50 protein-coding genes and 3 pseudogenes (1 of these 53 running past the window's edge) are annotated in these 55,282 nt (G+C 68.6%); 18 read left to right on the top strand and 35 right to left on the bottom strand.

Going from position 1 to position 55,282, the window contains the following annotated elements; all coding sequences use genetic code 11:
• The 9 genes from A9977_RS19220 to A9977_RS19180 form a co-directional block, all read right to left on the bottom strand.
• Positions 1 to 71 carry the start of an O-acetylhomoserine aminocarboxypropyltransferase/cysteine synthase family protein gene (locus A9977_RS19220; protein WP_183026471.1) on the bottom strand. Its footprint begins 1,219 nt before the window's first position, so 71 of the gene's 1,290 nt are visible here — the first part of the coding sequence; it begins with the start codon at positions 69 to 71; its stop codon lies off the left edge, out of view.
• Positions 72 to 101: 30 nt separating this feature from the next.
• Complete coding sequence (locus tag A9977_RS19215; protein WP_183026470.1) at positions 102 to 923, bottom strand: ATP-binding cassette domain-containing protein; 822 nt, start codon at positions 921 to 923, stop codon at positions 102 to 104.
• On the bottom strand, positions 920 to 1,888 hold the full coding sequence (locus A9977_RS19210) for an aliphatic sulfonate ABC transporter substrate-binding protein (RefSeq protein WP_183026469.1): 969 nt from the start codon (positions 1,886 to 1,888) through the stop codon (positions 920 to 922). Before A9977_RS19210 ends, A9977_RS19215 begins: the two co-directional genes overlap by 4 nt.
• 13 nt (positions 1,889 to 1,901) lie before the next feature.
• Positions 1,902 to 2,741: an aliphatic sulfonate ABC transporter permease SsuC gene (gene ssuC, locus A9977_RS19205; RefSeq protein ID WP_183026468.1), complete on the bottom strand. Its 840-nt coding sequence runs from the start codon at positions 2,739 to 2,741 to the stop codon at positions 1,902 to 1,904.
• A gap of 8 nt (positions 2,742 to 2,749) precedes the next feature.
• Positions 2,750 to 3,919 (bottom strand): FMNH2-dependent alkanesulfonate monooxygenase, encoded by a 1,170-nt coding sequence (gene ssuD, locus A9977_RS19200; RefSeq protein WP_183026467.1) that lies wholly within the window; start codon positions 3,917 to 3,919, stop codon positions 2,750 to 2,752.
• A gap of 10 nt (positions 3,920 to 3,929) precedes the next feature.
• Complete coding sequence (locus A9977_RS19195) at positions 3,930 to 4,886, bottom strand: sulfonate ABC transporter substrate-binding protein (protein ID WP_183026466.1); 957 nt, start codon at positions 4,884 to 4,886, stop codon at positions 3,930 to 3,932.
• Positions 4,887 to 4,929: 43 nt separating this feature from the next.
• Complete coding sequence (locus A9977_RS19190; protein ID WP_183026465.1) at positions 4,930 to 5,949, bottom strand: sulfonate ABC transporter substrate-binding protein; 1,020 nt, start codon at positions 5,947 to 5,949, stop codon at positions 4,930 to 4,932.
• Positions 5,950 to 6,133: 184 nt separating this feature from the next.
• Complete coding sequence (gene ssuE, locus A9977_RS19185) at positions 6,134 to 6,718, bottom strand: NADPH-dependent FMN reductase (protein ID WP_183026464.1); 585 nt, start codon at positions 6,716 to 6,718, stop codon at positions 6,134 to 6,136.
• Positions 6,719 to 6,746: 28 nt separating this feature from the next.
• The gene (locus A9977_RS19180) at positions 6,747 to 7,769 is read right to left on the bottom strand and encodes a sulfate ABC transporter substrate-binding protein (protein WP_183026463.1); all 1,023 of its coding nucleotides are present in this window, start codon (positions 7,767 to 7,769) and stop codon (positions 6,747 to 6,749) included.
• Between the two features lie 165 nt (positions 7,770 to 7,934).
• Between A9977_RS19180 and A9977_RS19175 the strand changes: the two genes are divergently transcribed.
• Together A9977_RS19175 and mnmC are read left to right on the top strand one after the other, a co-directional pair.
• On the top strand, positions 7,935 to 8,207 hold the full coding sequence (locus tag A9977_RS19175) for an oxidative damage protection protein (RefSeq protein WP_183026462.1): 273 nt from the start codon (positions 7,935 to 7,937) through the stop codon (positions 8,205 to 8,207).
• Between the two features lie 118 nt (positions 8,208 to 8,325).
• Positions 8,326 to 10,149: an FAD-dependent 5-carboxymethylaminomethyl-2-thiouridine(34) oxidoreductase MnmC gene (gene mnmC, locus A9977_RS19170; protein ID WP_183026461.1), complete on the top strand. Its 1,824-nt coding sequence runs from the start codon at positions 8,326 to 8,328 to the stop codon at positions 10,147 to 10,149.
• Positions 10,150 to 10,159: 10 nt separating this feature from the next.
• Here mnmC and A9977_RS19165 read toward each other — a convergent pair whose 3' ends face one another.
• Genes A9977_RS19165 through A9977_RS19155 form a run of 3 tightly spaced genes read right to left on the bottom strand, consistent with a single transcriptional unit; the run spans position 10,160 to position 13,592 of the window.
• Positions 10,160 to 11,422 carry a cyclopropane-fatty-acyl-phospholipid synthase family protein gene (locus A9977_RS19165; RefSeq protein ID WP_183026460.1) on the bottom strand — a complete coding sequence of 421 codons (1,263 nt, stop codon included), beginning with the start codon at positions 11,420 to 11,422 and terminating at the stop codon, positions 10,160 to 10,162.
• Positions 11,419 to 12,225: a DUF1365 domain-containing protein gene (locus A9977_RS19160; RefSeq protein ID WP_183026459.1), complete on the bottom strand. Its 807-nt coding sequence runs from the start codon at positions 12,223 to 12,225 to the stop codon at positions 11,419 to 11,421. The genes A9977_RS19165 and A9977_RS19160 overlap by 4 nt, the downstream gene beginning before the upstream one ends.
• A complete protein-coding gene (locus A9977_RS19155; protein ID WP_183026458.1) occupies positions 12,222 to 13,592 on the bottom strand; it encodes an NAD(P)/FAD-dependent oxidoreductase in 1,371 nt (456 codons plus the stop codon). The genes A9977_RS19160 and A9977_RS19155 overlap by 4 nt, the downstream gene beginning before the upstream one ends.
• A 228-nt stretch (positions 13,593 to 13,820) precedes the next feature.
• Between A9977_RS19155 and A9977_RS19150 the strand changes: the two genes are divergently transcribed.
• Both A9977_RS19150 and A9977_RS19145 read left to right on the top strand, forming a co-directional pair.
• A complete protein-coding gene (locus A9977_RS19150; protein WP_259652041.1) occupies positions 13,821 to 14,390 on the top strand; it encodes a sigma-70 family RNA polymerase sigma factor in 570 nt (189 codons plus the stop codon).
• Positions 14,387 to 15,049 carry a ChrR family anti-sigma-E factor gene (locus A9977_RS19145; RefSeq protein ID WP_183026456.1) on the top strand — a complete coding sequence of 221 codons (663 nt, stop codon included), beginning with the start codon at positions 14,387 to 14,389 and terminating at the stop codon, positions 15,047 to 15,049. Before A9977_RS19150 ends, A9977_RS19145 begins: the two co-directional genes overlap by 4 nt.
• Positions 15,050 to 15,072: 23 nt before the next feature.
• Here the strand turns inward: A9977_RS19145 and A9977_RS19140 are convergent, their stop codons facing one another.
• The 5 genes from A9977_RS19140 to A9977_RS19120 form a co-directional block, all read right to left on the bottom strand.
• A complete protein-coding gene (locus A9977_RS19140) occupies positions 15,073 to 15,486 on the bottom strand; it encodes a DUF2177 family protein (RefSeq protein ID WP_183026455.1) in 414 nt (137 codons plus the stop codon).
• Positions 15,487 to 15,562: 76 nt separating this feature from the next.
• Positions 15,563 to 16,198, bottom strand: coding sequence for a DUF6134 family protein (locus A9977_RS19135; RefSeq protein WP_183026454.1), 636 nt, complete (start codon positions 16,196 to 16,198; stop codon positions 15,563 to 15,565).
• Positions 16,195 to 16,995 (bottom strand): DUF1295 domain-containing protein, encoded by an 801-nt coding sequence (locus A9977_RS19130; RefSeq protein WP_183026453.1) that lies wholly within the window; start codon positions 16,993 to 16,995, stop codon positions 16,195 to 16,197. Before A9977_RS19130 ends, A9977_RS19135 begins: the two co-directional genes overlap by 4 nt.
• Positions 16,992 to 17,594: a DUF2878 domain-containing protein gene (locus A9977_RS19125; protein ID WP_183026452.1), complete on the bottom strand. Its 603-nt coding sequence runs from the start codon at positions 17,592 to 17,594 to the stop codon at positions 16,992 to 16,994. Before A9977_RS19125 ends, A9977_RS19130 begins: the two co-directional genes overlap by 4 nt.
• Positions 17,591 to 18,634: a cyclopropane-fatty-acyl-phospholipid synthase family protein gene (locus tag A9977_RS19120; RefSeq protein WP_183026451.1), complete on the bottom strand. Its 1,044-nt coding sequence runs from the start codon at positions 18,632 to 18,634 to the stop codon at positions 17,591 to 17,593. Before A9977_RS19120 ends, A9977_RS19125 begins: the two co-directional genes overlap by 4 nt.
• A 105-nt stretch (positions 18,635 to 18,739) precedes the next feature.
• Between A9977_RS19120 and A9977_RS19115 the strand changes: the two genes are divergently transcribed.
• From A9977_RS19115 to A9977_RS19100, 4 genes are all read left to right on the top strand, one after another.
• Positions 18,740 to 19,636 (top strand): transglutaminase family protein, encoded by an 897-nt coding sequence (locus tag A9977_RS19115; RefSeq protein WP_259652040.1) that lies wholly within the window; start codon positions 18,740 to 18,742, stop codon positions 19,634 to 19,636.
• Between the two features lie 96 nt (positions 19,637 to 19,732).
• Positions 19,733 to 20,113, top strand: a complete 381-nt coding sequence (locus A9977_RS19110; protein ID WP_183026449.1) for a VOC family protein — start codon at positions 19,733 to 19,735, stop codon at positions 20,111 to 20,113.
• A 249-nt stretch (positions 20,114 to 20,362) separates the two neighbouring features.
• Positions 20,363 to 22,144 carry a nitrite/sulfite reductase gene (locus A9977_RS19105; protein WP_183026448.1) on the top strand — a complete coding sequence of 594 codons (1,782 nt, stop codon included), beginning with the start codon at positions 20,363 to 20,365 and terminating at the stop codon, positions 22,142 to 22,144.
• Positions 22,141 to 22,542, top strand: a complete 402-nt coding sequence (locus A9977_RS19100) for a DUF934 domain-containing protein (protein WP_183026447.1) — start codon at positions 22,141 to 22,143, stop codon at positions 22,540 to 22,542. Before A9977_RS19105 ends, A9977_RS19100 begins: the two co-directional genes overlap by 4 nt.
• 11 nt (positions 22,543 to 22,553) lie before the next feature.
• On the opposite strand, the gene A9977_RS19095 is transcribed toward A9977_RS19100, so the two are convergent.
• Positions 22,554 to 23,360 carry a hypothetical protein gene (locus tag A9977_RS19095; RefSeq protein WP_183026446.1) on the bottom strand — a complete coding sequence of 269 codons (807 nt, stop codon included), beginning with the start codon at positions 23,358 to 23,360 and terminating at the stop codon, positions 22,554 to 22,556.
• A 195-nt stretch (positions 23,361 to 23,555) separates the two neighbouring features.
• Between A9977_RS19095 and A9977_RS19090 the strand changes: the two genes are divergently transcribed.
• The 5 genes from A9977_RS19090 (at position 23,556) to A9977_RS19070 (ending at position 28,127) form a co-directional block, all read left to right on the top strand.
• Positions 23,556 to 24,179 (top strand): phosphoadenosine phosphosulfate reductase family protein, encoded by a 624-nt coding sequence (locus tag A9977_RS19090; protein ID WP_183026445.1) that lies wholly within the window; start codon positions 23,556 to 23,558, stop codon positions 24,177 to 24,179.
• 25 nt (positions 24,180 to 24,204) lie between these two features.
• Entirely contained in the window at positions 24,205 to 25,155 is a 951-nt protein-coding gene (gene cysD, locus A9977_RS19085; protein ID WP_183026444.1) for a sulfate adenylyltransferase subunit CysD, read from the top strand.
• Between the two features lie 205 nt (positions 25,156 to 25,360).
• Positions 25,361 to 26,683, top strand: a complete 1,323-nt coding sequence (locus A9977_RS19080) for a sulfate adenylyltransferase subunit 1 (protein WP_183026443.1) — start codon at positions 25,361 to 25,363, stop codon at positions 26,681 to 26,683.
• Positions 26,684 to 26,761: 78 nt separating this feature from the next.
• A complete protein-coding gene (gene fdxA, locus A9977_RS19075) occupies positions 26,762 to 27,091 on the top strand; it encodes a ferredoxin FdxA (RefSeq protein WP_183026442.1) in 330 nt (109 codons plus the stop codon).
• Positions 27,092 to 27,098: 7 nt separating this feature from the next.
• Complete coding sequence (locus tag A9977_RS19070) at positions 27,099 to 28,127, top strand: NAD(P)/FAD-dependent oxidoreductase (protein ID WP_183026441.1); 1,029 nt, start codon at positions 27,099 to 27,101, stop codon at positions 28,125 to 28,127.
• Between the two features lie 9 nt (positions 28,128 to 28,136).
• Here A9977_RS19070 and A9977_RS19065 read toward each other — a convergent pair whose 3' ends face one another.
• Positions 28,137 to 28,574 (bottom strand): GNAT family N-acetyltransferase, encoded by a 438-nt coding sequence (locus A9977_RS19065; protein WP_183026440.1) that lies wholly within the window; start codon positions 28,572 to 28,574, stop codon positions 28,137 to 28,139.
• A 61-nt stretch (positions 28,575 to 28,635) separates the two neighbouring features.
• Positions 28,636 to 29,316, bottom strand: a complete 681-nt coding sequence (locus tag A9977_RS19060; protein ID WP_183026439.1) for a TetR/AcrR family transcriptional regulator — start codon at positions 29,314 to 29,316, stop codon at positions 28,636 to 28,638.
• Positions 29,317 to 29,417: 101 nt separating this feature from the next.
• On the opposite strand from A9977_RS19060, the gene A9977_RS19055 reads away from it, so the two are divergent.
• Positions 29,418 to 30,548, top strand: coding sequence for an NAD(P)/FAD-dependent oxidoreductase (locus A9977_RS19055; protein ID WP_183026438.1), 1,131 nt, complete (start codon positions 29,418 to 29,420; stop codon positions 30,546 to 30,548).
• Here A9977_RS19055 and A9977_RS19050 read toward each other — a convergent pair.
• The 13 genes and pseudogenes from A9977_RS19050 to A9977_RS18995 form a co-directional block, all read right to left on the bottom strand.
• On the bottom strand, positions 30,530 to 31,897 hold the full coding sequence (locus A9977_RS19050) for a chloride channel protein (RefSeq protein WP_183026437.1): 1,368 nt from the start codon (positions 31,895 to 31,897) through the stop codon (positions 30,530 to 30,532). The genes A9977_RS19055 and A9977_RS19050 overlap by 19 nt on opposite strands.
• A 43-nt stretch (positions 31,898 to 31,940) precedes the next feature.
• A complete protein-coding gene (locus tag A9977_RS19045; protein WP_183026436.1) occupies positions 31,941 to 32,603 on the bottom strand; it encodes an energy transducer TonB in 663 nt (220 codons plus the stop codon).
• Complete coding sequence (locus A9977_RS19040; RefSeq protein WP_183026435.1) at positions 32,600 to 33,034, bottom strand: biopolymer transporter ExbD; 435 nt, start codon at positions 33,032 to 33,034, stop codon at positions 32,600 to 32,602. Before A9977_RS19040 ends, A9977_RS19045 begins: the two co-directional genes overlap by 4 nt.
• A gap of 24 nt (positions 33,035 to 33,058) precedes the next feature.
• Positions 33,059 to 33,487, bottom strand: coding sequence for a biopolymer transporter ExbD (locus tag A9977_RS19035; RefSeq protein WP_183026434.1), 429 nt, complete (start codon positions 33,485 to 33,487; stop codon positions 33,059 to 33,061).
• A gap of 34 nt (positions 33,488 to 33,521) precedes the next feature.
• Entirely contained in the window at positions 33,522 to 34,340 is an 819-nt protein-coding gene (locus A9977_RS19030; protein WP_183026433.1) for a MotA/TolQ/ExbB proton channel family protein, read from the bottom strand.
• 36 nt (positions 34,341 to 34,376) lie between these two features.
• Complete coding sequence (locus tag A9977_RS19025) at positions 34,377 to 35,570, bottom strand: alanine racemase (RefSeq protein ID WP_220811909.1); 1,194 nt, start codon at positions 35,568 to 35,570, stop codon at positions 34,377 to 34,379.
• Positions 35,567 to 36,361 (bottom strand): annotated as a pseudogene (locus A9977_RS34355) (alpha/beta fold hydrolase); the annotation flags it as partial. The pseudogene A9977_RS34355 and the gene A9977_RS19025, both read right to left, overlap by 4 nt.
• 150 nt (positions 36,362 to 36,511) lie before the next feature.
• Positions 36,512 to 37,951, bottom strand: a pseudogene (locus tag A9977_RS34350) (M81 family metallopeptidase); the annotation flags it as partial.
• On the bottom strand, positions 37,948 to 39,642 hold the full coding sequence (locus tag A9977_RS19015; RefSeq protein ID WP_183026431.1) for a serine hydrolase: 1,695 nt from the start codon (positions 39,640 to 39,642) through the stop codon (positions 37,948 to 37,950). The pseudogene A9977_RS34350 and the gene A9977_RS19015, both read right to left, overlap by 4 nt.
• 39 nt (positions 39,643 to 39,681) lie before the next feature.
• The gene (locus A9977_RS19010; protein ID WP_183026430.1) at positions 39,682 to 41,124 is read right to left on the bottom strand and encodes an MFS transporter; all 1,443 of its coding nucleotides are present in this window, start codon (positions 41,122 to 41,124) and stop codon (positions 39,682 to 39,684) included.
• Position 41,125: 1 nt separating this feature from the next.
• Positions 41,126 to 43,651, bottom strand: a complete 2,526-nt coding sequence (locus A9977_RS19005) for a TonB-dependent receptor (RefSeq protein ID WP_183026429.1) — start codon at positions 43,649 to 43,651, stop codon at positions 41,126 to 41,128.
• A gap of 70 nt (positions 43,652 to 43,721) precedes the next feature.
• The gene (locus A9977_RS19000; RefSeq protein WP_183026428.1) at positions 43,722 to 44,720 is read right to left on the bottom strand and encodes a FecR domain-containing protein; all 999 of its coding nucleotides are present in this window, start codon (positions 44,718 to 44,720) and stop codon (positions 43,722 to 43,724) included.
• Positions 44,717 to 45,274: an RNA polymerase sigma factor gene (locus tag A9977_RS18995; protein WP_259652039.1), complete on the bottom strand. Its 558-nt coding sequence runs from the start codon at positions 45,272 to 45,274 to the stop codon at positions 44,717 to 44,719. Before A9977_RS18995 ends, A9977_RS19000 begins: the two co-directional genes overlap by 4 nt.
• Positions 45,275 to 45,504: 230 nt before the next feature.
• On the opposite strand from A9977_RS18995, the gene A9977_RS18990 reads away from it, so the two are divergent.
• From A9977_RS18990 to A9977_RS18980, 3 genes are all read left to right on the top strand, one after another.
• Positions 45,505 to 45,885 carry an STN domain-containing protein gene (locus tag A9977_RS18990; RefSeq protein ID WP_183026426.1) on the top strand — a complete coding sequence of 127 codons (381 nt, stop codon included), beginning with the start codon at positions 45,505 to 45,507 and terminating at the stop codon, positions 45,883 to 45,885.
• 114 nt (positions 45,886 to 45,999) lie between these two features.
• Positions 46,000 to 47,607 carry a recombinase family protein gene (locus A9977_RS18985; RefSeq protein WP_259652038.1) on the top strand — a complete coding sequence of 536 codons (1,608 nt, stop codon included), beginning with the start codon at positions 46,000 to 46,002 and terminating at the stop codon, positions 47,605 to 47,607.
• Positions 47,608 to 48,114: 507 nt separating this feature from the next.
• Positions 48,115 to 49,725, top strand: a complete 1,611-nt coding sequence (locus A9977_RS18980; protein ID WP_183026425.1) for an anti-phage dCTP deaminase — start codon at positions 48,115 to 48,117, stop codon at positions 49,723 to 49,725.
• Positions 49,726 to 49,966: 241 nt separating this feature from the next.
• On the opposite strand, the pseudogene A9977_RS34765 reads toward A9977_RS18980, so the two are convergent.
• Together A9977_RS34765 and A9977_RS18970 are read right to left on the bottom strand one after the other, a co-directional pair.
• A pseudogene (locus tag A9977_RS34765) lies at positions 49,967 to 50,639 on the bottom strand (SOS response-associated peptidase).
• 43 nt (positions 50,640 to 50,682) lie between these two features.
• Entirely contained in the window at positions 50,683 to 53,877 is a 3,195-nt protein-coding gene (locus A9977_RS18970) for an error-prone DNA polymerase (RefSeq protein ID WP_183026424.1), read from the bottom strand.
• A 126-nt stretch (positions 53,878 to 54,003) separates the two neighbouring features.
• Here A9977_RS18970 and A9977_RS18965 point away from each other — a divergent pair, with 126 nt between their 5' ends.
• A complete protein-coding gene (locus tag A9977_RS18965) occupies positions 54,004 to 54,408 on the top strand; it encodes a hypothetical protein (RefSeq protein ID WP_183026423.1) in 405 nt (134 codons plus the stop codon).
• Positions 54,409 to 55,282 lie beyond the last annotated feature (874 nt).

Below are 55,282 nucleotides of genomic sequence, written 5' to 3'. Positions count from 1 at the left end.
GCGCGCGTGGTCGGCTCGGGCGAGTAGCCGGCGTGGACCGAAAGGGTTTCGAATTTCCAGTTGCTGGACATGTGTGTGCCTTTTTTGGGGGATGAAGAGGTTCAGATGGCCCAGCGCAGGGCGTGCGCCGAGGGGTTCAGCCAGCGCGCGTCGCCCTCCCCGGGCTCGGCCGTGTCGGGCTTCTGCAGCACGCGGTCGAGGATGCGTTTCTCGATCGCGGCGAAGGCCGGGTCGCCCTGCGAGCGCGGGCGGGCCAGCGCGATGTTCTCGTCGAGCGCGATGCGGCCATCCTCGATCAGGATCACGCGGTCGGCCAGCGCCACCGCTTCCTGCACGTCGTGCGTGACCAGCAGCGCGGTGAAGCGGTGGCGCTGCCACAGGTTCTCGATCAGCCGGTGCATCTCGATGCGCGTGAGCGCATCCAGCGCGCCCAGCGGCTCGTCGAGCAGCAGCAGCCGCGGGTGGTGCACGAGCGCGCGCGCCAGCGCCACGCGCTGCCGCTGGCCGCCCGACAGGCGCGCCGGCCATTCGTTCTCGCGATCGGCCAGGCCGACCTGGGCCAGCACCTCGCGGCCGCGTTCGCGCAGGTCGGTCGGCAGGCCCAGCGTGACGTTGTCGAGCACGCGACGCCAGGGCAGCAGGCGCGCTTCCTGGAACATGATCCGCGTGTCGTCGTGCAGGCCGTCGATGGCGCGGCCGTCGGTGGCCAGCGTGCCGTCGGTGGCCTCTTCGAGGCCCGCCACCAGGCGCAGCAGCGTGCTCTTGCCGCAGCCGCTGCGGCCCACGATGGCGATGAACTGGCCGGGCTCGATGCTCAGCTGCGTGTTGCGCAGCACTTCGCGCGCGCCGTAGCGTTTGTGCACGCCGCGCACTTCGAGCTTCACGCCGCCGGCAATCAAAGGTTCGTTCGATACGGTCGTCATGCGCCGGCTCCTGGTTGAAACAGCGGCACGTCGAGCGCGTTGAGCTTGCGCGGCAGCAGCTTCTCGGCGAAGAAGGCGTCGGCGATCTTCTGCTGCTCGGCCAGGCCCTCGGGCACGGCCGGGCGCACCGCGTAGCTGCGCCGGGCGTTGGCCTGCTCCACCGTGGCGGCGTCGAGGCCCCACACCGGCGCGAGCAGCGCGGCCGCGTCCTTCGGGTACTGCTTGACCCAGCGGCCGGCCTTCGCCAGTTCGGCATAGAGCACGCGCAGCACGTCGGGCCGCGCGGTCGCGAACTTGGTGCTGGCCAGGTAGTAGCGCTGGTAGGAAGCGATGCCGGTGCCGTCGGCCAGCACCCGCAGCTTCGACTGGCGCTGGGCCGCCGACAGGAACGGGTCCCAGACGACCCAGGCGTCGATCGCACCCTTCTCGAACGCGGCGCGGCCGTCGGCCGGCGTCAGGTAGGCCGGCTCGATGTCCTTGAAGGACAGGCCGGCCTTGTCGAGCGCGGCGATCAACAGGTAATGCACGCCGGCCGCCTTGGCGAAGCCGATCTTGCGGCCCTTGAGATCGGCCACCGTGCGAATGGGCGAGTCCTCGCGCACCACGATGGCCTGGGCCGAGGGTGACGGCGCCTCCTGCGCCACAAAGGTCAGTTGCGCGCCGGCCGCCTGCGCGAACACCGGCACGGTGTCGGCCACGTCGGCGCTGAAGTCCAGGTTGTCGAGGTTCAGGGCCTCGAGCAGCGGCAGGCCGCTGGTGAACTCGTGCCAGCTCGGCTTGACGCCCAGCGGCGCGAGCTGCTGCTCGAGCGTGCCCTGGGTCTTGAGCACCACGATCAGCGTCGACGACTTCTGGTAGCCGATGCGCACCGTGCTGCCGCCCTGTTGCGCGAAGGCCGATGCCGCACCGAGCGCGGCCAGCGTGCCGAGCGCGCCGCGGCGGGTGAAGGAAAGCGATGAGGTCATGGGGGTCTTCCCGTCACTTGGATTGATAGCCGGGGTGCCAGCGCAGCCACCAGTGCTCGAGGCCGCGCGCGAACAGGTCGGCCAGCTTGCCGAGCAAGGCGTAGAGCAGGATGCCCACCAGCACGATGTCGGTCTGCAGGAACTCGCGGGCGTTCATCGTCAGGTAGCCGATGCCGGCCTGCGCCGAGATGGTCTCGGCCACGATCAGGATCACCCACATCAGGCCCAGCGAGAAGCGCAGGCCGACCAGGATCGACGACAGCGCGCCCGGCAGGATCACCTCGCGGTAGAGCTGCCAGCGCGTGAGGCCGTAGGTGCGGCCCATCTCGATGAGCTGCGGGTCGACGTTGCGGATGCCGTGGAAGGTGTTGAGGTAGATCGGGAAGAACACCGAGATGCTGATCAGGAACAGCTTGGCGGTCTCGTCGATGCCGAACCACAGGATGACCAGCGGGATCAGCGCCAGCGCGGGGATGTTGCGCACCATCTGGATGGTGGAATCGAGCAGGGTCTCGGCGAACTTCACCGAGCCGGTCAGCAGGCCCAGCGCCAGGCCCGCGCCGCCGCCGATCGCGAGGCCCGCGAGCGCACGGCCCGCGCTGACCTTCACGTGCGTCCAGAGCTCGCCCGAGACGGTCAGCGTCCACGCGGCCTTGACCACGTCGATCGGCGCCGGCAGCACGCGCGTCGACAGCCAGCCGAACGAGGATGCGATCTGCCAGAACACGATCAGGCCCACCGGCACGAGCCAGGGCACGAGCCGCTTCGCGACGTTGACGCCGAAGCCCTTGAGCGCGCCGGCCGCGCCATCGGTGGAGGCGACGGCCGGCAGTTTCTGCACTTGTTCGGTCATGGCCGTCCTCAGCTTTGCGAAGCCAGACGCGAAGGCGCGTCGAGATTGGCCACGACTTCGCCGAAGGGCCCGGTCGGCAGGCCGCCGGCCAGCCGTGCCTTCGTCTTGTAGGAGAGCAGCGGGAACACCAGCTCGGCGAAGCGGTAGGCCTCCTCGAGGTGCGGGTAGCCCGAGAGGATGAACTTGTCCAGGCCCAGCGCCGCGTACTCCTCGATGCGTGCGGCGACGGTCTTGGCGTCGCCGACCAACGCGGTGCCCGCACCGCCGCGCACCAGGCCCACGCCGGCCCAGAGGTTGGGCGAGATCTCGAGGTCGGCGCGCGTGCGCTTGGCGCCCTTGGCATGCAGCGCGGCCATGCGGCGCTGGCCTTCGGAGTCCATCTTCGCGAAGGCGGCCTGCGCGCGGATCACGGTGGCGTCGTCGACGCGGCTGATCAGGTCCTCGGCGGCCTGCCAGGCGGCGTCTTCGGTCTCGCGCACGATCACGTGCAGGCGGATGCCGAACGCGACCTTGCGGCCCTTGCGCTCCGCACGCGCCTTGACGTCGGCGATCTTCTTCGCGACCTCGGCCGGGGGTTCGCCCCAGGTCAGGTAGGCATCGACCTGCTCGGCGGCGAGTTCGTGCGCGGCTTCGGAGGAGCCGCCGAACCACACGGGCGGGTACGGCGTCTGCACCGGCGGGTACAGCAGCTTGGCGCCCTTCACCGTCAGGTGCTTGCCTTCGTAGTCGAAGGTCTGGCCGTCATGGCTGCGCGCCAGGATCTCGCGCCAGATGCGGATGAACTCGGCCGACTGCTCGTAGCGCGCGGCGTGGTCGAGGAACACGCCGTCGCCCTCCAGCTCGGTCTGGTCGCCGCCGGTCACCAGGTTCACCAGCAGCCGGCCTTCCGAGAGCCGGTCGAAGGTCGCGGCCATGCGCGCGGCCAGGCTGGGCTGGTGCAGGCCCGGGCGCACCGCGACCAGGAACTTGAGCTTCGTGGTCGCACCGATCAGGCTCGAGGCGATGACCCAGGGGTCTTCGCAGGAACGGCCCGTGGGGATCAGCACGCCCTCGTAGCCGAGACGGTCGGCGGCGCCGGCGATCTGCTGCAGGTACGAGAGCTCGACCGGCCGTGCGCCCTCGGCGCTGCCGAGGTAGCGGGTGTCGCCGTGCGTGGGAAGGAACCAGAAGAATTGCATGGCGGCGGACTCAGGCGATGCTGGCCGCGGCGGCCTCGAGCACGTTGATCTTCTTGGGGATCAGCTTCAGCGCGAAGAAGGTGTCGGCGATCTGCTGTTGCTCGGCCAGGATGGCCTTGGTGATCGGGCCGGTGCCGTAGCGGCCGCGGCCGACCGACAGGTCGAGCACCGGCTTGGGCAGGCCCAACAGCGCGGCGAGTTCGGACGAGAACGCGTCCTTGTTGGCTTCGGCCCACTTGTCGATGCTGTTGATCTCCTCGGTCACGATGCTCAGCACGTCCTGGTTCTTCGCGACGTAGTCGAGCGAGGAGAAGTAGAAGGCGCGGTTGCCCACCACGCCGGTGGCGTCGGCCAGCACGCGCGCGTCAAGCGTCTTCTCGGCCGCGGCCAGGAAGGGGTCCCAGATGACCCAGGCATCGACCGAGCCTTTTTCGAAGGCCGCACGCGCATCGGCCGGCGGCAGGTAGGCCAGGTTCAGGTCGGTGTAGGCCAGGCCGTGCTTTTCGGCCAGCTTGACGATGAAGTAGTGGACGTTGCTGCCCTTGTTGAGCGCGATCTTCTTGCCCTTGAGATCCGCCACGGTGCGCAGCGCCGAACCCTTGGGCACCAGCACCGCTTCCGAGGCGGGACGCGACACGGTGGCGGCCACGTAGGCCAGCGGCGCGCCTGCGGCCTGCGCGAAGATCGGCGGCGCTTCGCCCACGTCGCCGAAGTCGATCGAGCCGACGTTGAGCGCCTCGAGCTGCACCGGGCCGGCCGTGAACTCGGTCCACTTCACCGAGACGTTGAGCGGCGCCAGCCGCTTCTCGAGCGTGCCGCGGCCCTTGAGCAGGCTCAGGTTGCCCTTCTGGTTGCCGATGCGCAGGGTGCGCGCCGGCGGCTGCGCCAGCGCGGCGAAGGAAGGCAGCGCGATGGCGGCGGCAGCGCCCTGGATCAGGCGGCGGCGGGGGAGCGAAATGGAGGTCATGTGTGGGTTCTCTGTTCGGTTCGGCCTGGAAGGAGGGAGCGGCCTAGTTGGCGATCGCGTCGCGCACCTTGATGGCCTTGGGAATCAGCTTGAGCTGGAAGAAGGTGTCGGCGATCGTTTGCTGCTCGGCCACGACCTCGGGCGTGAGCGGCTTGACGTTGAACTCGTAGCGGCGCAGCGCCAGCTCGACCACGTCCACCGGCAGGCCCTGCAGCGGCGCGATGATCTCGGCGGCCTGGCGCAGGTTCTTCTTGAGCCAGATGCCCTGCGACACCGAGTCCTCGAACAACGCGTCGATCACCTTCGGGTTCTTGGTGACGAAGCCGCGCTCGCCCAGGTAGTACTGGTAGTTGCTCACCACGCCGGGCGTGCCGTCGGCCAGCACACGGGCGCCGGTGGCCTTCTCGGCCGCGGCCTGGAACGGATCCCAGATCACCCAGGCATCGACGTTCTTGCTCTCGAAGGCCGCGCGGCCGTCGGCCGGCGCCAGGTAGATCGGCTGGATGTCGGACAGGGCCAGGCCGTTCTTCTCCAGCTGCCTGACCAGCAGGTAGTGCACGTTGCTGCCCTTGTTGAGCGCGACCTTCTTGCCCTTGAGATCGGCCACCGAGCGGATCGGCGAGTCCTTTGTGACCAGGATGGCCTCGGCGCGCGGCGCGGCCGGGTCGTGGCCGAAGTAGACGAACTTCGCACCCGCGGCCTGCGCGAAGATCGGCGGCGCCTCGCCCACGAAACCCACGTCGACTGCGCCGACATTGAGCCCTTCGAGCAGCTGCGGCCCGGCCGGGAACTCGACCCACTTCACGCCGAAGCCCAGCGGCTGCAGCTTCTTCTCGAGCGAGCCCTGGGCCTTCTGCAGCACGAACAGGCTGGCCGACTTCTGGTAGCCGATGCGCAATTGCGGCCCACCGGCCTGCGCGTGCGCCGAGGTCGCGGTCAGGAAGGCCGTGATCAAGGCGATGGCCGCGACCACCAGCAGGCTCAGTGCGAGGTCGCGCAGCGACTGCCACAGCGGACGCGGTTCGGAATCGATGGCGAAGTCTTCGGGGTTGACGGGATGCATGGAGATGTCCTTTGGCGAAACACAGGCAAAGCCTTCCCCATGACCACCCCAGCGGTGGCACGGGACTCTGTTCGTGGAACACCGCGGAACCGGCTTCGCCGGGCCGCTGGTGTTGCCCCCTTGAGGGGGAAAGCCAAGCGACACAAAGTGCGCGCCGGCTATCGGGGGTGGGTCACCTCGCGGGTCAGAAACTACATCGCACCTGAGAGAACGGCACCGGATCGAAGCCGCGCCGCGGCGCCAGCTTCAGGCCCTCGGTGGCCAGGGCCTCGGCCGCGTCGTCGAGCCGGCGCGCCAGGTCCGGGTGCACCTGGTAGGCGCCCTCGGGCGTGAGCGTGACCTGGGCGTCGGTGGCATAGACACCCGGCAGGATCTGCCGCGCGGCCAGCGACTGCAGCACCGGGCGCAGCGCGTAGTCCAGCGCCAGCATGTGGTGCGGGCTGCCGCCGGTGGCCAGGGGCAGCACGGTCTTGCCCTTGAGCGCGTCCTGCGCCAGCAGGTCCAGCAGCACCTTGAGCACACCGCTGTACGCGGCCTTGTAGACCGGGGTTGAGACCACGACCACCTGCGCCTCGGCGACCTGCGCGATCACGCGCTGAACGGCCGGGTGGTTCCAATCGGCATGCAGCAGGGGCTGCGCCGGGAGCTCGCGCACCGCGATGCGATCGATGCGGGCGCCGCGGCCTTCAAGCCGCTGGCCTACCGCTTCGAGCAGCGCCGATGAACGCGAGGGGGCGGTCGGGCTGCCGGCAATCAACAAAACAGTCACACGTGCTTTCTTTGGTTTCTCGGATCGATCACTTGTTGGTGTAGATCTGGTCGAAGGAACCGCCATCGGCGAAGTGCGCCTTGTCCGCCTTCGTCCAGCCGCCGAAGGCGTCGTCGATGGTGAACAGCGTCAGCTTCGGGAACTGCTTGTCGTACTTGGCCTTGGCCTTTTCCGAGGTCGGGCGGTAGTAGTTGCGGCCGGCGATGTCCTGGCCTTCGTCCGAGTAGAGGTACTTCAGGTATTCCTCGGCCACGGCGCGCGTGCCCTTGCGGTCGACCACCTTGTCGACCACGGCCACGGTGGGCTCGGCCAGGATGCTGATCGAGGGCGCGACGATGTCGAACTTGTCCGGACCGAATTCCTTGAGCGCCAGGTAGGCCTCGTTCTCCCAGGCCAGCAGCACGTCGCCCACGCCGCGCTGGACGAAGGTGATGGTGGAGCCGCGCGCGCCCGTGTCGAGCACCGGCACGTTCTTGAACAGCTTGCCGACGAAGTCCTTGGCCTTGTCGTCGCCGCCGTACTTGCGCTTGGCGAATTCCCAGGCCGCGAGGTAGTTCCAGCGCGCGCCGCCCGAGGTCTTCGGGTTGGGCGTGATCACCTGCACGCCGGGCTTGATCAGGTCGTCCCAGTCCTTCAGGCCCTTGGGATTGCCCTTCTTCACCAGGAACACGATGGTTGAGGTGTAGGGCGCCGAGTTGTGCGGCAGGCGCTTCTGCCAGTCGGGCTTGACCAGACCGCCGTGCGTGACCAGCGCGTCGGTGTCGCCGGCCAGTGCCAGCGTGGCGACGTCGGCGTCGATGCCGTCGATGATCGAGCGGGCCTGCTTGCCCGAGCCACCGTGCGATTGCTTGATCACCACGTCCTGGCCGGTCTTGCCCTTCCAGTAGGCGGCGAAGGCCTTGTTGTAGTCGACGTAGAGCTCGCGGGTCGGGTCGTAGGAGACGTTGAGCAGGTTCACCGTCTGGGCGAACGACGGCAGGGCCGTGAGGGCCATGCCGCTCGCCAGGACAGTGCCGATGGAAAGCTTGATAAAGTCGCGGCGAATGCTCATGGTGTTCTGCTCTCTGTTCAATGCAAGGGGCATATCAATGAAGCTGCCGATTCTGAATTCGGCATAAGGAACTTGGAACGACCGAGTTCTCAGTTCTAAATAGCGAAATCAACTAAGGGACCCGGTCACGGCCGTCCCGCAACCCACACGCAAAGGCAAATCCAAATGGCTCGCATGGTCCAGTGCATCAAGCTCGGCAAAGAAGCAGAGGGTCTCGACTTCCCGCCCTACCCCGGTGACCTGGGCAAGCGGCTCTGGGAAAACGTCAGCAAGGAAGCCTGGGCCGCCTGGCTCAAGCAGCAGACGATGCTGGTCAACGAGAACCGGCTCAACCTGGCCGACCAGCGCGCCCGGGAGTACCTCAAGCGCCAGATGGAAAAGCATTTCTTCGGCGACGGCGCCGATGTCGCGCAGGGCTACGTTCCGCCTTCGCCCTGACCCGTCTTTCTCCTTCCCCCGCCGGGGGAAGGCCGGGATGGGAGCATGGCGTTGTCCATGGACACGCCGTCTGCATTCACCCCCGCCCTCTCCCAAAGGGAGAGGGAGCAATACCCCCATGACCGAACCCGTCACCTGGCGTGCCGATGGCGTTCCGCTGAGCGAACGCTTCGGCGACATCTATCACACCGAAACCGGTGCGCTGGCGCAGTCGCGCCATGTGTTCCTGGGCGGCTGCGGGCTGCCGGGCGCCTGGGCCGACCAGGCGCAATGGCGCATCCTCGAGACGGGCTTCGGCTTCGGCTTCAATTTCCTCGCGACCTGGCAGGCCTGGCGCGACGACCCGGCCCGCCCGCGACTGCTGCACTTCGTGTCGATCGAGGCCCATCCCGTGGGCGCCGCGGACCTGCGCCGCGCCGCGGCGGCCTATCCCGAGCTGCATGCGCTGGCCGAGGAACTGGCCGCGCAATGGCTGGAGCTGCTGCCCGGCTTCCACCGCCTGGCCTTCGACGGCGGCCGCGTGGTGCTCACCTTGTGCGTGGGCGACGTGCAGGCCATGCTCAAGGCCCAGCGCTTCGAGGCCGACAGCCTGTTCCTCGACGGCTTCAGCCCGGTGCAGAACCCCGACATGTGGTCGCCCGACACCCTCAAGGCCGTGTCGCGCTTCGCCCGGCGCGGCACCGGCCTCGCGACCTGGACCATCGCGCGCGCGGTGCGCGACACGCTCGCGCAGCTCGGCTTCCAGGTGCGCAAGGCGCCCGGTTTTCCACCCAAGCGCGACTGCCTGCGCGGCGTGTTCGATCCGGCCTGGACCCCGCGCCAGCGCAAGCCCGCGACCGCAGCGGCCGCGCCTGGGCGCTGCGCCGTGATCGGCGCCGGGCTCGCGGGCGCCGCCGTAGCCGCGAGCCTGGCGCGGCGCGGCTGGCAGGTCGAGGTACTCGAGCGCGCCGACCATGCGGCCGCGGGTGCCTCGGGCCTGCCCGTGGGCATGCTGGCGCCGCACGTCTCCTCCGACGACGCCCTGCTCTCGCGCCTCACGCGCGCCGGCATCCGCGCCACCTGGCAGCAGCTCGACGACCTGCTGGTCGAGGGCCGCGACTGGCGCGCCAGCGGCGTGCTCGAACGCCGGCCGGCGGTGCCGACGCCCCGCCTGCCGCCCGACTGGACGCCTGCGGGCCCCAACCTCTCGTGGCGGGCCGACGCACCACAACTGCTCGCGGCCGGCCTGCCCGCGGATCCCGCCGCGCTGTGGCACGGACGCGGGGGTTGGGTCAAGCCGGCCGCGCTGGTCGCAGCTTGGCTGGCGCAGCCCGGCATCCGGCTGCGCACGGCGGTCGACGTCGCGCGGCTCGTGCCCTCGGCGCAGGGCTGGCAGTTGTTCGATGCGGAAAACCGCCTGATCGCGGAGGTCGACCGCGTGGTCGTCGCGGCCGGCTTCGACAGCCTGCGCTTCGCGCCCACGCTGCCGCTGCAGCCGGTGCGCGGCCAGGTCGCGTGGGGCACGACGACAGCGCCGCTGGCCGCCACGCCCGTCAACGGCGACGGCCACCTGATTCCGCAGGTGCCAGGCCCCGACGGCGCATCGCACTGGCTCAGCGGCGCGACCTACGAGCGCGGCAGCACCAACACCACGCCGCGCGAAGCCGATCACGCGGCCAACCGCGCGCAGCTCGAACGGCTGCACCCGGCCACCGCCGCGGCGCTGGGGCACGCGTTCGACCAGGCCACGCCTTGGGCCGGCATCCGCTGTGCCTCGGCCGACCGCCGGCCGCTGGTCGGTCCGCTCGAAGAACAACAGGGGCTGTGGGTCTGCACCGCCCTGGGCTCGCGCGGCCTGAGCTTTGCCGCGCTGTGTGCCGAACTGCTGGCCGCGCAGTGGCACGGCGAGCCGCTGCCGCTGCCGAACGCGCTGGCGAAGGCACTGTCGACGCCGCGGCGCTGATGCGGGCCGCTCAGGCGGCCGGCGCGTGCTTCAGGCTGAACAGCCCCACATTGACCCGCCCCGAGCGGAAACCCGCCTCGCAGTAGCACAGGTAGTACGCCCAGAGACGCTTGAACGCGTCGTCGAAGCCCAGCTTTTCGATGGCCGGCCAGGCCGCGAGGAAGCGGCGGCGCCACTCGGCCAGCGTCTCGGCATAGCTGAGGCCGAAGAGCTCCTCGACCTGCAGCGTGAGGCCGGCGCGCTCGGCTTGCGCCTGCATCGCCTCGATCGAGGGCAGCATGCCGCCCGGGAAGATGAAGCGCTGGATGAAATCCGGCGTCCGGCGGTAATGGTCGAAGTGCGCCTCGGCGATCGTGATCACCTGCACCACGGCCGTGCCGTCGGCCGACAGGCGCTCGCGCAGGGTGTCGAAGTAGACCGGCCAGTAACGCTCGCCCACGGCCTCGAGCATCTCGATGGAGACGATGCGGTCGTAGCGGCCGTCGACGTCGCGGTAGTCCTGCAGCCGCAGGTCGACCTGCTGCTCGTTCTGCTCGGCCACCACGCGCTGCTGCGCATGCGCCAGCTGCTCGGTCGACAGCGTGAGGCCGGTGACCTGGGCGCCCTGCTTCGCGATGGCCAGCGCCAGCGCGCCCCAGCCGCAGCCGATCTCGAGCACCTTCGCGTCGGGCTTCAGGTCCAGCAGTTCGACGATGCGCTGGAGCTTGGCGGCCTGCGCCTGCTCCAGCGTCTCGTCGCCCGAGGCGTAGAGCGCGCTCGAATAGACCATGTCCGGGTCCAGCCACTGGGCATAGAAGTCGTTGCCCATGTCGTAGTGGAAGGAGATGTTCTGGCGGCTGCCGCGGCGCGTGTTGGCGCGCGCGCGGTGCAGCAGACGGCCGGCCCAGCGCGCGGGCAGCGACGCGTCGAACACGCGGCCCCAGCCGGCCTCGTTGCGGATGCCGAACTCGAGCAGCGCCGTCAGGTCGGGCGTCGACCAGTCGCCGTCGCGGTAGGACTCGGCCAGCCCGATGTCGCCGCGCAGCAGCATGCGCGCCAGCGGACGCCAGCGGTGCAGCGTGATCGCCGCGTGCGGGCCCGTTGCCGCGCCACGACCCTCGACGCGCTGGCCGTCGGGCAGTTCGACGACCAGCGTGCCGCAGGCCATGCCGCGCATCAGGCGCACCAGCAGGCGGCGCAGCGGGTGCCGCGTCCAGCCCGGGCGCAGTGCGGCCGCAGCCTGTTCGAGGGACTCGGCCTGCAGGCCGTTCGACGGAGTGGAGGAAGTGCTCATGAGTCTTTGGTTCCGGCGATGGTCACAGATTGGGCGGGGGCGGCGGGGCAGGCATGGAAGCGCGCGCCCTTGATCCACAGCCGCAGGGCTTCCCAGTGGATGGCGCCCACCACTTTGAGGGTCAGCAAGGGATGGGAAAAGAAGACGGCGGCCAGCGCGGCATCGCCGAGCGCCCGGCGCTTGGCATCGAAGCGCGCGACCAGCACCGGGCCGGTGTCGTCGGCCACGGTGATGCCGATCGCCAGGCCGGGGCGTGCGGCATCGGGCGCCTGCATCCGGAAGTCGTAGCGCAGGTCGAGCCCGAGGAAGGGCGAGACATGGAACTGCTTGTCGCAGCGCTGGGCGATGTCGCGGCCGTCGCGCCCTGCGGCGTCGACCGCGATCAGGTAGCTGTGACGCTGGCCGAAGGTGTTGTTGACCTCGTAAAGGATGGCCTGCAGCCCGCTGCCGTCGGGATGGTCGCAGTAGTAGACGCTCAGTGGATTGAAGGCATAGCCCAGGATGCGCGGCATGCTCAGCAGCCGGATCGCGCCGCCTGCGCGCAGGCCGGCGGCGACCAGCTGGCGCTCCACGTAGGGCCGAAGTCCCAGGCCGTCGCCGGCACCGTAATCGCGCTCGTGCAGGCTGAACAGGTTGAAGCGGTTGAGCGAGAACAGCCGCAGCCGGCGCGCCAGTGCGGGCAGCTCGTCGATGTCGAGCAGCAGCGAGAACACGCGGTAGCCGAGCCGGTGCCTGGCCGGGCGCAGCCGCTGGTGCATCACGCGGCCGGCGTAGAGCGCGGACGCCGTGCCGACGGTGGTCATTGCACGGCCTCGGCACCGGCCCGGATGCGAATGCGGCCCGACTCGTTGGCCACGTTCCAGGGCCGGCGCACGCCGCCCAGGGCCTCGGCCACGGCCAGCCCGGCCTGCAGGCCGTCTTCATGGAAGCCGGAGCCGAAGTAGGCGCCGCAAAACCAGGTGCGGCGGCGGCCCTGCAGGCTCCAGAGCTCGTCCTGCGAGCGGATGGCCTTCATGTCGAAGATCGGGTGCTCGTAGATCTCGCTGCGGATCAGGTGCTCGCTGCGCGGCTCCAGCGTCGGGTTGAGCGTGAGGAACATCGGCGTCTGCTCGGGGATGGCCTGCAGCCGGTTCATCCAGTAGGTCACGCAGGGCGCCTCGGCGCGGCTGCGGTGGGCCGCGTAGTTCCAGCTCGACCAGACGGCACGGCGTTGCGGCATCAGTGCCGGGTCGCTGTGCAGCACCGCGCGGTTGCGGCTGTAGTCGAAGGCGCCCAGCACCCGCTTCTCGAGCGCCGTGGCATCGGGCATCAGCCGCAGCGCCTGGTCGGCATGGGTGGCGATCACCACCTGGTCGAAGCGCTGCGCTGCGGCCGCGCCTTCGGTGCGCACCCAGGCGCCTTCCGCGTCGCGCTTGACCTCGGTGACGGCCTGGTCCAGGCGCAGGCCCTGGCCCAGCGCGGCGGTCAGGCGCTCGACATAGCGTGCGCTGCCGCCGGTGACGGTGCGCCACGCCGGCCGGCCGCTGAGCTTGAGCAGGTGGTGGTTCTCGCAGAAGCGCACGAAGGCTTCGGTCGGGTACTCGCCGACACGGGCGGCCGAGGTCGACCAGATGGCCGCGGCCATCGGATAGAGGTGGTCTTCGCGGAAGGCCTTGCCGAAGCCGCGCGCGTCCAGGTAGCTGTCGAGCGGGATCAGGCCGAAGCGCTCGGCGTCGGCCGGGGCCTGTCGGTAGAAGCGCACCAGGTCGCGCAGCATCGACCAGAAGCGCAGGCTCAGCAGGTTGCCGCGCTGCGCGAACAGGCCGCGCAGGTCGGTACCCGAATACTCGAGCTGGCCGCCGTCCAGGCTCACGGCGAAGGACATCTCGGTGGCCTGCGTCGCCACGCCCAGATGGTCGAACAGCGCGCTCAGGTTGGGATAGGCCGGCTCGTTGTAGACGATGAAGCCGGTGTCGACCGCGACCTTGCCGGCGGCAGTCGGCGCCTCCACCGTGTTGCTGTGGCCGCCCGGGCGGCTGTCGGCCTCGAACAGCGTCACGCGGTGGCGCTGCGACAGCAGCCAGGCCGCCGACAGCCCCGAGATGCCGCTGCCAATCACGGCGATGTCCATCGCAGGTCCGTCGTGCCCGCGGGTGGGGGCCGAGCCATCGGGCGCAAAGGCGATCGTCATGGGGTGCTCCGGAAACGTTGTTGCTGCTTGTACGCAGCCATCGGCGATTTGGATTTGCCCGGCTTTTCCCGGATCGCCGTGCGCAGGCCCTGTGATCTAATCCCGCGGGCGGTGCGTAGGAGCAGCATGAACACCGCCCGACACCCTGCGGCCTCCCCTGCGCCAGCCAGAAGGACGCTGCGTGCGCCCTGGCTGTCGATCGTGAGGCTGCATCACAGCCGGAGCGAGATGCCGACAAGCGAGGAACTGAACGAGTGGGCACAGGCCATCGCAAGCCACGGCGACCGGCAGGCCTTTGCCGCGCTGTTCAAGCATTTCGCGCCGCGCGTGAAGTCCTATCTGATGCGCCTGGGCACGTCCGACAGCCTGGCCGAGGAACTCGCGCAGGAAGCCATGGTCAATGTATGGCGCAAGGCCTCCGGCTTCGACGCCAGCCGTGCCAGCGTCTCGACCTGGATTTTCACCATCGCCCGCAACCTGCGCGTCGACCATTTCCGGCGCCAGGGCAACCGGCTCTCCGAGGGCCATACCAGCGACATCGACGACGAGGTCGATCTGGCCGACACGCTGCCGGCGCTCGACGAGCAATTGCTCGCGCGCCAGCGCGAAGCCGGCGTGCGCGAGGCGATGACCCGGCTGTCGCCCGATCAGCTGCAGGTGCTGCGACTGTCCTTCTACGAGGAGCAGCCCCATGCGCAGATCGCGCAGGAACTGGGCATTCCGCTGGGCACGGTCAAGTCGCGGGTGCGGCTGGCCATGCACCACCTGCGCCGGCTGCTCGACGGACTCGAACCATGACCACGACGACTCAACACCATCCCGACGACGACCTGCTGCTGGCCCACACGGCCGGCCGGCTGGCGCGCGGGCCGGCGGTGGTCGTCGCGACCCACCTCGAAGGCTGCGCGCATTGCCGCGCGCGCGTCCGGCTGATGGACGCCGTGGGCGGCGCGCTGCTCGAGGCCCTGCCGCCCGAGACGCTGGCGCCCGACGCCCTGGCGCGGACGCTGGCGGCCATCGACGCCCTCCCCCGCACGCCCGCCGCCCCCGCGCCCATGGGCCGCCATCCTGTCCTGCCGCCCGACATGCAATGGCCGCGCGCGCTGCGCGACTGCAGCGCCACGCCCTGGCGCTGGCTCGGCCCCGGCATGCGCTGGAGCCGCGTGACCCTGCCCGACGACCCGAAGGCCAACGTGTTCCTGTTGCGCATCGGCGCCGGCAAGCAGTTGCCAGTCCACACCCACAGCGACTGCGAACTCACGCAGGTGCTCTACGGCAGCTTCCACGACGGCCGCGCATTGTTCGGCCCGGGCGACTTCGACGAGGCCGATGGCAGCTTCCACCACCAGCCCACGGTGCAGGCCGGCGGCGACTGCATCTGCCTGGCCTCGGTCCAGGGCAAGGTGCTGTTCCAGGGCGCGCTGGCGCGCATGCTGGGGTCGCTGGTCGGGATGTGAACCGGCCCGCAGGCCGGTTGAGTTCAACGACCGCCGAAAGCGAAGGTGAGCCGCGCCGCGGCCGCCGCCGACACCGCCGTCACGAAGGTGCCCCAGCAGAGGTCGGCGATGGTCACCTGCCACGACCAGTCCTTGAGGGTGGCCTGGTTGGTCAGGTCATAGGTCGCATAGGCCAGCAGGCCCAGCAGCGCGCCGAAGCCCAGCGCAGTGACCCAGCGGCCGCTGGCCAGCGCCGGCATGACCGCGAACACCACCACGCCCGCGACGTAGACCAGGTAGAACAGCACCGCCGGCCCGAGCGCGAAAGGTTCGCGCATCAGGTGGCCGATGGCCGGGCGGTAGAGCCGGTCGGCCATGGTCGTGAGCCAGACGGCGTCGAGCGCCAGGAAGACCACGGCCGTGGCCAGGTAGGCGACGGCGGTTTGCCGGAAGGTCATGCGAAGCTCCTGCGCGTTGGAAAGAAGACGAGGCGCGGCCGCCTCGCGCTGCTTACGCATCGGCCCGCACCTCGGATCACTTGAGCCGGTACGTCAGCAGCCGTCCGCCCTCGAGCGTCGAATCGAGGCCCACCCATTCGCCCTGCGCCGAGTACCAGACGTCGATCGGCTGCGGCGGCCCCTCGATGCGCCAGCGCGTGGCCGTCAGCGACCGCCCGCGCACCTCGATCGGCGCACTGCCGATCCGGCTCACGCGCACCGCCTCGGCCTTTCCGGTCTGGGCGTTGAGCAGGCGGCTCTGGCTGCGCATGGCCGGGTTCCAGTAGGCGAAGCTCATCACGCAGCCGGGCAGCGAGCGCGCGACCGGGGCGGTGCCGACGCCCGTCTCGGTGAGCACCGACAGGCCCTCGCCGGCCGGCTCGGTGCGCACCCGGCTCAGCGTGCCGTCGTCGTCGGTGCTGGCGCTCAGGCTGTCGAGGCAGTCGCCGCGCCAGCGCTCGGTGGCCTGGTGCCGGTAGCGGTAGACCGTCAGGCCCAGCAGCTTGACGTTGAAGCGTGCATCGCTGAGCACCTCGCGCGCCTCGGCCGGGCCGCCGACCACGAAGCGGTGCTCGCCGATGGGCTTGCCGTCGAGGAAGGCGGCGAAGTTGGACTCGGCGGCCAGCGCGCTGCCACCGACCGCGCACAGGCCGAGCACCAGCAGCCGCCTCATGGCGCGGGCCCCTTCCCACCGCCACGCACCGGACCGGGCACGAAGGCGTTGGTGCGCGCAATGTAGTCGCGGTAGGCCGGCCGGCGCTCGGCGATGTCCTTCTCGAGCAGCTTCACGCCGGAGACCTTGAGCAGCAGCACCGTCATGAGCAGCGGCGACACGATGCTCCAGGCACCGGCCCAGCCCGCGCCGGCCAGCGCCGCGAGCCACAGGCCCCACCAGATGCAGGCCTCGCCGAAATAGTTGGGATGGCGGGTGTAGCGCCACAGGCCGCGGTCCATCACCTGGCCCTTGTGGGCGGGGTCGGCCTTGAAACGCGCCATCTGCGCGTCGCCGATCGCCTCGAAGACGATGCCGAAGGCCGCCAGCGCGAGGCCCACGCCATCGAGCGCATTCAGTGGCCGTGCCGCCGCCACCCCGGCGAGGAACGGCGCCGACACCACCCAGGCCAGCACCGCCTGCAGCAGGAACACCAGGTAGAGGCTCTTGAAGCGGTAGCCCGGCTGGTTGCGCTCGCGGATCTCCTGGTAGCGGCGTTCCTCGCCGTGGCCCCAGTTGCGCCAGGTGATGAACAGGCTCAGTCGCAGCGCCCAGGCGCTGGCCAGCGCCAGCATCCAGAAACCGCGCGCGCCGACCTCCGGCGTCAGCAGCGCATAGACCCAGCCCGCGCCGACGATCAGCAGCGACCAGACCCGGTCGACCAGGCTCACGTCGTCGCGCCGCAGGCTCGCGAGCCAGGTCAGCGCGGCCAGCGCCACGGTCAGCGCCAGGCCGGCAAAGGCGGTCGATGCACTCATGGCCTCGACCCTTCGGCCCGGACGCCGTCGAAGCGCACCGACAGCCGCACCAGCAAGGGCAGCATCCCGCCCCACACCAGCGCCAGCGTGACCAACGCCGGCACCGTGTGGACGAAGGCCGCGCCGCCCAGCCGCACGCCCGAGGAAAACGCGAGCGGCCCGACGATGGCGCCCAGCAGGGCCGCCAGCCACAGCCGGGGCCGCAGCCAGCGCAGGCTCACGTTGAGCGCGATCGCAAACAGCCCCCACAGCGCCACCATCCAGTAGGGCGCGAAGTGCAGATCGGGCTGGCCCGAGGGGTAGGCCACGTTGCCCTGCAGCGCCACCATCGTCTCGACCGTGAAGCCGATCGCGCAGGCCAGCGCCACCAGCAGCGCCTCACGGCCCGGCCGCGCCGACACCGACAGGTGCCAGCAGATCACGGCCACCGCGCACAGCGTGCCGGCCAGCGCCATGTGATGGGCGGCACCGAGCACCGCCGCGAACCAGGCCAGCTGCGACAGCGCGACGTTGGCCAGCAGCACCGTGCGGGTGGGCCGGCCGTCAGCCGCCCCGGGCGAGGTCGGAGGCGCCGCCATGGGGGCCAGGGCGACCGTCATGCGCGCCGCTCGAACAGGTAGTGGCTGACCCACCAGCGCTGGCCGTCGTCGTAGCCGAACAGCTCGGCCACCGACATGAAGAACAGCCGCCAGCGCACCCACCAGACGTCGGCCTCCTCGCCGTAGGTCTCGCGGAACAGCGGCATCAGCGTGGCGCGGCGCTGGTCCATGTTGCGCAGCCAGGCCTCCGAGGTGCGCTGGTAGTGGGTGCCGTCCCAGCGCCACTGCTGCAAGAGCCGCAGGTCGTCCTGGCAACGCAGCGCCAGGTCGTCGCTTGGCATCATGCCGCCCGAGAAGAAGTAGCGGCTCATCCAGTCGCTCGCGTCGCGCTCGACGAAGGGGTAAGGCGCGCCGCGGTGCGCGAACACGTGCATGAAGAAGCGGCCGTCGGGCCGCAACCAGCGCGCCACGTTGGCGAAGGCCCGCGGCCAGTTGCGCAGGTGCTCGAACATCTCGACCGACACCACCCGGTCGAAGCGGTCGGCCGTATCGAACTGGTTGATGTCGCGCGTCAGCACGCGCACGTTGGACAGCCCGCGCCGCTTGGCCTCCGCCTCGATGTACTCGCGCTGCGAGTTCGAGTTCGACAGCGCCGTGATGCGGCTGCGCGGGTAGTGCTCGGCCATCCACAGCGTGAGCGAGCCCCAGCCGCACCCCAGTTCCAGCACCACCTGCCCGTCGACCAGCCCGGCGCGTTCGCAGGTGGCGGCCAGCGCCGCGGCCTCGGCGTCGGCCAGCGTCTCGACGCCCTCGGGCCAGTGGCAGCTGCTGTACTTGCGGTGCATGCCCAGCACCTCGCCGAAGAAGGCGGCCGGCACCTCGTAGTGCTGTTCGTTGGCCTTCTCGGGCAGCGGCGCCAGCGAGGCGGCCTGCATCTCCTCGACGAAGGCCTGCTTGAGCGCGGCCGAGGCCTCGGCGTCTTCGTCCTGCAGTTCAAGCACCCGCTGCATCAGCAGGCGGCGAATGCCCATGCGCACCAGGCGATCGGGCACCAGGCCCCGTTCGACCGAACGGATGGCGACTTCAGTGGTTTGCGACATGCGTGTGTCCTCGTTGGATGGCACCGCGATGGGGCGCCGCTACTGCCTATACGCAGCAAAGTCCCGACTGGATCAACGTCGCAGTACACGCGCAGAATGCAGCCCATGCCCACCCGCTACGACATCACCCACACCACGGTCTACCGCTACAGCACGCCGGTCACCTTCGGCGAGCACCGCGTCATGTTCCGCCCGCGCGACAGCCACGACCTGCGGGTGCTGGCGACCGACCTGCAGGTCAGCCCCGAGGCGATCGTGCGCATGATCCAGGACCCGCACTCCAACTCCGTGGCGCTGGTGCAGCCGATCCAGCCGGCGCTGGAACTGCGGCTGGTGGCCTCCTTCACCATCGAGCGCGCCGACGTCACCCAGGATCTCTCCCTGCTCTCGCCTTCGGCCGAGTTCCTGCCCTTCGCCTACTCGCTGCAGGACCGGCTGGACCTGGAGCACTACCTGCGCCCACACCACGACGACCCCGACGGCACGCTGATCGCGTGGGCGCACCAGTTCTTCCGCCACGACGGCCCGACCGGCACGCGCGACCTGCTCGGCCGCATGAACCAGCACATCAACCAGAACTTCCGCTACGAGACCCGCGACGAGGAAGGCACGCAGACCCCGCTGCAGACCCTGGCGCTGGGGGGCGGCAGCTGCCGCGACTACGCGCTGCTGATGATGGAGGCCATGCGCCGGCTGGGCGTGGCGACGCGCTTCGTCTCGGGCTACCTCTACGACAGCGCGCTCGACGTCGCCGCACCCGCGGGCGAAGGTGCGATGACCGGTGCCGGCGCCACCCACGCCTGGCTGCAGGCCTACCTGCCCGGCGCGGGCTGGGTGGCCTACGACCCGACCAACAACCTGCTGGGCGGCAGCCAGCTGATCCGCGTCGGCGTGGCGCGCGACCCGGCCTTCGCCGCCCCCGTGTCGGGCAGCTGGTATGGCGAGGCCGATGCCTACGTGGGGCTCGAGGCCTCGGTGCAGGTCAAGCGGCACGCGAGCTGAGCGGTCGCGGGCAAACGCAACAGGGCGCCTGTCCTACGCCGTTGCCGGGCATTCGGCGCTGCAATCGCTTCCCGGAATTTCCGGAAGGAGACCGCCATGCTCGCCAACAAGGAAGCCATTGCCAACCTCGCCGTCAAGGACATCGAGGCGGCGCGCCAGTTCTACGAGGACACGCTGGGCCTGACGCAGGTCGCATCGGAATGCGAAGACGTGCTGACGTTCCAGAGCGGCGCCTCGCAGTTCTTCGTCTACCGCTCCGATTTCGCCGGCAGCAACCAGGCCACTGCCATGAGCTGGGCGGTCGGCGAGGAGATCGAGCAGATCGCGAAAACGCTCGCCGCCAAGGGCGTGCGCTTCGAGCACTACCCGGACATGCCGGACACGCAGCTCGAGGGCGACATCCACCATTCCCAAGGCATGCGCATCGCGTGGTTCAAGGACCCGGACGGCAACATCCTGAGCCTGGTGACCGGCTGAGCCGGCGCAGCCCCGGGTTGCGGAGCCGTACGATCCCGCCCTGCGAACCGGCCCGGACGCCCCGGCCGGGCCGCAGATTTCCTTATCCAGAAACGGTCTTGAAACGCCCGGAAACCCGCATGGGCGCTGGCGCATAAACTTATCCATATAAGCCGCGAACCAAAAAATAGTTGGTTTCCGTGCAGTGCCCTCCTACAGTCGCCGGTTCTTGGTGGCGCTGGACGCACCGCACTTCAAGACTTTCACACGATGTACCAATACACAGATTTCGATCGCCAGTTCGTGCACCTGCGCGCGGCGCAGTTTCGCGACCAGCTGGAACGCTGGCAGGCCGGCAAGCTCCCGGAGGACGATTTCCGTCCGCTGCGGCTGCAGAACGGCTGGTACGTCCAGCGCTATGCACCGATGCTGCGCGTGGCCGTGCCCTACGGCGAGCTCTCGAGCCGCCAGCTGCGCGTGCTGGCCCGCATCGCGCGCGAGTACGACGAGCCCGAGGCGGCCGTCTACCAGAAGGCGATCGAGACCCAGGGCAAGCTGGGTTCGCTCAAGCTGCCCACGCACTATGCGCACTTCACCACGCGCCAGAACGTGCAGTACAACTGGATCCCGCTGGCAAAGAGCGCCGACGTGATGGACCTGCTGGCTTCGGTCGACATGCACGGCATCCAGACCAGCGGCAACTGCATCCGCAACATCACCAGCGACGAGCGCGCCGGCGTGGCGGTTGACGAGGTGGCCGATCCGCGCCCCTTCGCCGAGATCATGCGGCAGTGGAGCACGCTGCACCCCGAATTCGCCTTCCTGCCGCGCAAGTTCAAGATCGCGATCACCGGCGCCACCGAAGACCGTGCCGCCACCGGCTGGCACGACGTGGGCCTGAAGCTGATCAAGAACGAGGCCGGCGAGCTGGGCTTCCGCGTCCAGGTGGGCGGCGGCATGGGCCGCACGCCCATCGTGGGCAGCGTGCTGCGCGAGTTCCTGCCCTGGAACCAGATCATGAACTACCTCGAGGCCGTGGTGCGGGTCTACAACCGCTACGGCCGGCGCGACAACATCTACAAGGCGCGCATCAAGATCCTGGTCAAGGCCGAAGGCCAGCGCTACATCGACGACGTCGATGCCGAATACCGGCAGATCCTCGAACACGACGGCGCGCCGCACACCATCACGCAGGCCGAGTACGACCGCGTGGCCGCCTCCTTCGTGCCGCCCACGCTGGCCACCCGCGTGCTGCAGAGCGCCGAGCAGACCGAGGCCGCGCTGCGCCAGCAGGCCGCCGAGGACGTGCAGTTCGCGCGCTGGCTGGCGCGCAACGTGGCGCCGCACCAGAACCCGGCGCTGCGCGCGGTCACGCTGTCGTTCAAGCGCCTGAAGCAGGCGCCCGGCGATGCCTCGGCCGACCAGCTCGACACCGCCGCCCGCCTGGCCGACCGCTTCAGTGCTGGCGAGGTGCGCGTGACGCACGACCAGAACCTGCTGCTGCCCTGGGTGCATGCCGAAGACCTGCACGCGCTGTGGCTGGCCGCGCGCGAGGCCGGCTTCGCGAGCGCCAACGTGCACCTGCTGACGGACATGATCGCCTGCCCCGGCGGCGACTTCTGCGCGCTGGCCAACGCGCGCTCGATCCCGATCGCCGAAGCCATCACCGAGCGCTACCAGGACCTCGACGAGCTCGACGACCTGGGCGAGATCGACCTGCACATCAGCGGCTGCATCAACTCCTGCGGCCACCACCACAGCGGCCACATCGGCATCCTGGGCGTCGACAAGGACGGCAAGGAGTGGTACCAGGTCACGCTGGCCGGCTCCGACGGCTCCGACCTCAGCGGCCCGGCCCAGGCCGGCAAGGCGGTCGGCCCCTCCTTCTCGGCGGCCGAAGTGCCCGAGGTGATCGAGGCCGTGCTCGGCGCCTACCGCGACACCCGCAACGCGGGAGAGACCTTCATCGACACGCTGCGCCGCGTGGGCCACGACCCGTTCAAGGCCGCTGCCAACGGTGCGCGCTTCAAGGCCGAAGAGGTGGCAGCATGAGCCAGACCCTCAAACTTCTCGCCGCCGAAGACCACGTCGACGACGGCGATCCGCGCGTGCTGCAGCTGGCCAACGACGCCGACCCGCAGGCGATCGAGGTCTGCCTGCAGGACATCGACCGCATCGACCTGCACTTCCCGAAGTTCACCGACGGTAGGGCCTACAGCCAGGCCTTCCTGCTGCGCCGTCGCATGGGCTTCAAGGGCGAGATCCGCGCCACCGGCGACGTGCTGATCGACCAGCTGGTGCAGATGGAACGCACCGGCTTCACCAGCGCCGTGCTCAAGGAAGGCGTTGACGCCTCGGCGGCGCAACGCCAGTTCGAGCGCTTCTCGGCTTTCTACCAGGGCGATGCGGTGAACGTCGCGCCGCACTTCGTGGCTGCCCCGGGCGCCTGAAGCCCTCCCGTTCAGCCGCGCTGCGCTTCCTCGAAGGCGGCGCGGTCGAACAGTTCGAAATACAGCACCTCGGACCACTGAAGCCCCAACGGGTTCTCGGTGGCGCCGCTGCGCGTGCTGTCGCAGCCGTCGTCAAGCCGCAGGCCGAAGAAGGCATCGAGCGGCGCTTCCTGTTCTGCGCGCAGCGCCGCCTGCAGCCGCTGCGCGGCCTGGGCGATGTCGTCCGGCAGCGCGTCGAGCGCCGCACCCGCTGCAATGCAGCGCGCGATCTCCGCTTCCACACAGCCGCGCAGGCCCTCTTCCGTCTCCTCCGACATGCAGTCGAGTTCGACCGTCTCCAGCAGCAGGTGCTCGTCGCGATGGGCTTCGAGGAAGGCGATCGTCTCGTCGAGTCCGGCCAGCAGCTGCGCGCTCGCCACGGGCTTCGCCACCACCGCGACCGGCACTGCTTCCGCCTGCGGCGAGACGAAGCGCTTCAGGCGCTCCGCCAGCGTGGGCGCCTTCGGCACCGGGGGCGGCGCCGGCAAGGGCGGCAGCGTGACGAGATGGCGAACGATCGCAATGAAACGCTGCACGCGCGCAAAGCCCGTGGCGAAGTCGCTGCCGATCGCATGCAGGCGGATCTTGTCGTCGGGCTCGTCGCCTTCCAGGCCGTCGGAGATCAGCGAGGCGCAGAGCCGCGGATCGCCGGACATCAGCAGCCGGTACATGAAGGGCACGTCGTAGGGCCACTCGGACAGGCCCGAGATCGTCTCCGGGCGGTCTGCGTAGGAGGCGGGACGATTGCTCAGGCTGTAGAGATAGGAGCGATTGGCCATCGGTGTGAGCGGTTGGATGCGGTGCTTTCATTCTAGGGAGCACCGCTCGCGCCTTATCCGGATTCACCACCGAACCGCGCCGCAACCCGCATGGTTGCTGGTGCATTTGCTTATCCGCATGAAGCGCGAACAAAAAGATCGTTTGCTTTCATAAGGCCTCTGCCTAAAGTTCGGGCCTCCACCGGAATCCTCCCCATGAGCAGCATCGACCTCGCACACGTCAACACCGAACTCGGACGCAATGCGCCCGGCCTCGTGGACTGGGCCCTCGGCCTGGGCCAGCCCGCGATCATCACGACCAACTTCCGGCCCTTCGAAGCCGTGATCCTGCACCTGGTCACGCGCGTCAGGCGCGACGTGCCGGTGGTCTGGATGGACAACGGCTACAACACCGAAGCCACCTACCGTTTCGCCGACGAGGTGACGAAGCAGCTGGGCCTGGACCTGCACATCTACCTGCCGCGCCGCTCGCGCGCGCACCGCGAGGCCGTGGATGGCCCCACGCCCGCGCTCGACGATCCGCGCCATGCGGCCTTCACCGAAGAAGTGAAGCTCGAGCCCTTCGCCCGTGCGCTGCGCGAGACCGCGCCCAGGGTCTGGTTCACCGCGCTGCGCGCCACCGACACCGCCGTGCGCGCGCAGATGGACCCGGTCAGCATCAACCCCGACGGCCTGATCAAGGTCGCGCCGCTGCTGCACTGGTCGTCGAAGGATCTGTACGAATACTGCGAGGCGCACGGCCTGCCGAACAACTTCGACTACGTGGACCCGACCAAGGGCGAAGACAACCGCGAGTGCGGCCTGCACCTCTCGCACTGACGACATCGCTCCCTCCGCTCCCACCATGAACGCCCGCACCGACATCGACATGCTGCAACCCACGCACACGGCCCCGCGCCTGTCCAACACGCACCTCGACGCGCTCGAGGAAGAAGCGATCTTCATCCTGCGCGAGGTGGCCGCGGCCTTCGAGCGTCCGACCCTGCTGTTCTCGGGCGGCAAGGATTCGCTGGTGCTGCTCAAGTGCGCCGAGAAGGCCTTCGGCACCGGCCGCATCCCCTACCCGTTGCTGATGATCGACACCGGCCACAACTTCCCCGAAGTGACCGATTTCCGCGACTTCCGCGCCAAGGAACTGGGCGCCGAGCTGATCGTGCGCAGCGTCGAGGACTCGATGGCGCGTGGCACCGTGCGCCTGGCCCACCCGGGCGAGTCGCGCAATGCGCACCAGTCGGTGACGCTGCTCGAAGCCATCGAGGAGTTCCGCTTCGACGCGCTGATCGGCGGCGCCCGCCGCGACGAGGAGAAGGCGCGCGCCAAGGAGCGCATCTTCTCGCACCGCGACGCCTTCGGCCAATGGCAACCCAAGGACCAGCGGCCCGAACTCTGGACGCTGTTCAACACGCGGCTGGCACCCGGCGAGCACTTCCGCGTGTTCCCGATCTCCAACTGGACCGAGCTCGACGTCTGGCAGTACATCGAACGCGAGCAGGTCGCCCTGCCCTCGATCTACTACACGCACAAGCGCGAGGTGGTCGAGCGCCGCGGCCTGTTGGTGCCGGTGAGCCCGCTCACGCCGGCACGCGAGGGCGAGACCATCCAGACCCGCGACGTGCGCTTCCGCACCGTGGGCGACATCACCACCACCTGCCCGGTCGAGAGCCTGGCGGCCGACGCGGGCGACGTGGTGCTGGAGACGCTCACGGTCGACGTGAGCGAGCGCGGCGCGACGCGCATGGACGACATGACGTCCGAAGCCTCCATGGAAAAACGAAAGAAAGACGGGTATTTCTGACCCACCCCCGATGCGGCTCACTTCGTGTAGCCACCTCCCCCTCAAGGGGGCGACGCCAGCGGCCCGGCAAAGCCGGTTCCGCGGTGTCCTGGGCACACCCCCGTCCCTCGCTCACTGCGTGTAGCTCGACTCCCCCCTCAAGGGGGCGACACCAGCGGCCCGGCAAAGCCGGTTCCGCGGTGTCCCTGGAAAAAGGAAAAAAGACATGACCGTTAGCACCCTTCCCACCGCCGTGGCAGCCGACACCGGCGCCGCGCTGCGCTTCATCACCTGCGGCTCGGTCGACGACGGCAAGAGCACGCTGATCGGCCGCTTGCTGGTCGACAGCAAGACCGTGCTGCAGGACCAGCTGGCCGGCGTGCAGCGCGGCGGCGAGACCGACCTGGCGCTGCTGACCGACGGCCTGTCGGCCGAGCGCGAGCAGGGCATCACCATCGACGTGGCCTACCGCTACTTCGCGACGGCGAAGCGCAAGTTCATCATCGGCGACGCGCCGGGCCACGAGCAGTACACGCGCAACATGGTCACGGCCGCCTCGAGCGCCGATGCGGCCGTGGTGCTGGTCGATGCGACCAAGCTGGCCTGGGCGGCCGAAGTGGGCGACGGCGAAGTGGTCAAGGGCGAACTGCTCGCGCAGACCCGCCGCCACGCGCTGCTGTGCCACCTGCTGCGTGTGCAGTCGATCGTCTTCGCGGTCAACAAGCTCGACGCCATCGCCGATGCCGAACTGGCTTTCGAGCGCATCTCGAACGCACTCCACGCCTTTGCCGAGAACGCCGGCGTACAGGTCGCGGCCATCGTGCCGATCTCCGCGCTCAAGGGCTGGAACGTGGTGTCGGCGCACCCCGACTGGTGCGGCTACCAGGGCCCGGCCCTGCTCGAATTGCTCGAAGGCCTGCCGGTCACCGCGCAGGACGAGGACGTGCCCTTCGCCTTCCCGGTGCAATGGGTGGAGAAGTTCTCCTCGTCGGCCGACACCTCGCAGGGCCGCCGCGTGTTCTGGGGCCGGGTCGCGAGCGGCCACGTGGAGCCGGGCCAGCGCGTCACCGTGATGCCCAGCGGCCAGAGCGCGACCGTGGCGCAGGTGCTGGGCCACACGCGCCAGCCCAAGGCCGTGCATGCGGGCCACAGCGCGGGCATCGTGCTCGACCGCGAGCTCGACGTGTCGCGCGGCGACTGGCTGCTGGCGCCCGACGCCTTCACGCCGGTGCGCGAGATCACCGCCACGGTCGCCTGGCTCGACGACGAGCCGCTGGTGCCGGGCCGCATCTACTGGGCGCTGCAGGGCCACCGCTGGGTCAAGGCCAAGGTGGCGCGCATCGTCGACCGCGTCGACATCGCCACGCTCGAATCCAGGCCCGCGACCCAGCTCGAGGCCAACGCCATCGGCGACGTGGTGCTCGCGCTCCAGCAGCCGCTGGCCGTGCTGCCCTTCACGCGTTCGCGTGCCCTGGGTTCGCTGGTGCTGGTCGACACGGCCAGCCACAAGACCTCGGCCGCGGTGCTGATTCGTCCCGCCCTCGGCTGAAGCCCGCACAACGCCCTTAAAATGCGGGGTTTCCCCCGATTTCACTTGACGACCGAGCTCCCTCGGCAATAGATCCTCATGACCCACGTCGTCTCAGAAAACTGCATCCGCTGCAAATACACCGACTGCGTCGACGTGTGTCCCGTGGACTGTTTCCGCGAAGGCCCCAACATGCTGGTGATCGATCCGGACGAATGCATCGATTGCGCCGTCTGCATCCCCGAATGCCCAGCCAACGCGATCTTCGCGGAAGAAGACCTGCCGGCCGACCAGCTCGCCTTCATCAAGCTCAACGCCGAACTGGCCCTGGCCGACGGCTGGAAGAGCATCACCAAGCGCAAGGCGCCGCTGCCCGATGCCGACGAGTGGAAAGACAAGCCCAACAAGGTCGCCGAGCTGGTGAAGTAAGGCGTCGATGACGTCGCCCTCACCGATCGGCCCGATCGAAACCGACGCGCTGATCATCGGCGCCGGCCCGGTCGGGCTGTTCCAGGCCTTCCAGCTGGGCCTGCTCGAGATCCGCAGCCACATCGTCGACACCCTGCCCCACGTGGGCGGCCAGTGCGTCGAGCTCTACGGCGACAAGCCCATCTACGACATCCCCGGCACGCCCGCGACCACCGGCCGCGGCCTGGCCGACGCGCTGCTGGCACAGGTCGCCCCGCTCCAGCCGGTGATGCACCTGGGCCAGCAGGTCGCCACGCTGGCGCGCGAGCCCGACGGCCGCCTGCGGCTGGGCACCAGCACCGGCACCGAATTCCTCGCCAGGACCGTGTTCATCGCGGGCGGCGTGGGCGCCTTCGTCCCGCGGCGCGTGACCATCGAGGGCATCGAAGCCTTCGAGGGCACGAAGCTGTTCTATCACCCGTCGGACCTCTCCCGCTTCGCCGGCCAGTCGGTGGTGGTCCAGGGCGGCGACGATGCCGCGCTCGACACCGCGCTGGCCCTGGTCGATGTGGCTGCCGAGGTCACGCTGCTGCATCGCCGCGACGGCTTCCAGGCCGAGCCGGCCAAGGTCGCGGCACTGCGCGCGCAGCTCGCGGCGGGCGCGCTGCGCTTCGTGGTCGGCCAGCCTTCGGGCTTCGACGGCACCGAGCTGGAAGTGACCCTGCCCGACACGCAGGTGGTCGCGCGCCCCATCGACGCGCTGATCGCCTGCCTGGGCATCTCGCCGCGGCTGGGCCCGATCGCCGACTGGGGCCTGGAACTCGAACGCAAGCAGGTGCCGGTCGAGACCGAGGGCTACCAGACCCGCGAGCCCGGCGTGTTCGCGGTGGGCGACATCAACACCTACCCGGGCAAGCGCAAGCTGATCGTCTGCGGCTTCCACGAGGCCACGCTGGCCGCCTGGGCCGCGACCGCCATCGTGTTCCCGGGCAAGGCCGTGCCGCTGCAGTACACGACCACCAGCACCCGCCTGCACCAGCTGCTCGGCGTCGGCTGAACGGCGCGCTCAGGCCCGCTTGATGAAGCGGACCTGTCCGTCGTCCTGAAGGCCGTCGTCGGTCCAGCCCAGGTGGCGGTAGAAGCCGTTGGCCCGCACGGCCCGGTCGCTGTCGGTGACCAGCCAGATCTGCGCGCAGCCGCGCGCGAACAGCCATTGCTCGGCCTCGGCCATCAGCAGGCGTCCCAGTCCCCGGCCCTCGCTGCCGTCGCGCACGAACAGCGCGAACACCGTCGCATCGGCCGCGTCAGCCATCGCGAAGGCCAGCACCCGGCCGTCTTCCTCGGCCACCCAGCCACGCCCGTCGCCTTCGAGCATGCCGGGCAATGTGTCGGGCGTGACGCCAATGACCGCCAGTTCGGCCATCGACATGTGGTTCTCTCGCACGCCCGTGCGGACTTCGAAGACGGCAGGGATGTCGGCGGGAAGGGCAAGGCGGATCTTCATGCAGCAAAGAATCGGGTCGAGGGTGAAAGGCCCCGATCGTACGGGCACCCCCGCATCGGGCTCAGCGGCCGTGCGCCGACGCGATGCCGTCGAGGATCACGTCGATGCCGGCCAGGAAGTCGGCCCGGTCGTCGTGCGTCGGCAGGCGGTCCGCGAAGCTGCGCGTGAAGGCGAAATCCTCGGGGTCCAGCGCCAGCCACCTGGCCGACATCGCCGCGAGGAACGCCTCCCGGTCGATGCCGTGCGTGCGGGCGAACTGCCCGTTGGCCGCGTTCTGCCCGCCCACGCCCAGGATGTAGTGCAGCAGCACCGACGCCGTGGCCCACTGCGCCGCGTCCGGCACGCCCAGCGCGCGGACCTGCCGGCCGATGCGCTCGACGATGCGCATCATCGGCAACTGCCCGGACGCGGCGGCCAGGGACGAGCCGACCCAGGGATGCAGGTCGATCGCGTCGAACAGGTCGCCTGCCAGCGTGCGGATCGTGTGATCCGGCGTTGCGCCAACGGCGCTGTCTTCGAGGGTGCGCGCGACGATGGCGTCGCAGGCCGCGCTCAGCAGGTCGTCCTTGTTCGCGACGTGCCAGTAGAGGGCGCCCGGGCCGGTGGCGAGCCGTTCGGACAGGCTGCGGAAGGTCAAGCCGCCTTCTCCGTTGCTGTCCAGCAACTCGATTGCTGCCTCGATGATGCGATCGCGCGAGAGCGATTCTTCTCGCCGGGGGGTGCTGATTTTTTTGGAAGCCATGGCCGCATCTTGACATGAATGGAATGTTGTTCCAACATAATGGAATGACGTTCCATGAACTCGCGGACTTCCCTGAAACCCATTTCCCCAAAGGAATCTCCATGCATCCCCGCATCGCGATCGTCGGCGCCGGCCTCGGCGGCCTGGCCCTGGCGCGCGTCCTCCACGTCCACGGCATCGCCGCCACGGTCTACGAAGCGGAGGCCTCGGCCGACGCGCGCGCCCAGGGCGGCCTGCTCGACATCCATGAACACAACGGGCAGCTCGCGCTCAAGGCCGCAGGCCTCTACGAGCAATTCCTCGACCTGGTGCTCCCCGGCGCGGACGCCAAGCGGGTGGTCGACCTGCACGGCCGCATCCTGATGGCGTGGCCGGGCAGCGGCACCCGGCCCGAGGTCGATCGCGGCGCGCTGCGCCGGCTCCTGATGGATGCCCTGCCGCCCGGCACGATCCAGTGGGGCCGCAAGCTCGGCGCGGCCATCCCGCTGGGCGACGGAAAACACCGGCTCGACTTCACCGACGGCACGCGCGTGGTCGCCGATCTGCTGGTCGGCGCCGATGGCGCCTGGTCCAGGGTTCGCCCCCTGCTGTCCGACGTGCTGCCCGCGTACGTCGGCACCTCGTTCATCGAGACGCATCTGTTCGACAGCGACACCCGGCACCCCGCCAGCGCGCAAGCCGTCGGCGACGGCACCTTGATGGCGATCGCGCCGGGCCAGGGCATCCTGGCCCACCGCCATGCCAACGGCGAGCTGCAGGCCTATGTGTCCCTGAACCGGCCCGAGGACTGGATCGCCGCGCTCGACTTCTCCGATCGGACGAAGGCCCTGGCCCGCATCGCCGACGAGTTCGAGCGTTGGGCGCCCGCGCTGAAGGCGCTGATCACCGACGGCGACACCGAACCCGTGCTGCGCCCCATCCATGCGCTGCCGATCGGCCATCGCTGGAACCGCGTGCCCGGCGTGACCCTGCTCGGCGACGCGGCCCACCTGATGTCGCCCTTCGCCGGCGAGGGCGCCAACCTCGCGCTCTGCGACGGCGCCGAACTGGGCCAGGCCATCGCCGCCCATCCTGGCGACATCGAAGCCGCGCTCGCGGCGTATGAACGTGATCTCTTCCCGCGCAGCAGCTCCGTTGCTGCCGAGACCGACCGGAACCTCCGGTGCTTCTTCGACGCCGACGCGCCCCAGAGCGTGGTGGCGCTGTTCACCGGCTACGCGTCTGGCCGCTGAGGCGCCGAGCCCGCCACCCGATCGGCCTGCGGCGGCCCGGACGCCATCGCCCGCCCCACCATGTGTTCGGCCAGCGTGTCGTACAGGGGCCGGCTGATCATCCGCGAAACCAGGCTGGCCAGCATGGCGGCCGCCATCAGGCTCAGCACCATGGCATGCCCGTCGACCATCTCCATCACGATGATGAAGGCGGTGAGCGGCGCCTGCGTCACCGCCGCCAGGAAGCCGGCCATGCCCATCGCGATGAGCGCCGGCCCCAGCTCGCCGCTGGTCAGGCCGGCCACGGCATCGCCGATGCCCGCGCCGATCGACAGCGAAGGCGCGAAGATGCCGCCCGGCACGCCGCACCAGGCGGTGAGCCAGGTGGCCACGAACTTGAGCACCGTGTACAGCGGCGTCAGTTCGTCGTGGCCCTGCAGCATCGCCTTGACCGCCTCGGACCCCGCACCGAAGGTGACGCCGCCCGTCACCAGGCCGATCACGGCCACCGCCAGCCCGCCCACGGCCGCGAAGCGCACCGGGAAGCGCGCGCGCCACCGGCCGAGGCGGCCCGGCGCGCCGGTGAGCGAGGCGATCAGCAGCCGGGCGAACAGGCCGCCGGCCGCACCGCTCAGCAGCGTGACCAAGAGGCCCGGCCCGAGCGCATCCCAACCCAGGCGCGGCACATGAATCACGCCGAAATAGCTGACATTGCCGAAGGCCGACACCGCCACCAGGCCGGCCAGCACGATGGCCGTGATGATCAGGCCGCTGGAGCGCGCCTCCAGCCGGCCCGACAGTTCCTCGATCGCGAACACCACGCCCGCCAGCGGCGCGTTGAAGGCCGCGGCGATGCCGGCCGCGCCGCCGGCCACCAGCAGCGCCCGCCCGTCGATGGTGGTGGCTGGCGAGAGCCAGCGGCGCGCGTGCTGCATGACGCCCGCCGCCACCTGCACCGACGGACCCTCGCGCCCGATCGACAGGCCGGCGGCAAAGCCCGCCACGCCCAGGCCGATCTTGGCCACCGTGAGCCGCAGCGACGCGAACATCGAACGCCGTTCCTCGGGCAAGGCCGGATGGAGCGCCGCCTTGACCTGCGGAATGCCCGAGCCGCTCGCGCCGGGAAAGAAGCGCAGCGTGGCCCAGACGATGCCGGCCGTGATCAGCGGCGTGGTCAGCAGCACGGCCCAGGGCCAGGCGCGGTAGAAGCGGTGGAATGCACCGAAGACCCAGTCGCTGGCGAAGGTGAAGCCCACCACGAAGAGGCCGGCCGCAATGGCATAGCCCAGCACGATGGCGCGGTCGAGCCACACGCGGCCGCCACGCAACTCGGCGCGCAGGTGTTCCAGAAAGTCCGGCTCTCGGTTCATCGGGGGCAGTGTACGCAAGCCCCCTTCATCGCGGCCGGGCCGCTCATTCGATCTTGAAGACGAACTCCTGCGTGGCCAGGATCTCCGCGTCGCCGGTGGTCTGGCATTCGTACTTCATCATGGCCGAGCGCACCGCGCCGTGATAGACGCGCGGCCCCGACAGGAAGCGCACCTCCGTCACATGCGTGCCCTTGATGCGCACCTCGGCCTTGACGACGCCGCCGATGCCTTCGTCCAGCGCCTTGCGCGGCATCTCGGGCTTGACTTGCCGGGGACAGGCCATCGCGATATCGGTCGATGCCGCCTTCGGTGCCGGCGGCGCCGGTGGTGCGGGCGGCGCAGGCGGCGCGGCGGGCGGCGGCGCCGCGGGCTCGACGCTCTGCACCGCCGTGATCGCCGGCGCAGAGCTCACGGGCGGCGTCACGGCCGGCGGCGGCACATAGGCCGGCCGCGGCGGCGGCGGCACCTTGGCCACTTCCTGGCGCACGATCTTCTTCGGAGGAGGCGGCGGTGGCAGAGGGGGCGGCGGTGGCAGCTTGACCTCGGTGATGATGGTCGCCTCCATCGGCTTCTTGATCAGCTCGAGCGCATGCCCGCCCAGGCCCGAGACCAGGCCGTAGCCGATCAGGCCATGGGCCAGCACCATCACGGCGATGCTCACCGGGCCGAAGCGGGACTTAGGGTTGAAGTCTTGGGCGCGCGTCATGGGATGAACTGCTCCGATCCGACGATGCCCAGCTTGGTCAGGCCGGTGCGCTGGGCCGCGGCCATCAGGCCGGCCACGATCTCGTACCTGGCGCGCTTGTCCGGGCGCAGGTGCACCTCGGGCTGCACTTCCTGCGCGGCCACCACCTCGAAGCGGCGTTCGACTTCGGCGCGGTCGGCCACGATCTCGCCGTTCCACAGCACGTTGCTGCGTTCATCGACATCGATGCGCAGCACCTCCGGCTTGAAGTCGCTCGGCGGCGGGTTGCCCGTGGGCATGTTCAGGTTCACGGCGTGCAGCTGGATCGGGATCGTGATGATCAGCATGATCAGGAGCACCAGCATCACGTCGATCAGCGGCGTGGTGTTGATGTCCATCATGGGCTCGTCGGAGGGCGCGCTGCGGCGGCGCCCCGGCTTGTCTTTTCGCATGGCTGTGTGTCTTCCTATGCGTTGTCAGTTGCGCGCGGGCGGCTCGGTGATGAAGCCGACCTTGGCGATGCCCGCGGCCTGGCAGGCATAGATGATCTTGCCCACCGGTTCGTAGTCGGACTGCCAGTCGCCGCGGATGTGCACCTCGGGCTGCGGGTTGAGCGCGGCCACCTTGGTCAGCTTGTCGGTGAGGCTCTGGGTGTCGCGCACCGGCGTGTCGTACCAGTAGATGCGGCCGGCCGCATCGACCGACAGCACGACGGTCTCCGGCTTGCTCTCGCGCACCTCGTTGCGTTCCTTGGGCACCTGCACCGGGACCGAGTAATTGACCACCGGGATGGTGATGAGGAAGATGATCAGCAGCACCAGCATCACGTCGACCAGCGGCGTGGTGTTGATGGCCGCGATGACCTGTTCCTCGTCGCCGCCGGCGGAGGGGATGTTCATTGCCATGGCGCGCCTCGCATGTCGTGTTGCGACAAGGGGGTCAGGCCGGGGTGCTGCTGGCCAGGATCACCGAGTGCAGTTCGCCGCTGAACTCGCGCACGTCGTCCATCACGGCGACGTTGCGGCGCAGCAGCCAGTTGTAGCCCAGCACCGCGGGCACGGCCACAGCCAGGCCGATGGCGGTCATGATCAGCGCCTCGCCCACCGGGCCTGCGACCTTGTCGATCGAGGCCTGGCCGGCCACGCCGATGGCGGTGAGCGCGTGGTAGATGCCCCAGACAGTGCCGAACAGGCCCACGAAGGGCGAGGTCGAGCCGACGGTCGCGAGCAGCGACATGCCGTTGCTCAGGCGACGCTGCACACGCTCGGTGGCGCGGTGGATGCACAGGTCCACGAAGTCCGCGAAGTCGACCTTGCCGCGCAGGCCGTCGTGCTTCTTGGTGGCGTGCACGCCGGCATCGGCGATGAAGCGGAAGGGGCTGGTGGGGGCGAGCTGCTCGGCGCCGCTCTTCACGCTGTTGGCGTTCCAGAAGGCATCGTCGACCTGCTTGGCCTGGCGGCCCATGCGCGACTGCTCGAAGAGCTTCATCGCGATCACGTACCAGCTGCTCATCGACATGATCACGAGGATCGCGAGCACGGCCTTGGTCACGGCATCGCTCTGGGCCCACAGGGCGCCGATGCCGTAGGGGTTGTCGGTCTTCACCGCGGCGGCGTGGGTGGTGGTCGGGGCCGGGGCGGCAGCGGCTGCCGTCGTCGGTGCCACGGCGGTCTGTGCGTGGGCCGGCAATGCGCCTGCCAGGCAGAAGGCCAGTGCCATCGCGGCGGCCGACACGAAGCGGGCGAGAAGCGTTTTCATCGGGAATGTCTCCAGGAAAAGAAAGTAGGGTTGCGCTCACGCATCCTTCGTGTGGACGTTCCAGCCACGGGTCTTGCCCCAGATGGCATGCACGTCGGAACCCGCGCCGCGCACGACGTGGTAACGGTCGTAGGGGGCGGCGGTCATGCACGCGTGGTGCGGCAGGATGCGCACGCGGCTGCCGACCGGCAGGGCCGCGAACATGGCCTCGACCGCGCCGTCGGTGTCGCTGTCGCAGGCGATGAGTCCGTGCTCCTGGTGCAGCTCGGCCACGCGCAAACCGGCCATCGGCGCCGCGCCGTCCACCTGGCAGACCAGCCCGAAGCCGAGGCCGTCGCGGAACTCGGCGGCGGATTCGTCCTTCGACAGCGCGAGCGCGCCGGCGTCGATGAGCACGCGGCGCGAACGCGGGTTGTGGCCGATCACGGTGGCCAGCACCGACAGCGCCACGTCCTCGATGTCGCAGATGCCGCGCGCAGCCTGGTCGAGGTCGAAGAAGGTGTACACGCCGGGGCGCATCTCCGTCACGCCGTCGAGCCGTTCGGCGCACACCGCGGTGGGCGTGGCACCCACGCTCACCACGTCGATCCGCAGGCCGGCCGCGCGCAGGCGCCCGGCCGCATGCACCGCACCGGCACGCTCGGTCTCGGCGATCGCGCGGATCGCATCCCGCCCTTCGACGTGGTAACTGTGGCCCGCATGGGTCAGCACGCCGGCGAGCGCGAACGCCTCGCTCTGCTGCACGGCGCGTGCGACGCTCAGCAGTTCGGCGTCGCCCGGCGCCAGGCCGCCGCGGCCGCCGCCGGTGTCGATCTCGATCAGCATCCGGAAGCTGGCGTCCAGGGCACGCGCCTCCTCGGCCGCCGACAGCACCGCCTCGACACGGTCGGCCAGCAGCGTGATGCGTGCACCGTAGGTGCGCTGGATGCGGTCGAGCGCCTCGATCTTGCTGGCGCTGATGCCCACGGCGTAGGTCAGGTCCAGGAAGCCGTGGGCCGCGAAGTAGTCGGCCTCGGCCACGGTCGAGACCGCGATGCCGCCGGCCTGGCCGCGGGTGGCCAGGCGCGCCACCTCGGCCGACTTGGAGGTCTTCAGGTGCGGGCGCAGCGCCACGCCGTGGTGCGCGGCGCGCTGCGCCATCGCTTCGCAGTTGCGCTCGAGCACCGCGCTGTCGAGCAGCAGCGCGGGCGTGGCCAACCCGGCCAGCGCCATGTGCACGGGCGCCTTCATGCGGCGCATCCCAGCGCGGCCATGACCCAGTCGACCTCTTCGACCACGCGGCTCACGAAGGGGGGCAGCACCACCAGCGTCATGTGCTCGGCACCTTCGACGCGATGCAGGCGGCTCCGCGTCGACAGCGCCGCATGCGACTGCTGGTAGTCGGGCCAGCGCCGCTGCACCTCGGCGGCCTCCTCGGCGCCGGGCGGCAGCTTGGGCATGACGGTCGCCGACAGCACCGACAGCGGACGCGCGCCCAGGTCGGGCGACGCGCCGGCCTGCCGGGCGACCTGCGCAAGGCCCTCGTGCTCCTTCACCATCGTGTCGATGGTTTCCGGCGTGTAGTTCGCGACCATCTGCCGCAGCACATGGGGCATGTCGGCAAAGATGGCCTGCACCGGCGCGAACTCCGGCGGCGGCGGGCCGCCGGCCTGGAACTCGGCACGCTTGGTGCGCTCGCCCGCCAGCACCTCCGTCGGCAAGCCCTTGAACACTTCGAACTGCGCCGGGTGGCTGGCGTCGAGCATCACCACACCGGCCACCTGTTGCGGGTACAGGCCGGTGTAGATGCGGTTCAGCAGGCCGCCCAGCGAATGGCCGACCAGCACGATCGGGCCGGTCACGCCGGCCGCGGCCAGCAGGGCATTCAGCCGTTGCGCATTGCGCTGACCGTCGAAGGGCGCATCGTCGGCCTCGCTCCAGCCCATGCCGGCGCGGTCGTAGCTGATCACCGGGTACCGGGTCGCGAGCGCCTGCTGCAGCCGCGCGTAGATCGGCGAGGCGCAGCCGCCGCCGGCCTCGAGCACCAGCGTGGGCTGCTGCGCGCTGGCCGGCATGGGGCCGCTGCGCTGCAGGTGCATCCTGCGGCCTTCGACGCTGTACAACTCGCCGGGTGCGGGCATCCAGTGCGGGCGGCGCACCTGCGGCGCGACGCGCTTGGGCTCTTCCACGCGCGGCCAGTAGTCGAGGTCGCGCACGCGGTACGGGAGCCTGGCGAAGTCGGTGCTCAGCGCGGCTGGCGTCGACACGTAGAGCACCGCGCTGGCGAGCGGGCCGAATTCCGCATGGAAGTGCTGCGCCGACTTCACCACGACCAGCTTCTTGGTCGCCAGGTCGATGCCCAATCCCGTGAAGAGGTCGCTGCCGATGACCTGGTTGCGCTTGCTGATGAGCACGATGTCCACGCCGTTGGCCGCCTGCACCCATACGCACGGGCCCATGGGCGTGTGGTTGCCTTCGACCAGGCCACGCTGCGAATGCGCATCCTTCACGGCCTTGACGGTCACCTGCAGGTCGATCGGGTCGCCCGAGGCCGGGCCGCACTTGCCGCCCAGCCGCAGCGCGAAGCTGGCGCCGACGCCCGCATCGCGGCACAGCTGCACCGCCCCCAGATCCCAGACGCCGCCGAAGGCCACGTCGGCGATGCCGCGCTCGATGATCGCGCGCAGCACGAAGGTGCTGTCGCTGGTGGCGCCGCCGCCGGCGTTGTCGGCCGTGTCGGCGATGACCACCGGGCCGCCCGTCAGGGCCATGGCCTGGTCGAGCGCCTGCGCGACCGGGATCGAAGGCACGCCGGTCTGGTGGCGCAGGTCCCAGAACTCGCGGCCCAGTTCCTCGGCGAGCCTGGCGGCCAGGGCCGGGTCGTTGTCCGTCACGACCCACAGCTTGGCGCCGGACTCCGGCACGTCGGCCCAGGGGAAGCCATGGCCCAGCGAGACCGAGAGCACGCCCGGCAGCTTCTCCGCGGCTTCCATGCGGCGCACGAAGCCGGCCATCGGTTCGCGCGTGGTGTGCCACTTGCCCACCATGCGGCAGTCGTGCACGGCCGTCACCGGCTTCACGCGGCCCTGCGCGGTGTCGACCACGATGCGGATCAGCTCCTGCAGGCGCTCCAGCGCGTCGGTGTGCGGATATTCCTTGTAGCAGATGATCACGTCCGCGCCGTGCAGCATCTGCTGCGTGAAGTGGCAGTGCAGGTCGAGCGACACGCCGATGCTCACCTCCGGCCCGACGATGGCGCGCACGCGCGCGATCAGGTCGCCTTCGCCGTCGTCGTAGCCGTCGGCCACCATGGCACCGTGCAGCACCAGGATCACCCCGTCGACCGGGCCGGCCTGGCGCAGGTCGTCCAGGATCTCGTCGCGCAGGCGCTGGTACACCGGGCGCACGATGCGTCCCAGCGGCTGGGCGAAGGCCAACAGGCTCTCGACCATCTCGTGGCCTTCGGCGGCCAGCTGCTTGCGCGCCTCCACCGCGAACATGCCGTAGCCGGTGGCGTCGCGCGTGCTGGCGTCGCCGTGGAAGATGCCGTATTCCTCGAAGCTGCCCAGCCCGGTCGGGGCGGGAGCGAAGGTGTTGGTCTCGGTGGCGAACAGGGCGGCGAAGAACTTCATGCGAGTGACTCCTGGCGGGCAAAGTGGATGTTCCGGGAGCGCGAGGTGTCCAGCCGAAGTCCCACGACCCGGCCGGCCTCGCGCTCCACGTTGAGGATCGATCGGCCCATCTGGCCCAGCACCGGATCGGTCGAGACCAGCGTCATCACGTCGGCCGACAACGGTGTCACCGCACAGGCGTGCATGCCGTGGCGGCCCTGCACCATGAACATCAGCGTGCCGTCGACCAGCGCCATCCGCGCGGTGGCGTCGAGGTCGGGGCTGGTGTAGTCGCCGCAGAGCTGCCCGGCCAGCGCGGCGACATCGGGCGCGGTCTCGGCCATGCGCTCGAAGCGGCGCGGCTGCCCGCCCTCGTGCAGCACCAGCGTGTCGGGCGTGCGCTGCGGATCGATGTCGCTGGCATCGAGCACGAGGTCGTTGGTGGGCAGGTCCTGCAGGTCCAGCCACAGCTTGCCTTCGCCCTGGTGCATCGGCTTCGCGGCAGAGGCCTGCCACGACATGCCCAGCTTGCCCGCGACGTCGGCGAAAGCGATCAGGCGACCGGTGGACGGCGCGTGGTAGCGCTGGCCGACCAGCGCGGGAAAGGCGCTGGCCAGGGGCCGCGCCTCGGGCGGCTGGAGCGCGTCGCCGAGCAGCAGTTCGACCGCCTTGAGGGCCAGCGTCGACGGTGCCACCGCGGCCCCGTTCGACATGACGATGATGTCCAGCCCGTGCGCCGGCACGCTCAGCATCTGCGACTGGGCGCCGAGCACCGCGCCCGCGTGATGGACGATCTCGACGCCGCGGTAGGGGTGGCGCGCCAGCCCGAACCCATAGCTCACCTTCGAGCCCGAGGACAGCGTGGTGGGTTCGGACAGCAGCGCCCAGCTCCTGGCGCTGCCCACGATCTTCTGGTCGCCGCGCATGTGCGCGAGCCAGCGCAGCATGTCGTCCACCGTCGACACCAGCGAACCGCCGCCGTCGAGCTCGCACGGATACAGGCCGCGCTGCCATCCGCCGGCGGGCGCAGGCATGTAGAGCCCGGCCAGGCCAGGCACCACGTCGAGGTCGGTCGCCACCGAGGCGGTGTCGGGCATGCCCAGCGGGCCGAACAGGCGCGTCTTGAGGAAGGCGTCGAAGCCCAGTCCACTCACGCGCTCGACGATCTTCGCCAGCAGGAAGTAGCCGCCGTTGCTGTAGACCATGTGGGTGCCGGGCTCGAAGTTGAGCTCGCTCTGCCGCGCCATGGCGGGCAGCCCCGGGCCCGGCCGGGTGAAGGTGAGGCCATGGGCGATGGCCCACAGCTCGTCGTGGCCGCGCCAGCCGCTGGTGTGCGTCAGCAGGTGGCGCAGCGTCGGGCCGTTGGCGCTCAGTTGCGGCAGTTCGGGCAGGTGCTTCTGCACCGCGTCGTCCACGCCGAGCAGGCCGTCTTCGGCCAGCAGCAGCACCGCCATCGCCGTGAAGTGCTTGCTGGTGGAGGCGATGCGCATGCGCGTGGTCGGCGTGAGGGCCACGCCCATCTCCAGGCTGGCCATGCCGACGGCGCGCCGGTACAGCAGGCGGCCGTGGCGCGCGATGCCGACGGTCAGGCCGGGCGCGTCGCCGCGGTTGAAGGGCGCCACCAGTGCGTCGATGGCGGCCAGTGCGGCCGCTTCGGCGGCAACCGCCGACGCGGGGATTTCAGGTACGGAAGGCAGGGGTTGGGGTGACATGGAAGGACAACCAAGGGGAATGGGGAACGGGAGGAAGGATCAGGTAGGCCGCGCCGCGCGCATCAGGCGCACGAACGGGCCTTCGGTGGCGCGCAGCACCATGGCGCCGAGGACGCCGCCGATCAGCGTGGCGGCGACGATGGACATCGCCAGGCCGTTGGGCACCGACTTGAGGGCGTCCGACAACATGCCGACCACCAGCGGCCCCACGACGCCGAACGGCAGGCCGGCGACGGAGAGCATCGCGATGGTGCGGGCGCGCAGGTGCGGCGGCGCCGCGTCCTGCAGCACGTTGGGCAGCAGCACCGCGCCGCTGATGAGCGGCACGACCAGCAGCGCCAGCAAGGCGAAGGCATCGGTCGCCGAACGCGTGAAGAGCAGCAGCGACGACAGCAGCGCGGCCGTGAGGTTGCCCAGCATGATGATGCGCAGCGCGGCGGCCGGGCCCATGCGGGGCTGCACGTAGCGCATCGCCACCACGCCCAGCAGGCCACCGATGACCGTGCCGCAGAGGAAGGCGATGCCCATGCCCTGCCCCATCTGCGCCGGCGTGATGCCGTACTCGCGTGCCGCCATGATCGGCAGCCAGGTGCCGATCGAGCTCATGCCGATGCTCGCCAGGCCCGCGCCGACCACCAGGCCCGCGAAGGTGCGCCAGTGCAGCCGCAGGTGGTCGCGGAAGCTCACGGTGCTGACCGCATCGTCCGCATCGTCCGCATCGTCCGGATGCGCTGCGCCGGCGGCGGATGCGGCGCCCTGCGCCACCGAGGCCGCAGGGGTCGCCGGCTGTGCGCCCCCGCGCCGGGTCCTGCGGATCGACAGCACCAGCAACGCCACCGGCAGGCCCGCAAAGGCCATCACGAAGAAGGTCAGCCGCCACGCCTCCAGTTGCTGCATCGACGCCGGCAGCCAGTGCCGCAGGTCGTCCGTCAGGTGCACGATGGTGCCGCCCAGCAGCGCGCCCAGCGCGCCGCCGAAGATGGCCGACAGCGCGAACACCGCGTTGGCCAACACCCGCTGCGCACGCGGGAACAGGTCGGGGATCATGCTGTTGGTGATGGGCCCGAGGCCGGCCTCGCCCACGCCCAGGCCGATGGAGGCGATGAACAGCATGCTGTAGTCCGTCGCGGTGCCGCGCATGGCGGTGGCGGCGCTCCACAGCAGCACGCAGGCGGCCAGCACCACGCGCCGGTCGTAGCGGTCGCTGAGCCAGCCCAGGGGCAGCGTGGCGATGCCGGTGAACAGCACGATGCCGGCGCCGTGCAGCAGGCCGATCTGGGTGTCGGACAGCGACAGCGCGTGGCGCACCGGCTCCGTCAGCAGCGTCAGGATGACCTTGTCGATCGAACCCAGCACCGTCGCGATGACCAGCACCGCGAGCGCGTACCAGGCACTGGAGGGTGCCTTGCGTGCCGTCTCGTGGGCGGCGGGGCGCGTCGCATCCGGCGGCACGGTGGCCGCCAATGGTGTGATGCTCGACATCTCAGAACGGAACGTTGACGTTCAGGCCGACGGTGCGCGTCGGCACGAGCGCCGCAGTCGCCAGGTTCGGGTTCGCGTTGAGGCCGGTCTCGATCGACACGATGCCGCGCCGGTTCGTCAGGTTGCGCACGTAGGCCGAGACGCTGAAGGTCTTGAAGTCGATGCCCGCCTGCAAGTCGACCAGCGTGTAGGCCGGCATCACTATGCTCGGCAGGGTGGCACTGCCGCGGTAGCCCGCATCGCGCTTGCCGGTGTAGCGCGTGCTGATGCCGACGTAGGCAGGGTGGTCGGCCAGGCTGAAGTTGCGCGTCACGCCCAGCGTTGCCGCAAAGCGCGGCGTGTGCGGCAGCCGCGTGCCAGCCCTGGCGTCCAGGCCCTTGGCGTCCTCGGTCAGGCGCGCATCGACGGCCGCGGCATTGGCGGTGAAGCGCCATTCCTTGTTGGGCTTCCAGTTGAGCGTGAGCTCGCTGCCCTTGATGCGGGCCGCCCCCGCGTTGGTGACGAACACGAAGCCGCCACTGCGCGTGGGCTGCTGCACGCCGCTCCACTCGATGTCGTACAGCGCTGCTTCCAGCGACAGCGTGCGGTCCAGCAGATCGGCCTTGTAGCCCAGCTCGTAGCTCCACAGCGAGTCGGAGTTGTACATCGGCTGCACGACCCGCCGGTCGGTGTCGGGCTTCAGCACATTGGGGCCGCCGGGGCGATAGCCGCTGGCCGCGCGGAAATACATGGTGCTCGTCTCCGACAGCGTGTACTTGGCCGCGGCCAGATAGGTGGTCGGGCTTTCCGACGAGGTGCCGGCGGCATCGGCGGCGACCGAGCCGACGAGCTGGCCGGTCTGGCGGCTGGCGTACTCCTGGTTGTTGCGCGCCAGGCGCACGCCGCCGGTGAGCGAGAACGCAGGCGTCACGTTCCACGTGACATCGCCATAGGCGGCCGCCTCGCGGTAGCGCGAGGACTGGCTCGACGACAGCAGGCTCCTGCTGCCCAGACCGCCGCTCAGGTTGACGTCCATCGCTCCGTTGTTGGCGCCGCGTTCACGGTTCAGATAGAGGCCGGCCAGCCACTCGAAGGTGGTGCCCGAGCGCGAGGTCAGGCGGAACTCCTGGCTAATGCGGTGCTGATCAACGACGCTGTTCACCGGCACCGAGGCCACCGGCAGGCGCAGTGCGCTCAGCGCCGGTCCGTAGAGGCCGGTGACGTCGACGGTGTTGTGGATCCTCACGTCCTGCGCGGAAGTGATCGAGTTCAGGCGGGCCCAGCCGAAGTCGTATTCCACGTCGAGGCCAAACAACTGTGTGCGGTTGCCGTAGGTCTCGGGGACCGACAGCTGCCGCGTGCGATCCAGGCCCCACGGGCGGCCGGTTCGCTTGTCGATGTCCTCGAAGCCCAGGCCCTTGCGGTTCACGTCCTGCACCATGCCGGTGAGACGCACGGTGAGCTCCCTCGTGGGCGTCACCAGCAGCGAAACCCGGCCGCCGTCGGTATGGCCACGGTCGATGTTCTGCCCCGCCGCGCGCCCCACGGCGTCGTAGCTGCCGCCCACCCGGTCGGTGAAGGCCGCGAAGCGGACCGCCGCCACGTCTTCCTTGATCGGCACGTTGAGCACCGCGCCGGTCGTGAACCCCATGCCGCCGCTCTGGGTCCAGGAGGTGCCGAACCTGACCGAGCCGCCGAACTCCAGGGTGTCGGGCTGGTTGGTCGCGTACTTGAGCACGCCGCTCATGGCGCCGGCGCCGTACAGCGTGCCCTGCGGGCCGCGCAACACCTCGATGTGGCTCAGGTCGAGCATGCCCATGTCCAGCGGCGTGTTGCCGCCGTTGGCGCCGGCCGAGCTCAGGCCGGTGGCCACGTCGTCCACGTACACGCCCACGGTCGCGATGCCCTGCACCGGGCCCATGGTCAGCCCGCGCATGGTGAGCGTGCCGCCCACGCTGCCGCTGCTCGTCAGGTTCACCCCGGGCTGCTCGGCGACATAGTCGGCCAGGTTCTTGGCGCCGGCGCGCTCCAGCGTCTCGGCCTTCATCACGTTGACCTGCATCGGCACTTCACGCACCGGCTCGCGGCGGCGCGTGGCCGTGACGGTGACGCTCTCGAGTGACTGCGGCGCTTCGGTCGACGGCCTTGGGGCCGTCGGCACCGGCGCGGCGACATGGATCACGATCGCGCCGTCGGCACCGCGGCGCGTGAGCAGCGGCGTGCCTTCGAGCAGGCGTGCCAGTGCCTCCTCCGGTGACAGCGCGCCCTTCACGCCGCGTGTGCTCACGCCCTTCACGTCGTCGACCTTGTAGAGCAGTTGCACACCGCCCTGTGCGATGTAGGCATCAAGCGCAGTCTTCAGCTCGCCGCCACCGATGTCGAAGACCCGCTGCGCCTGTACCTGAGTTTGGGCGTGTACCAGAACAGGCAGGCCGCTCATCAGCGCCCACGTGCCGCCGATGACCCAATGGCGGAGCGCCACCGAAGGACGTTTCTTCTTCTGCTTCTTCCTGGCGGGCTGGCCAAGGCCTTGCTCGACTCGATTCATGGGGGTCTCCAGAGTGGTATTTGTTTTGGTATCCACTGAGACGAATGCCTGGTCACATTCCGGTAATAAGCTAGTTTGAAATTCTGATTTCGTTGCCGCTGTCCTGTGCGGCCAGGCCAAAGCCCTGCTTGAGCAAGGCCACGAAGCCGCTCATGTTGTTGGCATCGAAGCTGCCGCCGATGCGCACCTGCGCGATGGCCGGATCGGCGATCACCAGCTGGCGTGTGTTGTAGCGGTTGAACTGCGCGGCCGCATCGCCCAGCGTGGTCTGGTCGAACACCAGCTTGCCTTCGCGCCAGCGCAGTTCGTCGTCGACCTGCTTGGGCGCCCTCGATATCACCAGCACGTTGTCGGCATGGGTGACGGCCGCCTGGTTGCGCGTGAGCACCGTGGGCTCGGCACTCTTCGTGTCGGGCCTGGCCGACGCGATCTGTACGCGCCCTTCCTCCACCGTCACGTTCACCTGATCGCCTTGGCGCCGCACCAGGAAGCGCGTGCCCAGCACGGTGATGCGGCGGTCGCCGGCGATCACGACGAAGGGATGGGCCTGGTCGTGCGCGATGTCGAAGTAGGCCTCGCCCGCGTCGAGCCACACCTTGCGCCCGCTGCCGTTGACGGCGGCGCGCACCTGCGTGGCGGTGTTCAGCGTGAGCTTCGATCCATCGGGCAGCGCCACCGACTGGCGCGCCCCCACCGCGGTGGCGTAGTGCTGTCCTTGCGCTTCCTGCGCGTGCTGCCAGCCGAGCCAGGCGGTGCCGGCGGCCGCGACCAGCACGCCGGCGGCGATGCGCTGCAGCGAGAAGCGCGACAGGCGGGGCGCCGGCCGGGCGGGCTGCGGCTGCGGCGCGGGGGCAGGGATCGGCGCCGGGATCGGCGGCGGCGTGCGCAGCGCGCCCAGCCGGTCGCTGCGCTGCCAGACGCTGGCGAGGCGCAGCCAGGCCACGCGGTGCGCGATCGACGCGCCGATCCAGGCCTCGAGCTGCTGCTCGTCGGCCTCGGTCCAGTTGCCGCCGTCGCGGCGCGCCAGCCAGTCGGCGGCGGCGGATTCGATGCGTTGGGCTTCTGTCATGTGGAGAGCCTCTTTTCGTTCTGCGCCCGGCCGAAGGCCTTGGTGTCGAGCAGCACCCCGTCGGACAGCAGCGCATCGGCCAACGCCCGCACGCCGCGCGACACCTGGCGCTCGACCGTGTCTTCGGTGATGCCCAGCTGTGTCGCGACCTCGCGTTGCGACAGGCCTTCGATCTTGCGCATCTCCACCACCCGGCGGCACTTGGAAGGCAAGGCATCGAGCGCCGCCTGCAGCAACCGCAGCTCGCCGCGGCCCGACGCGTGACGCTCGGGCGTGAGTTCGTCGGCCGAGAAATCCAGCGCATCGAGGTCGGCAATGATCTCGATCGACACGATCTGCGACCGCCGTGCGCGGTCGATCAGCAGGTTGCGCGCCGTGGCGAAGACGAAGGGCTTCACCAGTTCGGGCATGGCCTTGGCCGCTGATTCATAGATGCGCATGTAGACGTCCTGACGCAAGTCAGGTATTTCGGCGTCGTCGCGCCAGTTGCGGCGAAGGAAACGCGTGAGCGCGGCCTCCATGGGCAGCACTTCCCTGACGAACCAGTTGTCCAAGTCACTGAGAACCAAAAAGCGCTCCTGGGAATGGCCGGATGGGTGGGCGGCTCGTCGCCGGGATTGACGACAGACACTGAGACGAACGGCCCGAGGATTTCCGGTAACGCACGGTGAGGAGCACCAGGAAATTCTAGGCGGCACTGAAATGGGGCAGCCCGTTACCGGAAAGCGCCGCCGCGCTCGTCTCATGGGGGTAACAAGAACCATCTCGCCGGAAATACACCGACATGAATCGACTCCGGAGGCAGACCGCCCTCCTCCACACCGGCGCCGGCCGGTGCATCGCCGCCGCGCTCGGATGCCTGCTGGCGACGGGCCTGTCGGCCGCCCATCCCCGGGATTTCGACGTTCGCAGCGGCGAACTGCGGCCGGCGCTCGACGCATACATCGCACAGTCCGGCGTGCAGCTCATCTACAAGGTGGAAGACGTCAAGGACCTCTCGACGCGAGGCATCAAGGGAAGGATCGCGCCCGATGCGGCGCTCGACCGGTTGCTGGATGGCACGCGGCTGCGCATCCGGCGCGGGCCGGACGGGGCGATGGTGCTCATCGCATCGCCCGCGGCCAAGGCAGTCGCTGCGCCGGCTGCGGCAGGCACCAAGCCTTGAGCGCCTAGAATAGCGACTCGCTAGGGGTGTTGCGTCGGCTTGCCGACACGACTGAGAAAGTCCCTTTGAACCTGATTGAGGTAAACCTCACGCGAGCTAAGTAAACTGCTCGGCATGAGTGCCAAGGTCTACAGCTACATGCGGTTCAGTGACGCGCGCCAGGCAGGCGGCGCGAGCAGCGATCGCCAACGCGCCTACGCGGCGCAGTGGGCCGAACAACACCAGCTGCTCCTCGACGAAACCCTCTCCATGCGCGATGAGGGCCTGTCGGCCTTCCACCAGAAGCACGTCAAGAAGGGCGCACTTGGCGCGTTCCTGAACGCGGTCGAAGACGGCCAGGTGCCGGGCGGCTCATACCTCGTCGTCGAGGGCCTCGATCGCCTCTCCCGCGCTGAACCTATCCAGGCGCAGGCGCAGCTCACCGCCATCATCAGCGCCGGCATCTCCGTGGTGACGGCCAGCGACGGCAAGGTCTACAGCCGCGAGCGGCTGAAGGCTAACCCCATGGATCTCGTCTACAGCCTGCTGGTGATGATCCGCGCGCACGAGGAAAGCGACACCAAGAGCAAGCGCGTGCGCGACGCGATCCGGCGCCAGTGCCTGGGCTGGATCGCCGGCACGTACCGCGGCCTGGTCAGGTACGGCAAGACGCCGGGCTGGCTCGAGGTGGTGGAGGGGAAGTGGACGCTCATCCCGGCCCGCGCCGAGGCAGTGCGGGCCGCCGTCGACATGTTCCGCCGTGGGCTGGGCGCCGGCCACATCGCCAAGGCGCTGCACGATGCTGGCCTCGCGACCAGCGCCGGCATGCCGACGTCGGGGCACTTGGTGCGGCTGCTGTCCAACCCCGCGCTGAAAGGCGAGAAGCACCTAACGCTCGAGGCTGACACGCATGTGCTCGTCGACTATTACCCTGCTCTGCTGGACGCGGACGCGTGGAACGAGCTGCAGCAGCTGGCCGCGCTGCGCAGCCGCCGGCACGTGAAGGGCCAGATTCCGCCGCTGCTGACCGGCTTCGGCGTCGCGTTCTGCGGCTACTGCGGCGGGCCGCTGAAGAGCCAGACCATGGCGAACAAGATGAGGGCCGACGGCACGCTGGCCGATGGCCACCGCCGGCTGCAGTGCATCCGAGTGAACAGCGGTGACGGCTGCCTCGTGAAGGGGTCGTGCTCGGCCGCGCCGATCGAGCGCGCGCTCATGCTCTACTGCTCTGATTTGGTGAACCTGCAGGCGCTGTATGCAGCTGATCGCAGCATCGTGCCGCGAGGTGAACTGGCCAGCACGTCGGCGCGCCTTCAGGCGATCGAGGCGAAGCTCGACAGGATCACGGAGGCGCTGCTGACCAGCGACGATGCGCCGGCGACCTTCCTGCGCCGGGCCCGCGAACTCGAGATGGAGCGCGACGGCGCGCGCGACGAGGTGAAAGCAGCCGAGCGTGCAGTAGCCGAAGCGACCCGAGCGGATCTCACAGGCGCCGATGACCGGTGGCGTGCGTTGGTCGACGGCGTGGAGAAGCTCGACTACGAGGCGCGCATGCGCGCCCGCCAACTGGTGGGCGACACGTTCGAGCGCATCGTGGTCTATCAGCGCGGAATGCGGCCAGACGCCAAGGCTCGCTCCATCGATGTCGTTCTGCACGCCAAAGGTGGCACCGCCAGGCTGCTGCGCATCGGCGCCGACGGGGAACTGCTCAGCGCTGATGAGGCGATCGCCGAGACCGCCTGATCGCGGTCTCACTGGGACGGCTGCGAGGACCAGAGTTCAGGCTCACGCCGCCGCAGTTCTGCCACGCCGGCTTGGCAGCCTCCTCCCAGCTGTCGAAGGGCTCGGGAGCTGCAGACAGATCGTTGAAGAGCGCCGCAGCGCCGGGGTTCCCAACGATCGCCCAGCTTCTCGATGATCACAGCAAAAACGATTCGGCACCGCTCGGTGATCCCGCCGCAAAAGTAGCGGAGGCATTCAACTCTCCCCTGCTCCCTCGCTCGAAGCACTCGTAAGGCTCAAGAGACAGAAATTTATTGCTGCTGGGCAGTTCGATGGTGTTCGCTGCTCTGGACATTCGCCCGGCCAGTTAGCAGGGGCGACCAGCGGCGTTGCTTCGCGCAGACGCAATTCTCAGAGCTGCCATCCCGGCGGGACTCGTAGGAGGAGCTTCATATTTGCAGGGAATCGTTGACACTTTGTAGGGTTACCATCACTATCACGTTGCGGTTTGTAACGGAAAATAAAAAGATGAGCGCCATACCAAAAGAAGCAGCAAACGAAACGACCTTGTTCGGTGAGAGCCCTGACTTTTCAGAAACACATGCGACCCTGAAAACGACCCACACCAGTGAGTTAGTAATTGCTCTTTGCGGTCCGATCGGCTCACCTTTGCACGAAGTTGCTGCAGCGATTGAGGCAGCAGTAACGCAGAAATACGGATATCAATGCAAGATTATTCGACTTAGTGATTTTATTTCAAAGCACTTTGATAAAGTCGGCGGCGACAAGTCGATACCTAAAGCACCAAAAGTCGCACGAGTCGAGGCTCTAATAAAGAGCGGCGATGAAATGCGGAATTCCTTCGGCGCATCAGTTCTCGCGGATCTAGCAGTTGCAGAAATTCGAGTAGACCGACAGAAAAATGGAAAAGACGATGGCGGCGAACGATTTGTAAGTCGTAGAATTTGCCACATCATTGACTCTATCAAAAATCAAGCGGAACTTGATTTATTGAGAGAAGTTTACCGTGAAGTGCTGTACGTTTTTGGTGTCTTTTCCCCAACGTCTGCGCGGGAGGCCAATATGAAGGCGGCGGACTTCCCACGCGCAAAGATTCACGCGCTAATGGAGCAGGATGCCAAGGGAAGCGCTTTGTATGGGCAGACAGTCGGAGACACTTTCCCGCAGAGCGATTTCTTCTTAAGGATGGACACCAATTCACAAACAGGACTGACCATCAAAGTCGAACGATACTTAGATTTGATTTTGGGCGCAAGAATAGCGACACCGACCAAAGAGGAATCGGCGATGTATGCCGCTGCATCAGCAGCAAGCTCATCTGCATGTCTTTCTCGTCAGGTTGGAGCAGCAGTCACAGACTTTTCGGGAGAGGTGCTTGCGGTTGGGTGGAACGATGTGCCAAAAGCCTTCGGCGGGCTCTACCAAACTGACCGCGAGAACGACCCGCATGGAACCAAGGATCTTCGTTGCTACAACAAGGACGGCGGCAAGTGCTTCAACGATGAAGAGAAGCATTTATTAGCGGAGGCGCTAATAGAGAGCATGGGCCACGACATAGTGCCCGCAGCCAAAATGGAAGAAGCTGTTCAGAAAATTTTGACCGACAAAAAATTGCAAGGTCTGATCGAATTTTCAAGAGCCATACATGCCGAAATGCATGCCATCTTAAACGCATTAAAGCTTGGCGGAAATAAGGTGCAAGGCGGCAGTATTTTCGTGACCACCTATCCTTGCCATGGCTGCGCACGACACATCGTAGCAAGCGGCATTCACAATGTTTATTACATTGAACCCTACCGTAAAAGCCTTGCCACCAAGCTACATGGAGACGCAATTACGGAAAGTGAAAGTGAAATCGGTCTTGTTCGATTGCTACCCTTTGAAGGAGTCGCCCCTTCTCGATATCTTTCAATCTTCCAAATGCGCCCTAACTCAAGGAAGTTGAATGGTAGGCGAATCGCAATAGTCCCAGGCAATGCCGTTCCGAAAATGGAAAAAAGCCTACAGTCGCTGCCGGAGCTTGAAGGTATGGTTGTTGATAAACTGGTGAAGCGTGGGCTACTCCCAGTACAATCTACTCTCGAAAGAGGAAACAGCGATGGACCACAAGCAGCTTGAACTAGACCTCGAAGGTAGCTTCGCTGCTCCTACGAAGACTTCGTGTCAAGTAGTGGAGTTCAGCATTTTTGCCAAGCACCGTCATGCACGGTTAGCTCACAGGATCGAGCAAGAAGAAGCACAGCTGGTAGCAGAGATCGTAAGGTCGGTGGAGCACATAACAGGGCGTTCCGCAGAGGCGGAGGCGATGTAGCCTTGCTGTAAAGTGCTTCGGAGCCCGCTTTGGCGGGCTTTTTCACGCCTACACGAGCGCCCTCTGCTCATCTTCCATTGGCCCAGCGTCGAGTACTTCGGTCGGAGCCAGGCGCATCAGCACCCTCGCCTGCGCGACCGTCACCTCGAGCCACTGGTCGAAGTGCATCGGGTCCAGCGGGATCACGCTGCGCTTGTCCCGCTTGTCGGGCGCCAGCTTCGGATCGGGCTTGTGCATGCGGCTCATCAGCGGGTCCGCGTTCACCGTGAGCATCGTGTAGCTCTCGTGCACCTCACCCGTGGCCTTGTCGGTCCAGGTGCTCCACAGGCCGGCCAGGCCCCAGGGCGCCATCGGCACGGCGGAAGCGCCACCACACGTTTTTGCCCGTCTCCCAATTCGGTTCGTCGAACGTGGCCGCCGGGATGATGCAGCGCTGCCCGCGCTTCCACGGGTCCTTGTAGCTGGCCTTCGCCTCAAGCTCCTCGCTGCGCGCGTTGTTCGTCGGGTACTTGAGCTTTGGCTCCTTGGCAAACCAAGGGATCAGGCCCCACTGCCCGACCACCAGCACACGCTCGTAGCCCACGGCGTCGCGCCGGCGGCGGATGAACGGGCCCAGCGCCCTCGGGAACACCTCGCGCGGCCACAGGTCGGGTTGGTGCCGCGAGGAAGTGCCCAGTAGCTCGATCTCGCCGACGTCGGGAGGTATGTAGCGATTGCACATGGTGTCAGCATCGCCCCGGCCCGGGCGAACGGTGCCGGCAGCGCTACCGGAAGTCCCTGCTGGAAACCCTCAGGCCCTCCAGGAGGTTTGTGTGGTCGCGCAGCTTCAGCGCCACCAGCGAGTGCACGCCCTTCTCCGATTGCCACGTGCCTTGCACGGTGAGCAGCTTCGAGCCGCGCAGCGCGGCCCGCTGCTCCTCCGCCACGCTGGGCCAGACGATGATGTTCACGGTCCCGGTCTCGTCTTCAAGCGTGGCGAAGATCACGCCGCTGGCAGTGCTCGGCTGCTGGCGGTGCGTCACGATGCCGCTCGCCCGCACCGTCTGCCCGTTCTTCGCCCGTTGGCGCAGTGCTTCAGCCGTCCAGATCCGGTGCACGTTCAACTTCTCGCGGATGAGCGCCAACGGGTGTCGGCGCAGGGTCAAGCCCGTGGACGCATAGTCGTCCGCGACCTGGGCACCCTCCTCCGGCTCCGCAAACGCCACAGGGTCCTCGAAGGTCCGAGCCTCTCGCAGCATCTCGGTCGGCCTGGTGTCGATGCCCGCTGCCTCCCAGACCGCTTCAGGCCGGTGGCCTGCCAGCGTGGCCAATGCGTCCGCGCCGGCCAGGCAGCGCAGGTCGTGCGCGTCGAGCCCGGCCCGCATGGCCATGTCCTCCACGCTATGGAAAGGCTCGACCGCGCGCGCCGCGATGAGGCGCTGCGCGGCCGCCTCTCGCATGCCCGAGACAAGCGCCATTCCGAGCCGGACGGCGCGCAGCGGCTCTTCGAACGTCGTGTCCCACCGCGCCGAGGCGGCATCTGATTGCGCGGGCTCCTCAAGGGTGGTCAGCCAGTCGCTCACCATCACGTCAACCGGTCGCACCACCACGCCGTGCTCTCGCGCGTCGCGCACCAGCTGCGCGGGCGCGTAGAAGCCCATGGGCTGGCTGTTGAGCAGGCCGGCGAGCAGTGCGTCCGGGTGATGGCGCTTGAGCCAGCATGAAACGTAGACCAGCAGGCCGAAGCTGGCGGCGTGGCTCTCGGGGAAGCCATAGCTGCCGAAGCCCTCGACCTGCTTGGCGATGCGATCGGCAAAATCCGGTTCGTAGCCCTTGGCCAGCATCCGGCGGATCAGCTTCGCTTGGTGTTCCGCCAGGCCTCCGCGTTTGCGCCAAGCCCCCATGGCGCGCCGCAGCTGGTCCGCTTCGCCTGCAGTGAAGTCGGCCGCGAGCATGGCGATCTGCATCACCTGCTCCTGAAACAGCGGCACCCCCAGCGTGCGCTCGGTGGCCGTCTTGATGTCCTCGCTCGGGTATTCGACGGCTTCCTCCCCAGCGCGCCGGCGCAGGTACGGGTGCACCATGCCGCCCTGGATCGGCCCGGGCCGCACGATCGCCACCTGCACCACCAGGTCGTAGAAGCGCTCAGGCTTCAGGCGCGGCAGCATCGTCATCTGCGCGCGGCTCTCGATCTGGAACACGCCCACCGTGTCGGCCTTCTGGATCATGGCGTAGGTGACGGCGCATTCGGCCGGCACGTCCTGCATGCGCATCGGCACGCCCCGCTTCTGCGCGATGAAGTCGAGCCCGCGGTGAATGGCGGTCAGCATGCCGAGGGCCAGCACGTCGACCTTGATCAAGCCCAGCGCGTCCAGGTCGTCCTTGTCCCACTGGATCACCGTGCGATCGTCCATCGCGGCGTTCTCGACCGGCACGAGGCGGCTGAGCTTGTCGCGCGCGATCACGAAGCCACCGGTGTGCTGGCTCAGGTGGCGCGGGAAGCCCCGGATCGCGTTGGCGATCGCAAGCCACCGGCGGACCTTCTGGTCGGCGGGATCGAGGCCGCTCTCCAGAAGGCAGGCATCGCAGATCCACTGGCCCTCGATCCCGTAGGCGGTGCTCGACAGCCGGTCCACGAGCTCGATCGGGAAACCCAAGGCCTTGCCCACATCGCGCAGGGCAGACTTGGTGCGGTAGGAGGTCACCACGCCCGTGAGGGCCGCGCGGTGCCGCCCGTACTTGTTGTAGATGTACTGCATCACCTCCTCGCGCCGTTGGTGCTCGAAGTCGATGTCGATGTCGGGCGGCTCGCGGCGCTCCACGCTGATGAAGCGCTCGAACAGGACATTCATGCGCGCCGGGTCGACCTCGGTCACAAAGAGGCAGTAGCAGACGGCCGAGTTGGCCGCCGAGCCGCGGCCCTGGCACAGGATGCCCACCGATCGCGCGAAGCGAACGATGTCCTCGACGGTGAGGAAGTACGCCTCATAGCTCAGCAGCGCGATCGTCGTGAGCTCGTGCTCGATCTGGTCGCGCACCTTGTCCGGGATGCCTGCCGGAAAGCGCGACGCGGCACCTTCGTATGTCAGCGTGCGCAGGTGCGAGGCCGGCGTCTCCCCCGCAGGCACGATCTCCTGCGGGTACTCGTAGCGCAACTCCTCGAGCGAGAACGTGCAGCGCGCCGCCACCGCGACGGTCTCGCGCAGCCACTCCGCGGGGAACTCTTCAGCCAGCATCGCGCGCCCGCGAAGGTAGTTCTGGGCATTGGGCAAAAGGCCGAACCCGGCCGTGGCCACCGTGCATCCGAGGCGCACTGCCGCCAGGGTGTCCTGGATCGGCTTCGAGCCGCGCGTGTGCATGAGCGGGCTGCAGCTCGCGACGATTCGCAATCCCGCTCGCTTGGCAGCCTCCTCGATCACGTCGAGGTAGTGCTCCTCGTTCATGGCCAGCGTGCGAGGCGCCAGGAGCCAGGACCGGTCGGGAAACCAGGTGCGCGCCCACATGGCCTGCGCAAATAGCGCCTCGAGGCTGACCTCGCGGTCGGGCAGCAGCAGCACCAAGCAGCCCAGCAGGCCAGCCAGGTGCGCGGCCTTCGTGGTCTTGCCCTCGACATCGGCCACGTGCGCGACGTAGCTGCCCTTCGCCGCGCGCCGCCGTGCCAGCGTGATCAGCTCACACAGATTCCCATAGCCCTCGCGGTCCTGGGCCAGAAGCACCACCCGCGCGAACGGCGTGCCCGCGGTCGTTCTCAACAGGATCTCGCTGCCGACGATGAAGTGCAGACCGCACTCGCGGGCCTCCAAATGGGCACGAACGACGCCCGACACCGAGCACTCATCGGTCAGGGCGAGGGCCGAATACATCTTCGCCGCAGCCCGCTCTACAAGATCTTCCGGCTGAGAGGCGCCGACGAGGAACGTGAAGTTTGATCGGCAGTAGAGCTCCGCGAAAGGCGGCGGCTCCGGCAAGATACTGTTCATACATACAGTATTCGTCACCCCAACTGCCGGCCGCAAGCAGCGTTACACCTTCGTTTGATCGAGGGGTTCGGTCGAGTCGGCGCGCCTCTAAACTGGTGGGTTGCTCGAGACTCAGGAGACCTGATCATGCTCATCGCCTACCTCGAAACCGCTGCCGGCCGGATCTCGATCGGCCTGGTCGACATCTCGAAGGAAGAGCTAGAAGGGCCGCTGCAGCCGTTTGATTCGCTCGTGAGCGCGCTGGCCGCCGTCCGAGGCCCGCTGATGCTCACCAGCACGCACTCCTTCTTCGGTGAAGCGCCGGCCGACACCCCGGCGACGCTGACCTTCAAGTACCTGGGCACCCGGTCGGTTGAACTCCCAAACGAAGCCGCGTTCTACCAGTCGGCGAATGAGTTCCTGGCGCGCGGGGTCTACGAATGCCCCGACACCTTTACGCCCGCCGATGACGGGAAATTTAGGGCCCAGTGCGAGTATTTTCAGCTGATCGGTGAAGAGGAGCCGGGTGTCGCGGCGCCCACGTTGCACTGAGCAGAACGCCATCCAGCTTTGGCGATTTGTAGCTACATGTAATGTGAGCGCTACGATATTCAGATGCCACAGAACAATCCTCGCCTCACGTCCGAACAGAAGAGCGCCGCCCTTGCTTGGTGTGCCGCTTGCGAGAAGCTTGACCACTTCCTTAGGGCAACGCCAGGCTATCTGGGCTTCCCCCGGTTTCCCGGACACATCGAATGACATGATGTGTTTTTGGAGGCATACATGCCAAGGAAGAGAAGAACGTTACGGACGAGTTCAAGCGGGAAGCGGTGAAATTGGTCAAGCAGTCCGGAGCTTAGGTCACGCACATTGCGCGGGACCTCGGCATCCAGCAGAGCGTGCTGCGTCGGTGGGTCAGCTAGGGCCATGGAGGTTTGCTCTCCCTGCGGCGCAACAAGCCATTACGCAGCGAGTAGGCATCTGGCCTCGCTGAACGACCGCTTTTCGGCGCGTCGAACTTCCGCTTTGGGCCCGAAGCCGCCAGTCGGGAATTGCCGACTGACCGGTATGCAGCGTAACCGATCTTCAGCTGTTCGGCGGCGAACGACTGCAACCGCCTCGCATCTGCCGGCGCACCGCCTCGCTCTCGCTGCAGCCGCAGGGATTTCTGCAGGGAAGATAGATCACTCGCTGACCGCACAAGATCGGGATCTGTTCGATCAGGACACCTCTGACGAAAGCAGCGGATACGTCATTTCCACTCTGCTTTCCCTCCGTGACGCCTACTGCCGTCTGCGGACGCGATCTGCGGCGGTCTGAACATACCTCCGGTCCCGAAGTTCGCGAGCGCGCGACCCTAGACAGGCGACGAGATGGGCGCGGCGTGATCTGCGGTGTGTCCTCCACCACGATCCGGACGTCAGGA

The sequence above is a fragment of the Variovorax sp. UMC13 genome, assembly GCF_014170375.1.
Classification (GTDB): domain Bacteria; phylum Pseudomonadota; class Gammaproteobacteria; order Burkholderiales; family Burkholderiaceae_C; genus Variovorax.
This window is presented reverse-complemented; position numbering and strand designations above follow the sequence as displayed.

What these genes read in the sequence shown, in the direction of transcription:
- A9977_RS19080 (WP_183026443.1), top strand. Translation starts at nt 25,361, where the DNA reads ATGACCGTTAGCACCCTTCCCACCGCCGTGGCAGCCGACACCGGCGCC.
- A9977_RS18965 (WP_183026423.1), top strand. Translation starts at nt 54,004, where the DNA reads ATGCTCATCGCCTACCTCGAAACCGCTGCCGGCCGGATCTCGATCGGC.
- A9977_RS19190 (WP_183026465.1), bottom strand. Translation starts at nt 5,949, where the DNA reads ATGCATCCCGTCAACCCCGAAGACTTCGCCATCGATTCCGAACCGCGT.
- A9977_RS19055 (WP_183026438.1), top strand. Translation starts at nt 29,418, where the DNA reads ATGCATCCCCGCATCGCGATCGTCGGCGCCGGCCTCGGCGGCCTGGCC.
- A9977_RS19070 (WP_183026441.1), top strand. Translation starts at nt 27,099, where the DNA reads ATGACGTCGCCCTCACCGATCGGCCCGATCGAAACCGACGCGCTGATC.
- A9977_RS19090 (WP_183026445.1), top strand. Translation starts at nt 23,556, where the DNA reads ATGAGCAGCATCGACCTCGCACACGTCAACACCGAACTCGGACGCAAT.
- A9977_RS19015 (WP_183026431.1), bottom strand. Translation starts at nt 39,642, where the DNA reads ATGTCACCCCAACCCCTGCCTTCCGTACCTGAAATCCCCGCGTCGGCG.
- A9977_RS19060 (WP_183026439.1), bottom strand. Translation starts at nt 29,316, where the DNA reads ATGGCTTCCAAAAAAATCAGCACCCCCCGGCGAGAAGAATCGCTCTCG.
- A9977_RS19135 (WP_183026454.1), bottom strand. Translation starts at nt 16,198, where the DNA reads ATGAGGCGGCTGCTGGTGCTCGGCCTGTGCGCGGTCGGTGGCAGCGCG.
- A9977_RS19150 (WP_259652041.1), top strand. Translation starts at nt 13,821, where the DNA reads ATGCCGACAAGCGAGGAACTGAACGAGTGGGCACAGGCCATCGCAAGC.
- A9977_RS19010 (WP_183026430.1), bottom strand. Translation starts at nt 41,124, where the DNA reads ATGTCGAGCATCACACCATTGGCGGCCACCGTGCCGCCGGATGCGACG.
- A9977_RS19000 (WP_183026428.1), bottom strand. Translation starts at nt 44,720, where the DNA reads ATGACAGAAGCCCAACGCATCGAATCCGCCGCCGCCGACTGGCTGGCG.
- A9977_RS18990 (WP_183026426.1), top strand. Translation starts at nt 45,505, where the DNA reads ATGAATCGACTCCGGAGGCAGACCGCCCTCCTCCACACCGGCGCCGGC.
- A9977_RS19030 (WP_183026433.1), bottom strand. Translation starts at nt 34,340, where the DNA reads ATGAAAACGCTTCTCGCCCGCTTCGTGTCGGCCGCCGCGATGGCACTG.
- A9977_RS19100 (WP_183026447.1), top strand. Translation starts at nt 22,141, where the DNA reads ATGAGCCAGACCCTCAAACTTCTCGCCGCCGAAGACCACGTCGACGAC.
- A9977_RS19130 (WP_183026453.1), bottom strand. Translation starts at nt 16,995, where the DNA reads ATGAGTGCATCGACCGCCTTTGCCGGCCTGGCGCTGACCGTGGCGCTG.
- A9977_RS19025 (WP_220811909.1), bottom strand. Translation starts at nt 35,570, where the DNA reads ATGAAGGCGCCCGTGCACATGGCGCTGGCCGGGTTGGCCACGCCCGCG.
- A9977_RS19105 (WP_183026448.1), top strand. Translation starts at nt 20,363, where the DNA reads ATGTACCAATACACAGATTTCGATCGCCAGTTCGTGCACCTGCGCGCG.
- A9977_RS19165 (WP_183026460.1), bottom strand. Translation starts at nt 11,422, where the DNA reads ATGAGCACTTCCTCCACTCCGTCGAACGGCCTGCAGGCCGAGTCCCTC.
- A9977_RS19125 (WP_183026452.1), bottom strand. Translation starts at nt 17,594, where the DNA reads ATGACGGTCGCCCTGGCCCCCATGGCGGCGCCTCCGACCTCGCCCGGG.
- A9977_RS19215 (WP_183026470.1), bottom strand. Translation starts at nt 923, where the DNA reads ATGACGACCGTATCGAACGAACCTTTGATTGCCGGCGGCGTGAAGCTC.
- A9977_RS19035 (WP_183026434.1), bottom strand. Translation starts at nt 33,487, where the DNA reads ATGGCAATGAACATCCCCTCCGCCGGCGGCGACGAGGAACAGGTCATC.
- A9977_RS19050 (WP_183026437.1), bottom strand. Translation starts at nt 31,897, where the DNA reads ATGAACCGAGAGCCGGACTTTCTGGAACACCTGCGCGCCGAGTTGCGT.
- fdxA (WP_183026442.1), top strand. Translation starts at nt 26,762, where the DNA reads ATGACCCACGTCGTCTCAGAAAACTGCATCCGCTGCAAATACACCGAC.
- A9977_RS19120 (WP_183026451.1), bottom strand. Translation starts at nt 18,634, where the DNA reads ATGTCGCAAACCACTGAAGTCGCCATCCGTTCGGTCGAACGGGGCCTG.
- A9977_RS19065 (WP_183026440.1), bottom strand. Translation starts at nt 28,574, where the DNA reads ATGAAGATCCGCCTTGCCCTTCCCGCCGACATCCCTGCCGTCTTCGAA.
- A9977_RS19095 (WP_183026446.1), bottom strand. Translation starts at nt 23,360, where the DNA reads ATGGCCAATCGCTCCTATCTCTACAGCCTGAGCAATCGTCCCGCCTCC.
- A9977_RS18985 (WP_259652038.1), top strand. Translation starts at nt 46,000, where the DNA reads ATGAGTGCCAAGGTCTACAGCTACATGCGGTTCAGTGACGCGCGCCAG.
- A9977_RS19155 (WP_183026458.1), bottom strand. Translation starts at nt 13,592, where the DNA reads ATGACGATCGCCTTTGCGCCCGATGGCTCGGCCCCCACCCGCGGGCAC.
- A9977_RS19210 (WP_183026469.1), bottom strand. Translation starts at nt 1,888, where the DNA reads ATGACCTCATCGCTTTCCTTCACCCGCCGCGGCGCGCTCGGCACGCTG.
- A9977_RS19175 (WP_183026462.1), top strand. Translation starts at nt 7,935, where the DNA reads ATGGCTCGCATGGTCCAGTGCATCAAGCTCGGCAAAGAAGCAGAGGGT.
- A9977_RS19045 (WP_183026436.1), bottom strand. Translation starts at nt 32,603, where the DNA reads ATGACGCGCGCCCAAGACTTCAACCCTAAGTCCCGCTTCGGCCCGGTG.
- A9977_RS19110 (WP_183026449.1), top strand. Translation starts at nt 19,733, where the DNA reads ATGCTCGCCAACAAGGAAGCCATTGCCAACCTCGCCGTCAAGGACATC.
- A9977_RS18980 (WP_183026425.1), top strand. Translation starts at nt 48,115, where the DNA reads ATGAGCGCCATACCAAAAGAAGCAGCAAACGAAACGACCTTGTTCGGT.
- ssuD (WP_183026467.1), bottom strand. Translation starts at nt 3,919, where the DNA reads ATGCAATTCTTCTGGTTCCTTCCCACGCACGGCGACACCCGCTACCTC.
- A9977_RS19145 (WP_183026456.1), top strand. Translation starts at nt 14,387, where the DNA reads ATGACCACGACGACTCAACACCATCCCGACGACGACCTGCTGCTGGCC.
- mnmC (WP_183026461.1), top strand. Translation starts at nt 8,326, where the DNA reads ATGACCGAACCCGTCACCTGGCGTGCCGATGGCGTTCCGCTGAGCGAA.
- A9977_RS19180 (WP_183026463.1), bottom strand. Translation starts at nt 7,769, where the DNA reads ATGAGCATTCGCCGCGACTTTATCAAGCTTTCCATCGGCACTGTCCTG.
- A9977_RS19140 (WP_183026455.1), bottom strand. Translation starts at nt 15,486, where the DNA reads ATGACCTTCCGGCAAACCGCCGTCGCCTACCTGGCCACGGCCGTGGTC.
- cysD (WP_183026444.1), top strand. Translation starts at nt 24,205, where the DNA reads ATGAACGCCCGCACCGACATCGACATGCTGCAACCCACGCACACGGCC.
- A9977_RS19040 (WP_183026435.1), bottom strand. Translation starts at nt 33,034, where the DNA reads ATGCGAAAAGACAAGCCGGGGCGCCGCCGCAGCGCGCCCTCCGACGAG.
- A9977_RS18970 (WP_183026424.1), bottom strand. Translation starts at nt 53,877, where the DNA reads ATGAACAGTATCTTGCCGGAGCCGCCGCCTTTCGCGGAGCTCTACTGC.
- A9977_RS19005 (WP_183026429.1), bottom strand. Translation starts at nt 43,651, where the DNA reads ATGAATCGAGTCGAGCAAGGCCTTGGCCAGCCCGCCAGGAAGAAGCAG.
- A9977_RS19115 (WP_259652040.1), top strand. Translation starts at nt 18,740, where the DNA reads ATGCCCACCCGCTACGACATCACCCACACCACGGTCTACCGCTACAGC.
- A9977_RS19195 (WP_183026466.1), bottom strand. Translation starts at nt 4,886, where the DNA reads ATGACCTCCATTTCGCTCCCCCGCCGCCGCCTGATCCAGGGCGCTGCC.
- A9977_RS19160 (WP_183026459.1), bottom strand. Translation starts at nt 12,225, where the DNA reads ATGACCACCGTCGGCACGGCGTCCGCGCTCTACGCCGGCCGCGTGATG.
- ssuC (WP_183026468.1), bottom strand. Translation starts at nt 2,741, where the DNA reads ATGACCGAACAAGTGCAGAAACTGCCGGCCGTCGCCTCCACCGATGGC.